A 47,264-nucleotide genomic window follows, 5' to 3' on the forward strand; every position below is an offset into this window, starting at 1 on the left:
TCGTGTGTCCCCGACATGGGGTGGAGCGGACTCTAGGGAGAGACGGGGATTCCAATAAGATGGCGTGATCTTCAAAGTGATTCGATTTTGGAATCACCTCATCCCTACCCCGGCCCCATGAAACTCGAACAGCTGCAACACCTGATCGCCATCGTCGAACACGGCAGCCTGCGCGCGGCCGCGCGCCGCCTGGACGTGCCTCAGCCCGCGCTGACGCGCAGCGTGCGCGCGCTGGAACGGGAGCTGGGGGTGGACCTGTTTGCGCGCCAGACCACGGGCATGGTGCTGACGGCCGAGGGGGGGCGCTTTCACCGCCGGGCCTGCGCGATCGCCAACGAGGCGCGGCGTGCGCGCGAGGAGGTGCAGCAGCCCGGGCCGGACTACGAAGGCACGGTGTCGGTGGCGCTGTCCATCATGCCGCACCTGGGCATGCTGCCCGAGGCGCTGCCGGTGTTCCGCCGCGCCTACCCCAAGGTCAAGCTGAGCATCACCGAGAGCCTGATGCCGGCGGTGGAAGGTGCGCTGCGCGAAGGCAGCATCGACTTCTACCTCGGGGCCGCACCGCGCCTCAAGCCCGGGCCGGGCCTGGTGCTGCAACACCTGTGTGACAACACGCGCGTCGTGGTCTGCCGCAAGGGCCACCCGCTGGCGCGGGTGCGCAGCCTCAAGGCGCTGGCCGGCGCCGAGTGGACCGCGACCACCATCGACCACAACGCCGAAGAAGACCTGGCGCGGCTGTTCGGCGCACACGGTCTTGAAGCACCGCGCGTGATGCTGCGCGCGCACTCCGCACTGTCCGTGCAGGTCGCGCTGGCGCAGACCGACCTGCTGGCCATGCTGCCCAAGCAGTGGATGAGCTTTGCGATGACGCGCGACGTGCTGGACGTGATCGCCGTGCGTGAGGTGCTGCCGGCGCCAGCCATCGTGCTGGTGCGCCGACCCGACCTGCCGCTGTCACCACCCGCGGAGTTTTTCAGCGATGTGTTGTTGCGCGGGCTGCCGCGCGGCTGAGCTTCGGCTTCTGGTTGCGCGCCGGACAAGGTCCGCCAACGGCATACAGGGACGGATGTTGAATGAGCCGCAAGAGGCGGGGGTGTCCGAATGATTGTTTTGAGAACGAAGACAGGGGGTTTGTTTGGAAACACGTGCAGTGCGGAAATACCTGGCAGACCAGGACCGAGCAATCAAAGACCTTCTGGGCAGGTATGTCGATGCCTTTGGCTGCCCCTGCCGTTCGCCGCGGTTTGAGTACTGGGTAGGCAAGTCACAGGGCCCTGGGTGGCAGGACAACTTTCAGGGCGACCTGATCACCGAGGCATTGAAATTGCCCACCTTTCAGAAGCGACAGCCCGAGGTCCCGTTGTACGAGCAGGAGTCGGCGGTCACGTGCACTGTGTGCGGCCGCGAGTGGCAGTACTTTGTTGAGGAGTGGCGCATGCTGGCTTTCCGGTATCTGCTGAAGCCGGTGGTCCCAAGCCCGGGGGCGCTGGCACTGACTCAGATGAATCCGTCGATGGTGGGCGGCAACGTGTATGCAACCGTTGGTCATGAGCCTGAAGAAGTGCGCCACGCAAGCCTGCCCGAATGGCTTGCTTTCATGAGCGAAGGCCTTCCAGAAAAGCCTCCGCGCAAGCTCCAGTGCTGAAGAGGCTGCTTGCCTGGTTGCGGCTGAGTTCCCAACGAAAGTCGATCTGAGGGCAACATTTGCGAGATTGCGCTTTTTTGAGGTTTCTCTTACATTTCATGTTCGCGATTTGCGAATTTTGAATAAATGCAACTCAAACCCCAAGACTTTCTAGTTGCCATCAAGCTGGTTGCTTGGGGTGAACAGCGCTGGACGTATGCACGGCTTGCGCAGGAGCTGGGGCTGAGCGCCTCTGAGGCGCATGCCGCGGTGAAGCGGGGGCTACAGGCTGGGTTGCTGTTGCAGAACCGAGTGCCTGAGGCATCGGTTGCCGGCGCATCCCGCGCCGTGGCAACGTCGCTTCAGGAACCTGAGGGTATCTATCGCGTGACGCGCAAACGGGTTCGGCGCAGCGCGTCGCCTTCTGGAGATGGCGCTCCGCTGGACAACCCGGTGCGGGTTCATGCCCAGGCGCTGGCGGAGTTCACGTTGCACGGGGCCAAGTACGCATTTCCTGGCGTGCGTCTGCCGTTGGCGGTTGGGGTGCCCACGAGCCACAGCGCGCCGGCGTTTGCCGGGGTGTTCGCACCGGGCAGTTCGGACTTTGTTTGGCCGCACCCCAATGGCTCCGTCCGCGGCATCGGGGTGGAGCCGTTGCACCCGTCTGTGCCTTTTGCTGCCATGCAAGACGCGAAGCTGTACGAGATGCTGGCGTTGTTCGATGCCCTGCGCGTGGGCAAGGCCCGTGAACGGAACATGGCCTTCGAACGCCTGCTGGCGCTGATCGACCCGAACGCGCCCGCGCCGCAAAAGGAGATGTTCCGTGGCTGACCCCAACCTGGCGTTGTTGGCGGGCATGGTGCGCGCCATGGGGCCGTTGTGTGAACAGGTGGTGTTCGTGGGAGGGTGTGCCACGGGTTTGCTGATCGACAACGCGAGCTTGATGGATGTGAGGCCCACGGAAGATGTGGACGCCATCGTGGAGGTGGCTTCCTTGGCCGGCTATCACCGGCTGGCCGATCAATTGGCAAAACGGGGCTTCAAGCAGACCATGGCCGACAACACCCCGCCGTTTCGCTGGTTCTGGAACCGTCTTCAACTGGATCTCGTGCCGCTGGACGAGAAGGTGCTGGGGTTTGCCAACCCTTGGTACCGGGCGGGCTTCGCCGCAGCGCTGAATGCCGAGCTGGCCGAAGGGCTGGTCCTGAGGCACCTGTCGGCGCCGTATTTCCTGGCCACCAAGTTCGAGGCCTTCAGGGACAGGGGCCAGAACGACGTGTTCATGAGCCACGATCTCGAAGACATCCTGACGGTGGTGGAGGGGCGATCCACCCTCGTGGCCGAAGTCGGTGCCGCGTCTGATGACGTGCGGCGGTACATCGCCCGCTCGGTGGCCGGTTTGCTGGCGCTGCCGGCATTTGCCAATGCCTTGCCCGGCCTGCTGAGCGACCCTGGGCAAGAAATCAATGTCCTGGCTCGTCTGGAACGGATCTCTCTGTTCACCCGACCCTCCTGAACACCACCCTCTCGTCCAGGCACTCTGGAGTCAGCCCCCTCAGCGCGCCTTCAGAAACTCCCCCACCTCCAGCAGGATCAGTTCGTTGTCGTCGGCCTTGTTCGGGTCGCGGCTGCTGGAGAACGGCAGGTTGTTGTCGTTGCCGACCACGATGTGTGTGGCGTCGAAGCGGTCCACGTTCTCGATGGTGAAGAAGGGGAAGCTCAGTTTGCCATCTACCAGCGGTTTGCGGGCCAGCTGGTTCGGATCGGCGATGTTGAGCAGGTCGATGTGGCCGATCTTGCGCAGCGCGCCGTTGGCGTTTGCATCGCTCAGCTCCACCTTCACCACGCGCTTGAACTTCGGCAGGTCGTGGAAGCAGTCGCTGCGCTTTTCGGCTTCGGGGCAGGCCTTGTCGGGTGTGCCTTCGCCGTTGTCGCGTTCGATGATCAGGCCTTCGGTGGCGCTGATCATGTTGAAGTCGCCGATGGCGTGGTGGTTGGCCTCCAGCACGTACTTCCAGTGCCGGCCGGTCCACTGTTCGGCCTTCACGTCGAACTCCAGCACGCGCAGGAACTGCTTGCCGTCCAGCGTCTCGGGCGCCTTGGCGGTTTCGTCCCACAGCGCGCCTTCGAGCAGGGCGTAGAGCTTGCTGCCATCGGGTGAGGACGCCAGGCCTTCGTAGCCCTTGGAGCGTCGCGACTGGAACTTCAGCTCGCCGTTGGGCGCGCCCGGGGTGGTGACCGAAGGGTGGTCGGGCGAGACGATGGTTTTGCCGTCCACCTTCGTGTCGATGACGGCCCGTACCCGGCCCTTCATGTCGGCCTTGATGAGGTACGGGCCAAACTCGTCGCCGATCCAGAAGTGCCCGCCAGCGATCTGGAAGCCTTCGGTGTCGAAATCGGAGCCGGTGAGGTAGCGCTGCTTCGTGCCTTCGTGGACGATGCGGAACGGCACCTTCTTGTCTGGGTCGTGCAGGAACACGGTCTGCAGGCGCTTGAACTGGCCGCTCTTGAAGTCCACTGCGTAGCGGTTGAGGAACAGCGCGAAGTCGGGCGAGTTGGCCTTGGAGCCGGCGCCGTTGTCGGTCAGCAGCCAGAAGCTGCCGTCGGCCAAACGCTTGATGCCCGAGTGGCCCTGGATCGGCTGGCCCTTGAAGGGCAGCGACACGCCGGTGGGGCGACCGGCGGACCTGCCTTCGACGGAGCCGATCGCTTCGACGCGCTGGCCGGTGGTGAACTTGCCGCTGACCTGCAGGTCGGCCGGCGCGTCTTTCGGCGCGGCGATGAAGGTCTTGGCCGGCAGCACCGCGTGGCCCGCGAGGGTGGCGGGGTAGGCGGTCTGGGCGTGGAGGTGGCCGGCGGCCAGGGTGAGCAGGGCGGGAAGGAGCCGGAGAGCGTGGTGCATGGTGTCGTCGGGGTGAGGGTTCGGATCGGCGGTGAAACCGCACAGCCGCGCAGCTTCGCCGCGCGCCGTGAAACCCGGACGACAGGTGTGTGACGGAGCTGTGAAGGCCCGCTCAGGCGCCGCCGCGGAACAGCGAGAAACCCCAGGCCGTGAACTTGAACGGCAGGTGGTAGTGCTGCGCCACGTCGGCGATGTGGAAGCGGTAGGGCACCACTTCCAGAAAGCCGGGGCCGGCACCGCCCTGACCCTGGGCGCGGTAGAAGTCGCCCACGGCGAAGCACACCTCGTAGCCCCCGGCCGTGATGGCCTCGCTCATCAGGGCCGGGTGCTGCAGCAGGCCGTTGGTGCCGATGCTGCCCTCGGCGATCAGGGGGCCGGCCGGCAGGCCGTCGGCGCCCAGGCGCTGCACGGTGACGCGCAGGCCGGCGCCGACGCGGCCGCTGGCGACGTCGACGCAATGGATGGAGAGTCCGCCACTCATGAGGGTGCGCTCCGCGTCAGTTCAGCCGGGCGCCCGAGGCCTTGACCTCCGGTGCCCATTCGGTGACCTGATCGGTCACGAACTTCGAGAACTCGGCCTGGCTCATCTTCTCGGACGACACGCCAAGGTCCGCGAGGCGCTTGGCCACATCGGGCCGCGCGACCACCTCCGCCACAGCGGCATTCACCTTGTCGATCACGTCCTTCGGCACGCCGGCTGGCGCCGAGATACCGAGGAAGTTCTCGGCCAGCAGCTTGGGGTATCCAGCTTCGACCACCGAGGGCACTGCGGGCGACATCGGTGCGCGGGCGCGTGAGGTGACCGCGATGCCCACCAGCTTGCCGTCCTTCATGTACGGCACGTTCTGCGTCAGTGTGTCCACCGCGAACTGCAGCTGGCCGCCCAGCAGGTCGGTGTGCATCGGCGACGAGCCTTTGTACGGCACGTGCTCCATCTTGAGCTTGTATTCCTTCTTGAACATCTCGCCCACGATGTGGCCGATGGAGCCGACGCCGCCCGAGCCGTAGTTGACCGGCTTGTCCTGCGAGTTGATCCACTTGATCAGCTCGGGCAGCGTCTTGGCCGGCACCGAGGGGTGCACCACGAACACGTTGGGCACCGAGCCGATGTAGGCGATGTGGGTGAAGCTCTTGACCGGGTCGTAGGGCGCCTTGTCCATCATGAACGGCGAAATGCTCATGGGCGCGGTGTTCGACAGCAGCAGCGTATAACCGTCGGGCGCGGCGCGGGCCACCTCGTTGGCACCGATGGTGCTGCCGGCGCCGGGCTTGTTGTCCACGATCACCGTCTGCCCCAGCTTCTCCTGCAGTCCGGGCTGCAGCAGGCGCGCCACGATGTCCGACGAGCCGCCGGGCGCGAAGGTGACCACGATGCGGATCGGCTTGGTCGGCCAGGCCTGGGCGAAGGTGGTCAGCGGGGCGAGCGACAGCAGGGCGCCGGCAGCAATCAGGGCTCGTGTGGGTTTCATGGCAGATGTCCTTGAAGTTTGGTTGAGAGGCGGAGATCCATTCAGTAGCCGAGCGCCCGGGGCAACGTGGTCACGATCGACGGGAAAAACATGCACAGCACCAGCACGGCGTACATCAGCGTGATGAAAGGCCATGCGCTGCGCACCAGATCGCGCATCGGGACGCGCGTGACGCCGCAGACCACGAACAACACCACACCGACCGGTGGTGTGAGCATGCCGATCACCAGGTTGAGAACGAACAGGAAGCCGAAGTGCAGCGGGTCGATGCCGTACTGCAGCGCGATGGGGTGCAGCAGCGGCACCAGCATGATGTACGCGGCGTTGGACTCCAGGAACATGCCCACCACAAACAGCAGCACCGACACCAGTGCGAGGAACACCAGCGGGTCAGAGGTGAGGGCGCGCAGCGCCTGCGAGAGCGTTTGCGGCAGCAGGTCCACCGTCATCAGGTAGGTGACCACCGAGGCGAAGGCGATCAGCGCACCGACCACCGCCGAGGTGATGGCAGCGCGCACCACCAGGCCCGGCAGGTCGCGCACCGAGAGCTGGCGCGTGATGAAGAAGCCGATGACCAGCGCATAGACCACCGCAATCGCTGCGCCTTCAGTGGCGGTGAAGGCCCCGCCCACGATGCCACCGATCACCAGCACCGGCATCGCCAGCACGATGGCCGAGCGGCGCAGCTCGCCGAGCACGTGCCGGAGGCTGAACGGCTCGCCGGTGACGGTCCAGCCTCGCCGCGTGGCGATCCACGAACACAGCGCCATGAACCCCACCGTGATGATCAGGCCGGGCACCACGCCTGCCATGAACATGCCGCCGACCGACACCGACGATCCCGCCATGAAGGCGTAGACGATCATGGCGCCGCTGGGCGGGATGATGGGTCCCAGATTGGCGGCCGCAGCCACCAGCGCCGCGGCGAACGGCTTGTCGTAGATCTTGGACAGCGATGGCACGAGGATGGACGAGAGCGCGCTCGCGTCCGACACCGCCGCGCCCGAGACCGTCGCCAGCCCTGCGCCCGAGAGCATGGTCACCTGGGCCATGCCGCCGCGCACCCGGCCCACCAGCGCGTTGGCCAGCGAGATCAGGCGCTCGACGATGCCCGCCTTGATCATCAGCTCGCCCGCGAGCATGAAGAAGGGAATCGACATCAGCGGAAACGAGTTGACCGCGTGCATCATGCGCTGCGGCACCATGGAGAAGTCCACCCCGGTGGCCCACAGGGCGCCGAGCGCGGCGACCCCCATGGCAAACGCGATCGGCAGGCCGAAGCAGGCCAGCAGCATGAAACCGATGATGACCGCGGCGCTCATTCCGCACCTCCAGCAACTGCGTGGGGTGGCCCCTGGATGGCAATGCGCACCAGGTGCAGGCCCGAGAGCAGGGCGCCGACGCCCACCGGCGCGATGAACCATCCCACGCTCCAGTCCAGTGTGGCCATGAGCTCATCCCACTGCTCGGAAGCCACGCCCCACGAGGCCCAGGCAATCGCTAGCATCATGGCCGCGCTGAGTGCCGCGGCCATCCGGCGCAGCCCGCCCTGCACGGGCAGTGGCAGTTTGTTGACCACGATGTCGATGCCGATGTGCGCGCCCTGGCGAACGCCCAGCGGGATCGCCAGGAAGATGCTCCAGACGAAGGCCAGGCGCGAGATTTCGTCGGCCCAGTCGATCGACAGGTTGAACCCGTAGCGCAGCAGCACCTGCGCTGACACCACGCCGACCATGGTGCCGACCGCCACCAGCAGCAGCATCATGACGAGGTGGTCCAGCGCGTTGAGCACGCGACCGGACCATCGCGCGGTGTCGTAGACGACAGGCAGCACCGGGTGGCGCAGGACGGCATCGGACATGGCGCGGACCTCAGCGTTTGGCCACTTCGGCCAGCACCTGATCGACCAGCTCGGCGCCGGCGCGCTTCTTGACGCCTTCCAGCACGGCCGCCATCGCCACCTTGCGCATCTCTTCCTTCACGGCCGGCGGTACCTCGGTGTAGGTCATCTTGCTTTTGAGTCCGGCCAGGGCGCTGGCCTCGGCGGTGATCGCCAGCTTGCGCTGGTGCTCGATGGTGGTCGCCATGGCTTCGCGGATCAGCTTCTGCTGCTCGGGCTTGAGCTGCTCGAAGGCCTTCTTGCTGGCGACCACGGCGATGAAATCGAAGAAGTGGCCCGAGTTGCTCAGGTGCTTCTGCACCTCGCCGTAGCGGCTGGCGCTGATCACGGTGTACGGGTTCTCCTGCGCGTCCACCACGCGCTGCTCCAGCGCGGAGTAGACCTCCTTGGCGTCCATGGCCACCGGGTTGGCACCGAGCGCGCGGAAGGTGGCCAGGTGGGTTTCATTGGGCTGCAGGCGCAGCTTCATGCCCTTGAGGTCGGCGATGCTCTGCACCGGCGCCTTGCTGTTGGTGATGTGGCGCATGCCCAGCTCCATCCAGCCCAGCGCGATGAAACCCTTGTCCTGCAGCTTCTTGTCGATGGCGTCACCCACCGGGCCGTCGATCACGCGGAAGGCCGCTTCGCGGTTGGCGAAGATGAAGGGCAGGCTCACTGCCTCCAGCTCGGGCGCGATGCGCGAGAGGAAGGCCGCGCCGACCCAGGTGATGGCCAGCGTGCCCGAGCGCACCGCGTCCACGTTTTCCTTGGCCCCGCCGAGCTGCATGGCGGGGAACACGTCCACCACCAGCTGGTTGTTGCTCAGGCGGGCGACCTCCTTTTTGAACACCTGCTCCACCGCCACGCTGCTGGGGTGCTCCACGGCGAAGTTGCCGGCGATCTGCAGCTTCTGCTGCGCGTGGGCCGTGGTGGCGGCCATCAGGGCGATGGCCAGGGACATGGGGGCGAGCAGGCGGGAGAGCTGGGGTGTTTTCATGGCGGGTCCTTCAAGGAGTGGGAAAGCGGGTGGATTCAGGGGGCGCGGCCTGCGGCGAGCAGGAGCGACAGGGCCGGGCTCAGACCCTGGTTCGGTTTGAGCGGTGGCGGCGCGAAGCTGCCGCCGGTGGGCCGGTGCGGGCGAAGGGCGACCAGGCTTTCGGCGTGCCGCACGGCGCTGGACACGCCGTCCACCATGGGCACCGGCAGGCGCCCAGCCAGGCTTCGGGCCAGGCCCGCCAGCGGCGCGCCGGCCAGCACGATCACGTCGGCGCCGTCTTCGTCCACGCAGCGTTGGGCCAGCCGCACCAGGCGCTCGCTCTGGTCGGTCTGCACGCTGCCGATGTCGGACAGCGCCTCGTCGAGCCCGCGGATGCTGGCCAGCCGGCCGGTGAGGCCGTTGGCGTGCACCGTTTCGCGGTACCAGGGGCGGATGCGCTGCGAGATCGCGACGATGGAAAAGCGCTGGCCCAGCAGGCAGGCGCTGGCCAGCGCCGCTTCGGTGAGCCCGGTCACGGGGCAGGGCAGGGCCTCTCGCAGGCCGCCCAGGCCCGGGTCGCCGAAGGCCGCCACCACCACGGCGTCAAACCCGGCGTGGTGCTGCGCCGCCAGCTCGGCCGCGGCGTAGGCGCCGATCAGGGCCTCGAAGCGGGTCTCGATGTAGGCCACGCCAAAGGGCGCGGTCAGCACTGTGACCTCAGTGCCGGGCGAGGCGCTGCGCGTCGCTTCGGTGCGGATCAGGTCAGAGACGCTGTCCGAGATGTTGGGGTTGATGAGCAGCAGCTTCATGGGGCAGGGCTCCGGGTCGCGCGGGGCAGCAGCGTGGGGGCGCCGCAGGCCAGGAAGCGGCCTTTGCCGGCGCGAGGATGGAAGACCCCGTTCCACACCACCTCGCCGTTTGCAATCGTCGTGCCAGGCCAGGCGCGCAGGCGCTGGCCTTCGTAGGGCGTGTAGTCCACCGCGTGGTGCAGATCGGCGTTGCGGATGACGCGTTCGCCCTCGTCCCAGATCACCAGGTCGGCGTCGCTGCCGATGGCGATCGTGCCCTTGCGCGGGTGCAGGCCGTAGGCCTTGGCCGGGTGGGTGGCGGTGAGTTCGACGAACTTCTCCAGCGTGATGCGCCCGCCCAGCACACCCTCGGAGTACAGCAAGGCCATCCTCGTCTCGATGCCGGGGATGCCGTTGGGAATGTGGCGGAACGGCACCTCTTCGCCGCCGGGCTTCTTGCCCTGCGGGTCGTCGAAGCGGAACGGCGCGTGATCGGACGAAAACACGGTGAACAGGCCATCGGCCAGGCCGTCCCAGATCACGGCCTGGTTGGCCTTGTCGCGCGGCGGCGGGCTGCAGACGCAGCGCGCGCCCTGGTAGCTGTCGTCCAGGCCCAGGTCGTCGGCGGTGAGGAACAGGTACTGCGGGCAGGTCTCGGCAAACACTTTGAGTCCGCGAGAGCGCGCCCAGCGGATCTGCTCCACCGCCTCGCGCCCCGACACGTGCACGATCAGGATCGGCACGTCCACCAGCTCGGCCAGCGACATGGCGCGGTGCGTGGCCTCGCGCTCCACCAGCATCGGGCGCGACAGCCCGTGAAAGCGCGGCGCGGTGCGCCCGGCGGCTTCCAGCCGTTTCGTCAGCCACTCGATGCAGTCGGCGTTTTCGGCGTGCACCATGGCCATGGCCCCGTGCTCGCGCGCCACCGCCAGCACGTCCAGCATCTGGCCGTCGTCGAGCTTGAGGTCGTCGTAGGTCATGTAGATCTTGAACGAGGTGTAGCCCTCGGCGATCAGCGCGGGCAGTTCCTGCGCCAGCACGGCGGGCGTGGGGTCGCTCACGATCAGGTGAAAGGCGTAGTCCACATGGGCGCGGCCCTCGGCGCGCTGGTGGTAGTCGGCCACGGCGGCGCGCAGGCTGCCGCCCTTGGCCTGGGCGGCAAACGGGATCACGGTGGTGGTACCGCCGCAGGCCGCAGCGCGGGTGCCGGTGTCGAAATCGTCGGCCATGCGCAGCGGCGGGGCCATGGGCTGGTCGAGGTGGCAGTGGGCGTCCACACCGCCAGGGGTGACGGTGCGCCCGGCGGCGTCGATGTCCTGTGCACCCTGCGGCAGGTTGCGGCCAAGCTGGGCGATGCGGCCGTCCCGAATGCCGATGTCGGCCAGGAACACGTCGCTCGCGGTGGCCACGCGGGCGTTGCGCACCACCAGATCGAAGGCGTCAACGCTGCTCATGCGCTGGCCTCCGCTTCGGCCAGGGTGCGTTCCAGGCGACCGCGCATCACCTCGCACACCTGGCCCAGCGCTTCGTCGCGCTCCTGCGCGGGGTCGTTGTTCAGGCGGCGTTCAAAGCTGTCGAACACCGAGGCCAGCGAGGCGTGCAGCCGCAGCGCCACGAGAAACGGGAAGCCGAAGCGCTCGCGGTAGCGCGCGTTCAAGGTGTCGAGGCGGTGCCAGTCGGCGTGGCTCAGGGCCAGCAGGCCCAGGCGGCCCTGCTCGGCGTTGGACTCCGGGGTCATGGTGCCGGCCACGGCCTCGCGCCCCGCCAGCTCGGGGTGCGCACGCAGCAGCGCGAGCTGTTCGTCCAGCGGGGCGCTGCGGATGCAGCCCGCCAGCGCCTCGAACACCGCCTCGCGGGAGGCAAACGGGCGGCGCTGCCAGGCGCGCTGCACCACCCAGGGCGACAGCTCGACCACGCCGCCCAGACGGGTAACAAAACCGGACTCGTCGAGCGCCTGCAGCGCCGCGAAAGGAAGTGGGTGTGGATCGGTGGTGGACATCTTGGGCTCAGTTTGATGTCGCTTTGCGTTGCCGTCCATCGCATAATTTGATTTGAATCATTCGAATAAAAAGCACGATGAGCAGCCTCACCAGTCCCCTGCATCCGAAAGCGCTGCGTTACGTGGCGGCCGTGGCCCAGCTCGGGTCGGTCCAGGCCGCCGCGCGCGAGGTGTCGATCTCCGCTTCGGCCATCGATCGCCAGATCCTGATCCTGGAAAAGGACCTGGGCGTGCCTCTGTTCGAGCGCCTGCCGCGTGGCATGCGCCTCACGGCGGCGGGCGAGCTGCTGCTGGCGCTGTCGCAGCGCTGGAAGGCCGACCTCAACCGCACGCTGTCCGACATCAAGCAGCTGCAGGGTGTGAACCACGGGCAACTGCGCCTGGCCGCCATGGACAGCCACGCCAACGGCTTTCTGCCCGAGTTCCTGCAGACCGCGGCGCGCGAGCACCCGGGCATCGTGATCGACATCGAGATCGTCAGCCCCGACGACGCCGTGACCCACCTGCTCAGCGGCGACGTGGACATCGCCGTTGCCTTCAACCTCAAGCCACAGCGCGACCTGAACCTGATCTGGAGCGCCGAGCTGCCACTGGGCTGTGCGGTGGCGGCCGCGCACCCGCTGGCCGCGCTCGCCGAGGTGGGGTTCAAGGACGTGGCGGCCTGGCCTCTGGCCGCGCAGAGCCGCGCGCTGGCGATCCGCCGCTACCTGGAAAAGCGCCACGGCTGGCTGCTGCAGGAAGCTCGGCCGCCGCTGGTGACGAACTCGCTGCAGCTGGTCAAAAGCCTGGTGCGCAGCGGCAGCCACGTGGCGCTGACCTCGGAGCTGGACGTGGGCCCCGAGGTGCTCGACGGCAGCGTGGTGTTTGTGCCCCTGCGCGACCGCAACGCGCAGGCCCAGAGCGTGTCGGTGGCCACCAGCGCCAGCCGCCCGCTGCCGCGCATTGCGCGCATCGTGGCCGAGTCGCTGGCGGTTCATGTGGACCTGCACCTGCAGCGGGTGCGCCAGGCCGGTGCCGATACAAAACGAAAGAAACCGCTACCGCGCTGACACCCCTGGTCCGCTGGCCCCCGGCACCATCATGGTCATGTTCAACACGTTCCCACAAAGGAGCACCGCCATGAAACCCTGGATCAAGCGCACCCTCATCGGCCTCACGGCCACCACCGTCGTGCTCGGCGGTCTCACCGCCTGCGGCACGCGCGGCGACCACGCCCGCGGCTGGAGCGACGAACGCGTCACCGAGATGCGCGGCAAGGCGATCGAGAAAATCAGCAGCAAGCTCGACCTCAACGCCGAGCAGAAGGCCAAGCTGGGCGTGCTGGCCGACGAAATGATCGCCTCGCGCAAGGCCTTCCGCGGCGAGTCCGCCAACCCGCGCGCCGACATGGCGGCGCTGATCGCCGGTGACAAGTTCGACCGCAGCAAGGCGCAGCAGATGCTGGACCAGAAGCTGCAGGCCGCCCAGGGCAACGGCCCGAAGATGCTCGCCGCCTTCGGCGACTTCTACGACAGCCTCAACCCCGAGCAGCAGAAGCAGGTGCGCGAGAAGCTGGAGCGCCGTGGCCATGGGTGGTGGGGCCGTGGCTGATGCCCTCCACGCGATCGCCCGGCAGGCCCGCCCGCACACGGCGACCCTGCTGGCCGACGCCGACGATCCACACGCCGAGCTGCTGACCCTGTTCTGGGGCCCGCAGTTCGACCGCGAACACGCGCTGGCGCTGTGGGCGCGCTTCTCGCAACGCCAGCCGGTCGAGGCGGTGCCGATGCTGCCGGAGCTGCTGTCGGTGGGGGCTCGCTTCGATGCGCTCGAACGCACCGAAAAAGACCGGCTGCGCCGGCTGATCGTCCGCCACCGTGCCCTGTCAGAATGAACCGATGAACCGCATCCTGCTGATCGACGACGACGAAAACCTCGGACCGCCGCTGGCCACCTACTTCCAGCGATTCGAGATCCAGCTGGTCCACGCGACCCGGCCCAGCGCCGGGCTGGCCCAGCTGCGCAGCGGTGGCTTCGACGCCGCCATCCTGGACGTGATGCTGCCCGAGATGGACGGTTTCGAGCTGTGCCGCACCATCCGCAAGGACAGCGACATTCCGATCATCATGCTGACCGCGCGCGGCGAGGTGATGGACCGCATCGTCGGGCTGGAAATCGGCGCCGACGACTACCTGCCCAAGCCCTTCGAGCCGCGCGAGCTGGTGGCGCGCATCCAGACCGTGCTGCGCCGGCTCAAGCCCAATGGCAACGGCCACGCCGCGGCGCTCAGCGCCGCGCCGACGCTGAAGTTTGAGGGGCTGGAGATCGACACCGCACGCCGCAGCGTGCTGCGCCAGGGTGAGAGCATCGAGCTGACCGGCACCGAGTACGAGCTGCTGGCCATGTTGGCGCGCGAGCCGGGCCGCGTGTTCAGCCGCGACGACATCCTCAACCAGCTGCGCGGCCACGAGGCCGAGCTCTACACGCGCGCGGTGGACATCGTGGTCAGCCGCCTGCGCAAGAAGCTGGAGCCGCTGGACTGCATCAAGACCCTGCGCAACGCCGGCTACTCGCTGGCACTGCGGCGGGAGGCCGAGTGAGCCCGGCCCGCATCTCGGCCTGGAAACGGGCCAAGCACCGCGTGGCGCATTCGATCAAGCTGCGCATGGTGCTGCTGTTCCTGCTGCTCGCGGCGGCGATGACCTTCGTGTTCTTCACGGGCGCGCAGAGGGCGTTCTCCATGGGCTGGCGCGAAGCCGCGCGCCCGCTGCTCATGGACTACGTGGACCAGCTGACCCGGGAGTGCACCGCCGGCGGTCCCACGCCCAGCGTCGAGCGCGCGCGGGCCATCATCGGGCGCCTGCCGCTGACGGTGTCCATCACCGGCCCGCAGGTCAACTGGTCGTCCCACCCCGATCAGCCCGCGCCCGACTGGCTGCGGGACAAATCGCGTGACCGTTCGTCCTGGCGCAACGACGACGGGGACAACGGAACCGACTGGCAGGGCATCCTGCAGCGCACCACCGCCGACGGGCACGTGCTCACCTTCGGCATCGACGGCCAGGCCTTCGAACGCAAGCCCCGCATGATCGGCGTCGCACTGGTGGCGCTGCTGGTGCTCACGCTGCTGGCCTGGATGTATGTGCGGCACCTGCTCAAGCCGCTGGATGCCATCGGCGAGGGCGCGCGCCGCTTCGGCAAGGGCGACTTCAGCCAGCCGATTCCCGAGCGCTGCATCCACGGCCCCGACGAACTGGGCGAGCTCGCGACCACCATCAACACCATGGGCCAGGACATCCACCAGATGCTGGAAGCCAAACGCGCGCTGCTGCTGGCGATCAGCCACGAGCTGCGCAGCCCGCTGACCCGGGCGCGGCTGAACGCAGAACTGCTGCCCGAGACGGCCGAGGTGAACCCGCAGCGCGACGCCCTGATGCGCGACCTGCAGGAAATGGCCTCGCTGATCAGCGACCTGCTGGAGAGCGAGCGGCTGGCCGGTAACCACACGGCGCTGCAGCGCGCGCCCTCCGACCTGCCGGCGCTGGCCCGGCAGGTGATCGACGAACTCCGCACGCGGCACCCTGCGGCGGCGAAGGTGGCGGTGCACGCCCCCGGCGACATGCCCGCCGCGTTGGTGGACGCTTCGCGTGTGCGCCTGCTGCTGCGCAACCTGGTGGACAACGCGCTGCGCCACGGCGCCGATGCGGCCCAGCCGCCCTCGGTGACGCTGTCGTCCGACGCGGGAACGGTCACCCTGGAAGTGCGCGACCACGGGCCGGGCGTGCCCGAGGAGCAACTGGCCCACCTCGCGCAGGCCTTCTACCGCCCGGACAGCGCGCGCACCCGGGCGGCGGGTGGTGTCGGGCTCGGGCTCTATCTGTGCCGACTGGTGGCGCAGGCCCATGGCGGTAGCTTCGCGGTGCGCAACGCGCAGCCGGGGCTGGCGGTCACGGTCACGCTGCCGCCGGCTTGATGTCGGTCATCGCCAGGGCATCGCGCCTGTGCGATGCTGAGGCATGGCGCATTCCTCAAACACCCCCTTGCCCGGTTTCGCCACCGATCCCACCCGCTACCTGTTTTTCACGGGCAAGGGCGGCGTGGGCAAAACCTCGCTGTCCACCGCCACCGCCATCGCGCTGGCCGACGCCGGCCGGCGGGTGCTGCTGGTCAGCACCGACGCCGCCTCCAACCTCGACGAGATGCTGGGGGTCCCGCTGTCGAACCAGCCGGTGGCCGTGCCCGGTGTGCCGGGGCTGCAGATGCTCAACATCGACCCCGACACCGCCGCCGAGGCCTACCGCCAGCGCGTGCTGGCGCAGCTGGAGGCGGGCGCCAGCGACGAGGAGCGCGCAACGGTGCGCGAGCAGCTCTCGGGCGCCTGCACCACCGAGATCGCGGCTTTCGACGAGTTCGCCGCGCTGCTGTCCGGCGAAGGCATGCCCGACCGTTTTGATCATGTGGTGTTCGACACCGCGCCCACCGGCCACACCCTGCGCCTGCTGAGCCTGCCCAAGGCCTGGAGCGGTTTCCTGGCCGGCAACGACCGCGGCGCCTCCTGCCTGGGGCCACATTCGGGGCTGAAGATGCAGGAGGCGCGTTTCAATGCCGCGCTGCGGGCCCTGAGCGATCCGGCACTCACCACCGTGGTGCTGGTCACGCGGCCCGACCCGCGCCCCATGCAGGAGGCGGCGCGCACCTCGGACGAACTGCGCCAGCTCGGGCTGGCGAACCAGCGCCTGGCCATCAACGGCGTGTTCCACGCCAGCGATCCCGCCGACCGCGTGGCGGCGTCCATCGAAGCCCTGGGCCGCGAGGCGCTGGCGCAGCTGCCCGGGGCGCTGGCCGCGCTGCCGCGCGACGAGGTGCCGCTGCGGGCCTTTGACACCGTTGGTCTGCCTGCGCTGCGTGCGCTGCTCGGTGGCGGCCCGGCGCCGGACCTTGTGCCGGCCGCAGGCGCCACCGAACTGCCGGCCGGCTCGCTGGCTGCGCTGACCGACGAACTGGCCGCGGCCGGTCACGGGCTGGTCATGGTCATGGGCAAGGGCGGCGTGGGCAAGACCACCATCGCCGCCGCGCTCGCGGTCGGGCTGGTGCAGCGCGGTCACAGCGTGCACCTCACCACCACCGACCCCGCGGCGCATGTGGCCGATGCCCTGAACGGCGGCCTGGACGGTCTCAAGGTCGGCCGCATCGACCCCCGGGCCGAGACCGCCGCCTACATCGACAAGATCATGGCCACGCGCGGCAAGGACCTCGATGAGCAGGGCCGGGCGCTGCTATTGGAGGACCTGCAGTCGCCATGCACCGAAGAAGTGGCGGTGTTCCACGCCTTCAGCCGCGTGGTCAACGAGGCGCGCACGTCCTTCGTCGTGCTCGACACCGCCCCCACTGGCCACAGCCTGCTGCTGATGGATGCCACCGGCGCCTACCACCGCCAGATGACGCGGCAGTACGAGGGCATGGCCAACGCCAAGCACATCATCACGCCCCTGATGCGCCTGCAGGACCCGGACACGACCAAGGTCGTGATCGTCACCCTGCCCGAGGTCACCCCGGTGAGCCAGGCGGCTGCGCTGCAGGACGACCTGCGCCGCGCGAACATCGAGCCCTGGGGCTGGGTGATCAACAAGAGCATTGCCGCCACCGGCACCACCGACCCGCTGCTGCAGGCGCGTCTGGCGGGCGAAGTCCGGCAGACCGAGCGGATTGCGAACGGCCTGGCCAAGCGCACCTTCGTGCTGCCCTGGCTGCCCCAGGCGCCGGTGGGGGTGGCGGCGCTGGGCGCCCTGGTGGCGCCGGGTCTCTGAGCGTCAGAGGCCGTCGTCGGCGGGGGGCTGCGGCCTAGGCCTGAAGAGCAGGCCAACGCCGAAGGCCAGCGCGTCCGCACCCATGGAGCACAGGCGCATCACCAGGGCCACGCCCAATGCGGTTTCCAGCCCGATGGCCGGCCCCATGAGCTGGATCATCACGGCCTCGCGCACGCCGATGCCGCCCGGCGACCCGGGCACCAGGAAGCCGGCCGTCCACGACACGGCGAACAGCAGGACCATCTCCAGCAGGTCGATCTCGGGGTGCTGGAACAGCTCGGCCGCCAGCAGCTCCACCACGGCGCCGAGCACGACGAAGGAGAAGGCGATCAGGCCGGCCACGCTCATGGCCGTCAGCAGCCGGGGTTCGGCCAGCAGCTGGCCACGGCCGAGCTTGCGGCTCAGGCCTGGCAGCAGGCGGTTGACCACCCGCACCGCCAGGAAGGGCGCGACCAGCATGGTGACGGCGACAGCGGCCAGATAGCCCGGGTGACTGGTGTCGACCAGTCCCTCGTGCAGGTCGTTGACCACGAACAGCAGGGCCGCCACAGCGAAGATGCCGCTGATGCCCAGCACCCAGAAGGTCTCCATGGCCATGGTGGCGATGGTCTTGCCTGCCGGGATGCCAGCCTGGCTGCCAAGCAGCACCCGGCCCGCAAAGTGGCCTACGTTGCCGGGCAGGTACTTGCCCATCTGCGAGACAGCAATGATCTGCAGCGCCTGGCGGTAGGGCAGCTTCACGCCCTGGTCGCGCAGCAGCAGTTGCCACATCAGTGCGATCAGCGGCACGCTGGTGAGGCAGCCCAGCACCGCCAGCGCGATGACGCCGACGGCCGACCAGCCCCATTCAATGGGGGGCAGCTGGTGGAGGTTGTCCCAGAGGTGGTAACCGAAGTAGCCGCAGGAGGCGAGCAGCAGGGCCAGCGCCAGCCCGCGCAGCAGCCAGTAGCGGGCGGATCGGGAGGGGCGGGGTGCGGCTTCCCCGGTGAGGGTGGACGCAGAGGCGTGGGTCATGTTCTGCGTTCTGCACAGAGTTGGAAGAAGCCTGGGATTTTACTGGGGGGTGTTCCCACGATCCGGCACCGTGTTCAGGCCACGGGCGGACTGTTCGCGGCGAGCAGCTCCCGCAGCCAGCGGTGGGCGGCGTCGTCCTGGTGGCGCCGGTGCCAGATCAGGTACATCGGCAGCGCCGGGCAGGGCACGGGCACCTCGCAGGTGCCGAAACCTGCCATGAAGCGGTCGGCCAGCAGCGAGGGAGCGGTGGCCAGCAGCGGGCTGCCGCGCAGAAAGGCGGGCAGGGCGCCGAAACCCGGCACCATCACCGCAAAGCGGCGGTGCACGCCCTCGGCTTCGAGCGTGCGGTCCAGATGCAGCGTGCGTCTGGGTTCGTAGACGACGGTGATGTGGTCAGCCGCGAGGTAGTCCTGGAGCGTTGTCGGTGCCGTGCGCAGGCTGGCATCGAAGTAGACGACGTAGCGGTCCTCGAACAGGCGCTTCTGCACGATGTCGCTGCCCTCGGGCGGGCGCGGGCTGATCGCTAGGTCGCAGGCACCGTCGCGCAGCATCTCCAGGCTCGGCACGTCGGACGGGATGATGCGCAGCGCCAGCCCGGGCGCCTGTTCGCGCAGCCGCTGCGCCAGGGCCGGCAGCAGCACCTCGCGCTGGAAGTCGTTGGCCGCGATGGTGACCGCGCCTTTCCAGCGCGCCGGGTCGAACGCGCCGCTCTGCGCGAAGCCCTGCAACTGCCGCAGCAGCTCGCGCGCCTGCACCGCCAGCCCCGCCGCGCGGGCCGTGGCCACGATGCCTCGCCCGCTCTTGACGAACAGCGCGTCGCCGGTGATGGCGCGCAGCTTGTCCAGCTGGTGGCTCACGGCCGACTGCGTCACGCCCAGCGACTGCGCCGCGCCGGTGATGCTGCCCGCCTCGACGACGGCCACCAGCAGCTGGAGCAGGCGGGCGTCGAGGTCTGACCAATCGAAATCACTCATGTGTCAGATGATCATTCATCTGTTTATCTTTGGCAATGCGAGCGGAATACTCCGGCTTGACCCACGTCAACCCACCCCACGCAGGAGACTCCCGTGAGCAAGACCATCCCCGGCACCACGCCGTTCGACGGCGACGCGGCCCAGAAGGGCTACGCGCTGAACAAGATGTGTTTTTCCTTCAACCACAAGGAAAACCGCGACGCCTTCGTCGCCGACCCCGAGGCCTTCATGAAGCAGTACGGTCTGAACAGCGAGCAGGCCGAGGCCATCCGCTCCAAGCAGGTGCTGGCCCTGATCGCGGCCGGCGGCAACGCCTACTACCTGGCCAAGTTCGCCGGCATCTTCGGCCTGGACATGCAGGACATCGGCGCCCAGCAGACAGGCATGACCAAGGACGAGTTCAAGGCCAAGCTCGTGGCCGCGAACGAACAGTGCTGAACCAGGAGACACCCCATGGCACAACTCATCGGTGGCCTGGCCACATCGCACATCCCCGCCATCGGCGGCGCCATCCACAAGGGCCTGCAGAACGAGCCGTACTGGAAGCCCTTCTTCGACGGCTTTCCGCCGATCCATCAGTGGCTGGGCAAGGTCAAGCCCGACGTGGTGGTGGTGTTCTACAACGACCACGGACTGAACTTCTTCCTCGACAAGATGCCGACCTTCGCCGTGGGCGCGGCGGCCACCTACAGCAACGCCGACGAGGGCTGGGGCATCCCGACGCTGCCGCCGATCCCGGGCTGCCCGGATCTGTCGTGGCATCTGATCCGCGAGCTCATTGCCAAGGAATTCGACATCGTGACCTGCCAGGAGATGCTGGTGGACCACGCCTGCACGCTGCCGTTCAAGCTGTTCTGGCCCGAGCACGAGGTGGCGCCGGTGCAGATCGTGCCGATCAACATCAACACGGTGCAGTTCCCGCTGCCCACGGCCAAGCGCGTCTACAAGCTGGGCAAGGCGGTCGGTGAGGCGATCCAGAGCTGGGACAGCGACAAGCGTGTGGCGGTGATGGCCACGGGTGGCCTGTCACACCAGCTGGACGGCGAGCGAGCGGGCTTCATCAACAAGCAGTTCGACTTGCAGTTCCTGGACAGCATGGAAACGAACCCGGAGTGGGCGACGCAGTTCAGCGATCTGGAGCTGGTGGAGAAGGCGGGCACACAGGGTGTGGAGCTGCTGATGTGGCTGGCGATGCGGGCGGCGCTGACGGCGGCCAGCTCGGGTGTGCGCAAGGTGCACAGCAACTATCACATCCCGATTTCCAACACGGCGACGGGTGTGCTGGCGCTGGAGACGGTCTGACCTGTTGTTTCTGTTGCTGTGTCGAAGAGGGGCCTTTGTGGCCCCTTTTTCTTGTCTGCTTGTGTGGTGTGGTTCGGCGCGTGCGGGTGCCCTGCGCCGCTCATGTCCCCCGGCGGCCTGCGGCCGCCTCCTCCTTTACTTCGCTCTGCAGGACACCCGCACACGCCGAACCGGCGAAGTGCAGGTTTTCCACCGTTGGCATGCCGACGCCTCGCGGTGCCTGAAGCGTCGGGTGTCCGCGCAGCGAAGTAAAGGAGGAGAACCGGCGCAGCCGGTTCGGGGGACATGAGCGGAGTCGGATACCCGGCGATTCAGGCACTTGCCAGCCAGGGTGGCGTGACAAAAACAAAACGGGAGCCCGAAGGCCCCCGTTCTGAAGAGTGAATCGCTGAAAGGAATTACAGCGAATCGATGAAGCTGCGCAGCTTGTCCGAGCGGCTCGGGTGCTTGAGCTTGCGCACCGCCTTCGATTCAATCTGACGAATCCGCTCGCGCGTCACGTCGAACTGCTTGCCCACTTCTTCCAGCGTGTGGTCGGTCGACATCTCGATGCCGAAGCGCATGCGCAGCACCTTGGCTTCGCGCGGCGTCAGGCTGTCCAGGATCTCCTTGACCACCTCGCGCAGACCGGCCTGCATCGCGGCCTCGATCGGCGCGGTGTTGGCCTGGTCCTCGATGAAATCGCCCAGGTGCGAATCGTCGTCGTCGCCGATGGGGGTTTCCATCGAGATCGGCTCCTTCGCAATCTTCATGATCTTGCGGATCTTGTCCTCGGGCATCTCCATCTTCTCGGCCAGGATGGAGGCATCCGGCTCGAAGCCATGCTCCTGCAAGTGCTGGCGGCTGATGCGGTTCATCTTGTTGATCGTCTCGATCATGTGCACCGGGATACGGATGGTGCGCGCCTGGTCGGCGATCGAGCGGGTGATGGCCTGGCGAATCCACCACGTCGCATAGGTCGAGAACTTGTAGCCCCGGCGGTATTCGAACTTGTCCACCGCCTTCATCAGGCCGATGTTGCCTTCCTGGATCAGGTCCAGGAACTGCAGGCCACGGTTGGTGTACTTCTTCGCGATCGAGATCACCAGGCGCAGGTTGGCCTCGATCATCTCCTTCTTCGCGTCGCGCGACGATGCTTCACCCTCGTTCATCCGCTTGTGGATGTCCTTGAGGTGGGTCAGCGGCACCACCACGCTGTTCTGGATCGTGATCAGGCCCTGCTGCAGTTCCTGGATCGGGGGGATGTTGCGTTCCATCACCACGCTCCAGGGCTTGCCAGCGGCGGCCTGCTTCTCGACCCACTTGAGGTTCAGCAGGTTGGCCGGGAAGTCGGCGATGAACTTCTCCTGCGGCATGCCGCACTTGTCCACGATGATCCGGCGCAGCTCGCGTTCCTTCTTGCGCACCTCGTCGACCTGGCCGCGCAGCGTGCTGCACAGCTTCTCGATCGCCTTGGCGGTGAAGCGGATGGTCATCAGCGTTTCGGTGATGGCCTGCTGCGTCTTGATGTACGAGGGCGTGCCGTAGCCTTCCTTGTCGTAGATCTTGTGCAGCTTCTCGAACAGGTTGCGCATGGTGTCGAAGCGCTCCAGCGCCTCGCGCTTGAGTTCTTCGAGCTTGCGGGTCAGGGCCTTGGAGCCGCCCTTGCCGTCGTCGTCGTCGGCCTCGTCGTAGTCGTCGAAGTCTTCTTCGGCCACGTAGTCGTCGGCCGCATCGGCGTCGGCGAAGCCGTCCACCACGGTGGAGATGACGACCTTGCCTTCACGGATTTCTTCCGACATCGCCAGCAGCTCGGCAATGGTGGCCGGGCTTTCGCTGATCGCGGCCATCATGTCGTTGAGGCCGCCTTCGATGCGCTTGGCGATCTCGATTTCGCCTTCGCGGGTCAGCAGTTCGACCGTGCCCATCTCGCGCATGTACATGCGCACCGGGTCGGTGGTGCGGCCGAATTCGCTGTCCACGGTGGACAGGGCGGCTTCGGCGGCTTCTTCGGCCTCTTCCTCGCTAGAACCGGTGGGAGCGTTGTCGGTGATGATCAGCGCTTCGGCGTCCGGGGTCTGCTCGTACACCGCCACGCCCATGTCGTTCAGCAGGGCGATCACCACTTCCAGCGTCTCGGCGTCGATCAGCTTGTCGGGCAGGTGGTCGTTGATTTCGCCGTGCGTCAGGTAGCCGCGCGTCTTGCCCAGTTTGATCAGGGTCTTGAGGCGTTCGCGGCGCAGCTTGGCTTCTTCTTCGGACAGGACGGTTTCGTCCAGGCCGAATTCCTTCATCAGCGCGCGCTCCTTGGCCTTGCTGATCTTCATGCGCAGCGGCTTGACCTTCTCGACCGGCGCCGCCGGGTCGGCGACCTCCTCGACGACTTCTTCGGCCAGATCCTCTTCGATGTCGCTCAGGTCGGCATCGTCCAGGTCGCTTTCTTCCTTGGCGGCGGCTTTGGGCTTGCGGCCGCGCTTGGCGGCGGGCTTGTCGGCCGCGGCCTTGGCGGGACGGCCGGGTTTTTTCTTGGCCGGTTCGTCGGCGTCGACGGTGTCGAGCTCTTCGGCCTTGGTCTTGCCGGTCTTGGTCGCTTTGGCGGCGGTCTTGGCGGGGGCTTTGTCGGTCACGGGGGCAGAGGCTTTCTTCTTGGGCTCCGGGGCAGCGGCCTTGGCGGCGGGCTTCTGGGCGGCTTTGGTGCTGGGGGCAGGCGTACTGGCTTTCTTCGCGGGCATGGGAACCTCAAAAAACGTCAGGAAAGATACCGGCTGAGACACACAAAAATCGCCAGAATTCCGCTGTTCAAGGCGCAAATCCGGTGGTTTTTGTCGGGCGAATCAAACACTGGAGCCCGCACTTCGCCGGGGAAGGGCGGGCCTGCAAGCTGTGTGGGCGAACATTTGGTGTGCAGTCCTTGCGGGGTTCCGTCGGGCCAGGGGCGCCGAGGTGGCCGGGATGTCTGTATCCGAAACCCCTGTGCTGGGGGGTGGCCGGTGCCGGAGGTGCTGCTGTCGCGCTTGCGGTGCAAAACGCGAGATTATACCGCTGAGCTCGAATTCAGTGCCTTGATGCGTTCATTGATCTCCCGCAGACGCTCGCGGGCTTGCGGGTCGGTGGCGGCCAGGAGGGACAGCGCCTGGCTCTGGCGCATCAGCTCGTCCCGGCGCAGCAGGTCCATCACGCCGGCCAGTTCTTCCAGCTCGGACGCCGAGTCGGCCGCGATGGTGGCCTGCTCCACCTCCGCGCAGACATAGGCCTCGAACGGCTCCCCGCGCAGGCCCTCGCGCAGCGCCGCCCAAGGCTGCGGGCCGTGCTCGTGCAGCTGCGCCTCCAGCCAGGCGAACACCGGGCCGTGTGGCGCCGGCAGGTGGGCCAGCATGGCGTGGTCGTCGGCCGAGAGGCTGTCCCAGGCGGCGGCGTTGGCCAGCAACAGGCCCACGGCCCGGTCCGTGCGGCTCTTGCTGGCGATCTGACGGCCCAGCATGCGCGGCGGGGGCGGCGGGCCCTTGCGCCAGTTGTTCCGGCCGTTGCCGCCGGTCCAGGAACCTCGGCCGCGGGATTCGGCCGGGGCGCTCCAGGCACCGGGGGGATTCTGGGGAGCAGGGGCAGGGGAGTAGCTCGCCTGGTGTGCCGCTCCGCCGTCGGTGGGCGTTTGCGTGTTTTGCGAAGCGGTTGGCTGGCGCTCTTCCCGCGGGCGGCGCGGCGCGCGATCGTCCCGTTGCCAGAGCTGCTGCAGGTCGGGCGTGCCGATGCCGATCTGCTGCGCCAGCTCGGCCAGCAACTGTCGCTTCAGTGCGCCCTCGGGCAGGGCGCTCCACAGCGGACGCGCCTGGCTGGAGAGGCGGGCGCGGCCTTCGGCACTGCCCAGATCGCAGTCCGCGCTGGCCGCGTCGACCAGGAACTTCGACAGCGGCACCGCCTGCTTGACGAAATTCGCGAAGGCGTCGGCGCCATGTTCGCGGATGTAGCTGTCCGGGTCGTGCTCGGGAGGCAGAAAGAGGAACTTCACACTGCGCGTGTCGGTGGCCAGGGGCAGGGCGGCATCCAGCGCCTTGCGGGCGGCGCGGCGGCCAGCGGCGTCGCCGTCGAAGCTGAACACCACGGCGTCGGTGAAGCGGAACAGCTTGTGCACATGGTCGGGCGTGCAGGCCGTACCCAGCGTGGCCACGGCATTGGCAAAACCCAGTTGGGCCAGCGCGACCACGTCCATGTAGCCCTCGGTCACGAGCGCGTAGCCGTGCTGCCGGATGGCGGTGCGGGCCTCGAACAGGCCATAGAGTTCGCGGCCCTTGCTGAACACCGGCGTTTCGGGCGAGTTCAGGTACTTGGGCTCACCCTTGTCGAGCACGCGTCCGCCAAAGCCGATGCACTCGCCCTTGACGTTGCGGATAGGGAACATGATCCGGTCGCGGAAGCGGTCATAGCGCTTGGCCTCGCCGTCCTGGCCTTTTTCGTCCTCGTGCTCGATCACCAGACCCGATTCGACCAGCAGCGGTTCGCTGTAGTCCGGGAACACGCCGGCCAGGTGCCGCCAGCCTTCGGGCGCGTAGCCCAGGCCGAAGGTCTTGGCGATCTGGCCCGACAGGCCGCGGCCCTTGAGGTAGGTGACCGCGCGCGGCGAGTCCTTGAGGTCCTTCTGGTAGACCTTGGCGGCTCTTTCCAGCACATCGGTGAGTGTGGCCTGCTTCTGGCGCTGCTGGGCAGCGCGTTCGCGGTCCTGCGGCGACACATCGTCTTCCGGCACCTGCAGGCCGACCTGCTGGGCCAGGTCCTTCACCGCTTCGACGAAGTTCATGCCCGCGTGTTCCATCAGGAAACCGATGGCGTTGCCGTTCGCGCCGCAGCCGAAGCAGTGGTAGAACTGTTTGGTCGGGCTGACGCTGAACGACGGCGACTTTTCGCCGTGGAACGGGCACAGTCCCATGAAGTTGGCGCCACCTTTCTTCAACTGGACGTACCGGCCCACCACGTCGACCACATCGACGCGGTTGAGCAGTTCCTGGATGAAAGATTGCGGTATGGCCACGGGGCTATTCTCCCCCACGATGTCCACGAACCCGGAGACCCGAATGACCAACATCTACGACCAGGACCTGCCCCGCAACGAGGCCAACTTCGCGCCGATCTCGCCGTTGTCGTTTATCGAGCGCACTGCCGAGGTCTACCCCGACCGGCTGGCCATCGTGCACGGCGGCCTGCGCCAGACCTGGGCCCAGACTTACGCCCGCACCCGCCAGCTGGCCAATGCGCTGCAGAAAGCCGGCATCGGCAAGAACGACACCGTGGCGGTGATGCTGCCCAACACGCCGCCCATGGTGGAGGCGCACTTCGGCGTGTCCATGGCCGGCGCGGTGCTCAACGCGCTCAACACCCGGCTCGATCCCGAGGCCATCGCCTTCATGCTCGACCACGGCGAAGCCAAGGCCGTGATCGTCGACCCCGAGTTCGCCGGCACCATGACCAAGGCGCTGAAGCTGCGCACGCGAACCGAGCCGCTGCTGGTGATCGACGTGCAGGATGCGCTGTTCACCGGTGAAAGCCAGCCCATCGGCAGCACCACCTACGAGGCCTTCATCGCCGGCGGTGACCCCGCCTTTGCCTGGCAGCTGCCGGGCGACGAATGGGACGCCATTGCTCTGAACTACACCAGCGGCACCACCGGCAACCCCAAGGGCGTGGTCTACCACCACCGCGGCGCTGCGATGAACGCGATCAGCAACATCCTCGAATGGGACATGCCCAAGCATGCGGTCTACCTCTGGACCCTGCCGATGTTCCACTGCAACGGCTGGTGCTTCCCCTGGACGGTGGCGGCGCGCGCGGGTGTCAACGTCTGCCTGCGGCGCGTGGAGGCGCAGACCATCTTCGACCTGATGCGCGCGCACGGCGTGACGCACTACTGCGGCGCCCCCATCGTGCAGGGTCTGCTGGTGAATGCGCCCGCCGCGATGAAGGTCGGCATCCCCGCGGGCATCAAGGCCATGGTCGCGGGAGCCGCGCCGCCGGCCTCGATGATCGAGGGCATGGAGCAGATGGGCTTCGACCTGACGCACGTCTACGGCCTGACCGAGGTGTATGGGCCGGCCACGGTCTGCGCCAAGCACGACAGCTGGAATCAGCTCGACATCGGCGAGCGCGCCCGGCTGAATGCGCGCCAGGGCGTGCGCTACCACCTGGAGCGCGACGTGCGCGTGCTCGACCCGCAGACGATGCAGCCGGTGCCGCTGGATGGCGAGACCATGGGTGAGATCATGTTCAAGGGCAATATCGCCATGAAGGGCTACCTGAAGAACCCGAAGGCGACGCAGGAGGCCTTTGCGGGCGGCTGGTTCCACAGCGGCGACCTGGCGGTGCAGTACGCCGACGGCTATTTCAAGATCAAGGACCGCAGCAAGGACATCATCATCTCGGGCGGCGAGAACATCTCGTCCATCGAGGTGGAGGACGTGCTCTACCGCCACCCCGACGTGCTCGCCGCCGCCGTGGTGGCGCGGCCCGATCCGAAGTGGGGCGAGACGCCCTGTGCCTTTGTGGAGTTGAAGTTCGGCGCGCACACCACACCCGAGGACATCGTCAGGCACTGCAAGCAGCACCTGGCGGGTTTCAAGGTGCCGCGCTACGTGGTGTTCGGCGAGCTGCCCAAGACCAGTACGGGAAAGATCCAGAAGTTCGAGCTGCGCAAGCAGGCGGGCTCGGCGTCGGCCATAGACGTCTGATACCGACCCGCCCTCGCGGCGCACCTGCGTTCAGTCTCCGGCGACGATCCCCTCGCGCCGCGGGTCGGCACCGCCGAGCCACACCGGCCGGCCATCCTTCGTCCCGCGCTGGATCGCCTGCAGGCCGCTGGTCATCGGAGTCTCGCTGACCATGTGGCCCCTGGCCTGCAGGGCCTGCACCGTCGCTGCCGGAAAACGACCGGCCTCCAGCATCGCCGGTCCGCCCAGCGTGCCAAAGTTCGGCAGGTCGATCGCGGCCTGCGGTGACAGACCACCGCCGAGCGTGCCCAGCAGGGTCTTGGCCGTGAAGTGGATGATCAGCGCGCCGCCCGGGCTGCCCGCGCTCATCAGCAGCTGACCTGTGCCCTTGTCGAACACCAGCGTCGGCGACATCGACGAGCGCGGCCGCTTGCCGGGCTCCACCCGGTTCGCGATGGGCTGGCCCTGCGCGTCGGTGGGTGCGAAGCTGAAGTCGGTCAACTGGTTGTTCAGCAGGAAGCCGCCGCTGCGGCCCTGACCGGTGTTCACCATCAGCCGCGACCCGAAGCCCGCCTCGATGGTGGTGGTCATGGCCAGCGCGTTGCCGAAGCGGTCGGTGATGCTGATGTGGCTGGTGCCGTACTCTGGCTGGTCGGGCATGGGCGCATGGGCCAGCGGCGCGCCGCCCGGACGGCCGGGGCCGACCTGCGGCGCGCGGGCCGGCGTGATCAGGCGCGCGCGCTCGTCGAGGTAGGCCGGCTGCAGCAGGCTGTCCCAGCGGCCGGCCGGGGCGGCCACGAAGTCCGGATCGGCCAGGTACTGCGCGCGGTCGGCAAACGCCAGGCGTGAGGCCTCGATGTAGGCATGCAGCCAGTCGGCGCCGGGCGTGCCGTTCAGCGGTGCGGCGCCCTGCGGCGTGCGTGCCAGCAGCCCGAGGATCTGCCCGACGGCGATGGCGCCCGAGCTCGGGGGTGGAAAGCCGCAGATGCGCAGCGCCTTCGCCGCCGCGGTGTGGTCCATGCACAGCGCTTCGCGCTCGCGGGGCTGGTAGCGCTGCAGGTCGTCCACCGACAGCGTGCCCGGCATCCTAGGATGCCGGCGCACCTTGTCCACGATGGCCTGCGCCACTGGGCCTTCGTGCAGCGCCCTGGGTCCCTGCGCCGCGATGCCGCTCAGCACCGCCGCCAGCTCGGGGTTCTTCAGCACATGGCCCACCGGGTGCGGTGTGCCGTCGGGGCGGTAGAAGTAGGCCGCGGCCACCGCGTCGGCCTTGAGCGCACTTTCGGCCGCCAGCAGCGTGTGCAGGCGCGGGCTGACGGCAAATCCCCGCTCGGCCAGCGCGATGGCGGGTTCGAACAGCACCGCCCAGGGCAGGCGGCCGTGCTGGCGGTGGGCGAGGGCGAGCATGGCGACCGCGCCGGGCGTGCCCACCGACAGGCCGGATGCGATCGCTTCCATGGAGGGCAGGGGTTTGCCGTCGCCGTCGAGGAAGAGTTGCGGCGTAGCGCCGGCAGGCGCCGTCTCGCGCCCGTCGAAGGCCTGCACGCGGCGGCCGTCGTGGTGCAGCAGGAAGGCGCCGCCGCCGATGCCGCTCGATTGCGGCTCGACCAGGGTCAGCACCATCTGCACGGCGACCGCGGCATCGACCGCGCTGCCACCGGCGCGCAGGATTTGCAGACCAGCTTCGGCGGCCAGCGGGTTGGCCGCCGCCACCGCCTGCTGGCTGATGGTCCAGCCGGGCTTGGCCTGCAGGCCGGAAGCCAATTCGGGCTGTGCCGGTGACGATGCCACGCCGGTCGACCGGTGCGTGTCCGCCGATCCGGCACAGGCCCCCATGATCGCGCCGATGGCCAGGACCAGCGCGCGATGCACCATCTGTTTTGTGCACTCTTTCATGAAACGGCCCATTTTGTAACTTGATGTTGCAGGGGCTGGCCCGGGTGGTCGAATCGCCCCCACGGACGGGGCGCGCGCAGCGCGGCGGGGGCGATTTCTGTCAGCGGGGCGCCAGACGGATCGCGCCGTCCAGGCGAATCACCTCGCCATTGAGCATGTCGTTTTCGATGATGTGCTTGGCCAGCTTGGCGTAGTCGTTCGGCGTGCCCAGGCGGCTGGGGAAGGGCACGCTGGCGGCCAGCGCGTCCTGCACCTCCTGCGGCATGCCGAACAGCATGGGCGTGCCGAAGATGCCGGGGGCGATCGTCATGTTGCGGATGCCGTTGCGCGAGAGGTCGCGTGCGATCGGCAGCGTCATGCCCACCACGCCGCCCTTGGAGGCCGCGTAGGCGGCCTGGCCGATCTGGCCGTCGTAGGCGGCCACCGAGGCGGTCGAGATCATCACGCCGCGCTCTCCCGTGGCCTCGGGCTCGTTCTTGCACATGGCTTCCGAGGCCAGGCGAATCATGTTGAAGCTGCCCACCAGGTTGACCATGATGGTCTTGGTGTAGACGGCCAGCGAGTGGGCGCCGTTCTTGCCCACAGTCTTCTCGGCCGGGGCGATGCCGGCGCAGTTGACCAGGCCCATGAGCTTGCCCATGGAGACGGCCTTGGCGACCACGGCCTGGCCGTCGGCCTCGTTGCTCACGTCGCATTTGATGAAGGCACCACCGATCTCTCGGGCGACCGCTTCGCCTTTTTCAGCCTGCATGTCGGCGATCACGACCTTGCCGCCGTTGGCGGCCAGCATGCGCGCCGTGCCTTCGCCCAGGCCCGATGCGCCGCCGGTGACGATGAAGACCTTGCCTGCGATTTCCATGGAATGCTCCTCTTGGGTGGAATTGACGTTGACGTAAACGTCAATTATCGCCCACAAAAAAGCCCGCGAGAAGCGGGCTTTCTGTCGCTCACTTGAAGCCGACGCGGTCCAGCATCTGCTGCACCTTCACCATGTTCTTGGCCACCACACCCAGCGGGATCTGTTCGGCCTTGAAGTTGTCGCCACCGATGGCCTTGAGGGCCGCGTTCTCGATCTTCACGCCCTTGGCGGCCGCAAACTCGTTGTTGCCGTTGGCGAAATAGTCCTGGGCATACGGGCTGGCCAGGTACTCCATGAACGCGACGGCGTTGTCCTTGTTCTTTGCGTGCTTGGCCACGGCGGCACCGGCGATGTTGACGTGCGTGCCGGTCGTGCCCTGGTTGGGGAACATCACCTTCACCTTCTCCATCACTTCCTTTTCGTCGGCCTTGCTCGACTTGACCAGGCGTGCGATGTAGTAGGTGTTGGAGATGGCCACGCCGCACTCGCCCGAGGCAACCGCCTTGATCTGGTCGGTGTCACCGCCCTTGGGTGCTCGCGCCATGTTGTCGACCAGGCCCTTGAGCCAGGCTTCGCCCTTGGCATCGCCCAGGCGCTCGACCACGGTGGCGAACAACGAGAGGTTGTAGGGGTGCGAGCCCGAGCGGGTGCACAGCAGGCCCTTGAGCTTGGGGTCGGCCAGCTGTTCGTAGGTGGCGACGTCGGCGGCCTTGACGCGCAGCGGGTCGTACACGATGACACGGGCGCGGGTGGAGAAGCCGGTCCAGGTCACGCCGTCCTTGGTGGCGTCGGCGCGCAGGTTGGCGGGGATGGCGGCGTCCAGCTTGGCGGACTTGATCGGCAGGAACAGGCCGTCCTTGTCGGCGCTGGCCATGCGGGCGGCGTCCACCAGCAGGATCACGTCGGCCGGAGAGGCCGCGCCTTCGGCCTTCAGGCGGGCCACGATGCCGGCGTCGTCGGCGTCCACGCGGTTGATCTTGATGCCCGTGGTCTTGGTGAAGTTCTCGTACATTGCCTCGTCCGTCTGGTAGTGGCGGGCGGAGTAGAGGTTCAGGACCTTGTCCTGGGCCAGGGCGTTCAGGGACGTGGCGGCAGCCAGGACAATCGGGAGCACGGCGAATGAGCGCATGGGTTGTCTTTCAGGGTGGGGAATGAGTTGCGGCGGATGCTAACACAAATGCGAATGGTTCTTGATAAGAAGAGCTTGATCTGGGTCAATGCCCTGTTTCTGGCCCTGCTGGCCGGTTGTTCGACGGTGGTCCCGCCCGCGGAACCCCCGGTGATGACCCCACCTGTGGTGGAGGTGCCCCAGCGCCCGCCCCGGCTCGGACTGGCGCTGGGCGGGGGTGCCGCGCGGGGTTTCGCCCATGTGGGCGTGATCCAGGTGCTGGAGGCGAACGGCATCCGTCCCGACGTGGTGGCGGGCACTTCCGCAGGCAGCCTGGTGGCGGCGCTCTATGCCAGCGGCAAGCGTTCGGCCGAGCTGGAGCGCGTGGCGATGGACATGGACGAGGCGCTGCTGACGGACTGGACCATGCCGCTGGCCAGCCGGGGCCTGTTGCGGGGCGAGGCGCTGGCGCGGTATGTGCGGCAGGCAGTGGATGGCAAGCTGATCGAGCAGATGGCGCTGCCGCTGGGCATCCTGGCGACCGACCTGGCCAACGGCAGCGGCGTGCTGTTCCGCCGGGGCGACACCGCGCAGGCTGTGCGCGCGTCCAGCGCGGTGCCGGGGGTGTTCAATCCGGTGTCGATCGCTGGCCGGGAGTACGTCGATGGCGGCCTCGTGGCGCCCGTGCCGGTGCGCCAGGCCCGCGAGATGGGGGCCGAGGTGGTGCTGGCGATCGACATTTCGGCCGATCCGCAGGACATCCCGGCCAACGGCCTGTTCAGCCTGCTGCCCAAGACTACGGCCATCATGGGCCAGAGCATCAACCGGCTGGAGCTGGCCCGCGCCGACGTGGTGGTGCGGCCTTCGCTGGCGGGGGTGGGCAGCGCCGATTTCGCCTCACGCCAGCGGTCCATCGAGGCGGGCCGGGCCGCGATGCAGGCGGCCCTGCCGAGGCTCAGACAACTGCTGGCGCGGTTGCGCCCGGCAGAACTCCACTGACCAGCCGCTGCCAGCCGCGGACAAAAAAAACCCTCGCGTTGCGGCGAGGGCTTGAAGGGGTCCGATGAAATCGGAATTTCGAAAAGGACCCGAGGAGACAACCAGAAAAACGGTCTGAGGGTTCAGCGCCGCCTTCACAGGTCTGGCGCTAGTCTGCTTGAGTTCAATGGTATTGACCTTGATCGAAGTCAAAGGTCAGAACATCCGCAGAAACCCTGTGTTGTTCAACGCTTCTTGGCGGCGGCCTTGGTGGCAGTCACGGCCTGGGCGGTGACGGTGTTGAAGTTGGTTTCGGCCATTTCGGTGGCTTGCTTGACAGCCTTCTGCACCGATTCCATGGCGTTGTTGGCGGCGGACACGGCGCTCTTCATCACGGCAACAGCGGTTTCCGAACCGGCGGGAGCGTTCTTGGCGGCGTTGTCCACGACGGCCATGAACTTCTTCTGGGCGTCGGCGGCTTGTGCTTCAGCGGCCTTGCCGAACTCGGCGCCAGTGCCCGAAGCGATGTCGTACAGGTGGCGGCTGTAGGCCACGGTCTTCTCGGCCAGGGGTTGCATCAGGCTGGCTTGCAGCGTCAGCAGTTCCTGGGCGTCCTTGACGGACAGCAGGGCCTGGGCGCTGTTGGCGGATTCGCTCAGGGCGGCCTTGGTGGCTTGCACGTTCAGCTCGACCAGCTTTTCCACGCCTTCGAAGGCTTTCTGGGTCAGGCCGAAAAGGGTTTCGATGTTGGCTTTCTGGGCGGCAACGATTTGTTCAGCGGTCAACATATTTTTAGCTCCTGAATAAGGGGTTTTAAAAGGGTAGTTGAAGGCTGCTTCGAGAACACCGCGCTGTCTGGACGCTGTTGTTTTCGTTCGCTTTGCTGCGCTGCAACATGATCCGAATTATGGGGACTGAACGAGCGGATGCAAGGCTTTTTTGTTGCGCCGCAGCAATCTAGGTGCTGTTTTCTAAAACCGGGTGGCGCCGGCTGGATTTCGTGTGCCGGCCACAATGGGCTGTGCACGTCTTCTACGCCGATCATTTCATTCTTCCGCTGCCCGCCGGGCACCGGTTTCCCATGGCCAAGTACGGGCGCCTGCGCGAGCGGCTGGCGGTCGAGTGTCCGCAGGTCCGGCTCGGCCAGGCCCTGCCGGCCAGCGACGGCGAGCTGGCGCTGGTGCACGCCCCGGCGTACATCCAAGCGGTCCAGGCCGGCACGCTGAGCGCAGCGGCCCAGCGCGAGATTGGCTTTCCCTGGAGCCCGGCGATGGCCGAGCGGGCGCGGCGCTCGGTGGGCGCCACCATCCAGGCCTGCCGCGCGGCGATGTCCGGCGAAGGCCTGGCGGCCAACATCGCCGGCGGCACCCACCATTCCTACGCCGACAAGGGCAGCGGCTTCTGCGTGTTCAACGATGCGGCCGTGGCGGCGCGCCTGATGCAGGCCGAGCACGCGCGCCAGCAACGGGCACGTGGCCCGCTCAAGGTGGCCATCGTCGACCTGGACGTGCACCAGGGCAATGGCACGGCCCGCATCTTCGCGGGCGACGAATCGGTGTTCACGCTCTCGCTGCACGGCGAAAAGAACTTCCCGTTCCGCAAGGAGCCGAGCGATCTGGACGTGGAGCTGCCCGACGGCACGGCTGATGTCGCCTATCTGGAAGCGCTGGAGCGCGCGCTGGACGAACTGGAGCGCCGTTTCGAGCCTGGGCTGGTGATCTACCTGGCCGGCGCCGACCCGCACGAGGGCGACCGGCTGGGGCGACTGAAGCTCACGTTCGACGGACTGGAGGCGCGCGACCGGCGGGTGATGGACTGGGCCTGGCAGCGCCGCCTGCCGCTGGCCTTCGCCATGGCCGGCGGCTATGGCACCGACATGGAAGTCACGGTGCAGGTGCAGATGAACACCTACCGCGTGGCGCTGCAGTACCACGCCCGCTGGACCGCGGCCACGCGGGGCGGCGAACGCGCGGCGGTGACAGCCGCCTGAGGGCGCCGCAGGCAGAATCCGCCGCCATGAACGCCCCCGCCGCCCCCGCTTCACGACCACAGGCCAAGCCGCGCGACCACTACCGCGTGTTCCGCTCCATCGGGACCCGCTGGATGGACAACGACATCTATGGCCACGTCAACAACGTCGTCTACTACAGCTGGTTCGACACTGCGGTGAATGCCTGGCTGATCGAGCAGGGCGCGCTGGACATCCATGCCGGCGGCGTGATCGGTCTGGTGATCGAGACCCAGTGCAACTACTTCGCGCCGCTGGCCTTTCCCCAGACCATCGAAGCCGGCCTGCGCGTCGCGCACCTGGGCAGCTCCAGCGTGCGCTACGAGGTCGGCCTGTTCGCCCAGGGCGAGCCTCTGGCGGCGGCCTGTGGCCACTTCATCCACGTGTATGTGGACCGCGAGACGCGCCGGCCCGTGCCCTTGCCCGACAAGCTCAAGGCCACCCTGCAGACCATTGCCTGACCGCCGGCGAGCAGAAGTCGGCACCGCTTGCCATAATTGACGTTGACGTAAACGTCATATCCAGGAGACACCATGAGCCAGAACCCGCCCGCCACCTCGCCCGTGATCGACGCCGCCAGCGTCGACGCCGCCATCACCAGCCGCATGTCGGCCCGCTCCTTCCTGCCGCAGCCGGTGCCGCGCGCCACGCTGGAGCACCTGCTGGAGGTGGCCTCGCGCGCGCCCTCGGGCACCAACACCCAGCCCTGGAAGGTGTATGTGCTGCAGGGCGCCAGCCGCGACAGCCTGGTGGAGAAGTGCTGCGCCGCGCACGACGCGCTGCGCGCCGACCCTTCGCTGGCCGAGCAGTACCGGGAGGAATACGACTACTACCCGACGCAGTGGGTCAGCCCTTACATCGACCGCCGGCGCGAGAACGGCTGGAGTCTCTATGGTCTGCTGGGCATCACCAAGGGCGACAAGGACAAGATGCACGCGCAGCACCAGCGCAACTTCCGCTTCTTCGACGCGCCCGTGGGCCTGATGTTCACGCTGGACAAGGTCATGGGCCGCGGCTCGCTGGTGGACTACGGCATGTTCCTGCAGAACATCATGGTCGCGGCCCGCGGCCACGGCCTGCACACCTGCCCGCAGGCGGCATGGAACGGCTTTGCCAAGTTCATCCTGCCCCACATCGGCGCGGGCGATAACGAGATGCTGGTCTGCGGCATGGCGCTGGGCTACGCCGACCCGGCCGACAAGGTCAACGGCTTCATCACGCCGCGCGAGTCGGTGGCCAGCTTCACGCACTGGCTGGAGTAGGGAGCAGCCCCGCGCCGCTTCGCGTCACCCTCTAAAGGGGGGCGGCACCAGAGGCCTGGCGCAGCCGGTTCCTCGGCGCCCTGGGTGGGTTGGCGGCGTCTGGGCTGATGCTCAGCGCCGCCAGCCGCGGTCGATGAGCACGCGCTCCTGCTCGGGCGTCATGGGCGCGCCCCGGGTCTGGGCCAGTCGCCAGGCGTCCACCACTTCGAACTGGCGTTCGCTGGCGGTGCGGAACCCCCCGTGGGCCGGGTCGGCCGGGCGCTCTTCGGTGGCGACCACCGCCAGCTCCCAGAGACCCGTGGACTGGCGGCAGGCCACGCCCAGGTGGTCGGCCGCGTCGCTGGCGTTGCCGCTGAGGTTGAACTCGCGGCAGACCGCGCCGTCGTGCCGCTCGAAGCTCGCCAGCACCAGGTACTGCCGGCCCGCGGCCTCCACCTCGCGACCGCTCGGCGCGGTTTCCAGCGCCACCAGCAGGCTGCGCTCGGTCACCGGTTCACCCGCGCGCAGCGCCCAGTCGCCGTCGGCGGGCGCTGGCCGCGACACGATCAGCCAGGCGCCCATCGCCACCGACGCCAGCGACGCCAGGGCCAGGCCGGAGCGCCCGCCGAACCACCGGTCGGCGCTGTCCTGCAACCGCTGCCACCAGCGCACGCGGGCGGGGCGGGCCGGGGCGGCCCGCCGCCGCGGGTCGGGAGCGGCGAGGATGGCGGCTATCAGCGCCGGCGGCACCGGCTCTTCCAGCACAGCCTGGTAGCTGCGGCGAAGGCGCTCGTCGCACGCGGCCAGGCTGTCCAGCCGGCGGGCCAAGGCCGGGTCGGACGCCAGCGCCGCCTCGACGGCAGCAAAGCCCTCGGCGGGCAGTTCGCCGTCGAGGTAGGCGATCAGGGTTTCGTCGTCGATGTTCATGTCAGTGCCCTCCCTCCAGGCCTTCGGCCAGCCGCAGCCGGGCCCGCGACAGCCGGCTCATCACGGTGCCCACCGGCACGCCCAGTGCAGCCGCCGCGTCCTTGTAGCTCAGGCCGTCGACCGTCACCATCAGCAGCACCGCGCGCTGATCGTCCGGCAGGGCCTCGACCAGCGCTCGCAGCTGCCGGGCCTGGCTGCGCTGCTCCACCACCTCGCGCCCGTCCTCGCCCGGCAGCTCGGGCGCCGTCTCGTCGTCCAGCGCCTCGGTGCGGTGGCGCTGGCGGGCGCGGTAGTCGTCGAGCCAGGTGGTCTGCACGATGCGGAACATCCAGGCGGCCAGGCTCGTGCCGGCCTGCCACTGATGCCAGCGCTCCAACGCCTTCAGGCAGGCGGTCTGCACCAGGTCGTCGGCCAGCGGGCCGTCGTGGGTGAGGCCGTGGGCGAAGCGCCGCAGCCGGGGCAGCAGGCTCACCAGCTGGGTGCGGGGGTCGGTGTCGGTCGGTGCCATGCAGCTCATAACGCGTGTGGACCCGGTTTATTCCATGGGCCGATGGAATACCGCGCCGCGCCGCTCGTTGTACCCAGTGTGGGCAGGGCCTTGGCCGTGCCCGCGGCACTGCCCGCCCGTCCCGCGTTACCGTGTTTCCGAGACCGCCGACCATGAAACCCCTTCTCTTGCTCTGTAGGTTCCGCGTCTGGCCGCTGGCCGCCTGCCTGCTGCTCTGGCTGGCCCTGCTGGGGCTGCAGGCGGCCGGCGCCGTGCCCGCGCATGCGCCGCTCGGGCTGGGCAGCGCCTGGGCGCAGGACGATGGGGACGACGGCGATGATGGCGATGACGACGGGGACGATGGCGGCGCTGCTCGCCCAGGGGGCGGTGGCGCGCGGGGACCGGCCACCTCGCGTGCGCCAGGCCCGGCCGCGTCGCCCGCCTCTGGCGGTGACGGCGGTGCCGCCGGTGCAGGACGCGCCGGGCCCTCCGGTTCGGGCAACCGCGCGTTCACCGTGGTGCCGGTCGCGCCGGCCATGCCGCCGCGCGCCGAGCCCGACGGTTTCCTCGCCAGCGAACTGCTGGCCACCAACCCGTCCCCGGCCGCGTTGCGCCGTGTACAGGCTTGGGGCGCGCGGGTGATCGAGTCGGTGGATCACACCAGCCTGGGCGTTCGCACGGTGCGGCTGCGGCTGCCGCCCGGGCTGGACGCGCGCACGGCGGCCGAGATCGCGGCCGAGCGCGACCCCGGGGTGTTCGAGCTGCACCGCCTCTACCGGCTGGAGCAGGGTGCCGCCCTTTCGGGCTGCCAGGGCGCGGCCTGCGAGGCGGTGCAGCGGCTGGGCTGGCCCGCCGCGGGCGAGCGCTGCGGCGCCGACCAGGTGGTGGGCATGGTGGACACCGAGGTGCAGGCCGACCACCCCAGCCTGCGCGGGGCGCGGCTGAGCACGCGCCGCTTCCTCTCCCCCGGGCAGACACCGGCCGACGCTGCGCACGGCACGGCGGTGGCGGCGATCCTCGCCGGGCAGGCCGACGGCGGTTTCGCGGGCCTGCTGCCACGGGCGCGGTTGCTGGCCGCCGCGCCGTTCGTCCGCCTGCCGTCGGGGACCACCGCCGCCGATGCCGCGGCGCTGGTGCGCAGCCTGGACTGGCTGGTGGCGCAGGGTGCGCGCGTGATCGGGCTGAGCCTGAGCGGGCCGCCCAGCCTGGCGCTGCAGACCGCGGTGGCACAGGCGCAGCGACGAGGTGTGCTGCTCGCTGCTGCCGCGGGCAACGGCGGGCGCAGGGACGAGCCGGTCTACCCGGCGGCGCTGGACGGCGTGCTCGGCGTGACCGCGCTCGGCCAGGGCAACCGGGTCTACTGGCGCGCCAACCAGGGCGCCCACGTGGATTACGCGCTGCCGGGGGTGGATGTCGCCACGCCCGAACCCACAGGCGAACTGCGCCCGCGCAGCGGCACCTCGTTCGCCGTGCCCTTCCTGGTAGCCAAGGTCTCGCAGTCGGTGGCCGAGCAGCGCCTGTCGCCGGCGCAGTGGCTGAGCGGGCAGGGTGTGCCCGTGGCCGACCTGGGCGAGGCCGGGCGCGATCCGGTGTTCGGCTGGGGCATGCCCCAGGTGCCGCTGGCCTGCCGCTGAGGGCCGCGGGCACGGTTCAAGGCTGGGTCTGCACGCGTTCGAGCAGGCGCTGCAGACGCTCGGGCGTCGCCAGTTCGCCGGGCAGGGCCGCCGACAGCACCAGCTCGTGGCGGCGGCCGCCTTCGTTCCAGCTGTGGCGCACAAAATGTCCGAGCGAGGGCGCGTAGTCCCAGCGCGCCGTCTGCAGCACGAGTGGCAGGCCCTCGCGGCGGCTGCGGCAGACCACGTGGAAACTGGGGAAGTCGCCGGCGGGCACCACCGACAGGCGCGCGTCCTGCACCTCGCAGGTCCATTGCAGCGTGGTCTTGCGCTCGCCGCGCGGCAGCAGGCCCGGCTCGGTGCGGTCCTCTTCGAAGCTCACGTTGCGGCCCACCTGCAACGGCCACAGCGCCGCCGGGTTGCCGCGCAGGCTGCTGCGAATGTCGCGGCCCCAGCGGTTCTGCTGCAGCAGCGGCGCAAAGAAGTCGGTGCGGGTGAGGAAGACCTGCCCCTCGGGACCGGTCCATTCCAGGGTGTCGCGCGCCACGCGGGACACCCGCTCGACCCCGGTGCGGCCGAAGACAAAGGTGTCGCCCACGCGGTAGGCGGGTCGCGGCGCGGGGGGCAGCTGCAGCGCTGGCGCCGCGGCCTCGGGCTGCGACAGCGCCTCTTGGGCGTCGGTCACCAGGCCGGTGGGCAGCTGCGCGCAGCCGGCCACCGCCAGCGCCAGGCCGGTGGCGGGCCAGTGGCGGTGCCGCACGCGGGGTTGTTTCATGAGCGGCGGTCCCGCGCTTCCTTGCGGTACCAGCCGTCGCCGGCGCCGGTCGCGCGCAGGATGCGCTGGCGTTCGGTCGCCTCGGCCTCGGTCTCGGCGCGCACCACGCCAGGCCGCAGCAGGTCGTCGCGCCGGAACGGGATCACCTGCACCAGCGGCGTGCCTTTCTCCAGCGTGTAGAAGCCGTCGGGCGCGGTGGCGAAGAAGGGAAAGTTGATCAGCGAGCGGTACTCGTCGGTGTCCACGATGCCCGAGGCCACCTCGATCACGCCGTTGGGCTGGTTCATCGGCGGGATGAAGAGGCAGCTCCAGCCTGGCGGTGTGCGGATGGTCCAGTGGTTGTGGATCTTGCACGGCGGGCGGGGCTGCATCGGGTGGCCGTTGACCTGGTACGGGTGGTGGTTGCTCACCATGGTTTTGTCGAAGTCCCAGCCGGTGTTCACGGTCTCGCCGTTGTCGGCGATCTCGATGCGCACCGTGGCCGCCAGCGGCAGGATCCAGCCGGCCATCAGAGCGTCCAGGAAGGGCATGCAGCGCTTGACGGTCAGTGCGTTGTCGGTGGTCGAGAGGTGGTTCTTGTCCACCGGCGCGAGGCGCCGGAACCAGTCCGGCAGGGCCTCGCGCGCCGGCACCGGCGGCGCGATGACACCCAGGTCTTGCGGGGCGCAGAGGAACTCGATGCAGGGCTCGGTGGACGTGGTCATGGGCGGCGCTCCTTTCAGTCGCTGCTGTTGCTGCTGGAGTTGGACGAGCTGTTCGACGAACTGTTCGAAGAGCTGTTGGAGGAGCTGTTCGACGAACCGTTCGACGAGCTGTTGCTGCTGGAGTTCGACGACCGGTTGGACGAGCTGTTGTTCGACCGGTTGCTGCTCGAGTTGCTGGAACTGTTGGACGAGCGGTTGCTGCTGCTGTTGGCCGACGAGTTCGAGGATGAGTTCGACGACGAGTTGGCCGAGCTGTTGCTGCTCGAATTGGAAGAGCGGTTGGACGAACTGTTGGACGCGCCCTGTCCCTGGCGGCCGCCGCCGTTGCGCGGGCCGCTGATGTCCGACCGGTTGCTGCTGGAGCTGGACGAACTGTTGGAGGATCTGTTGGACGACGAGTTGCTCGACGAACCGTTCTGCCGTCCGCCGCGGTCGTCACCCAGACCCACGGCCGCTGCGGCGGATTTCATGCCGCGCTCCCAGCCGTTGAAGAAGCGGTGCACCGGGGTGTCGCCGCGCGGCGTGCCTCCGCGCTGGCCATCGTCGTCGGAGGCCAGGACACGGGGCGCTGCCGTGCGTTCCATGCTGGGCAACTGGCGCGTCCATTCGCGCAGGGACGGCAGGGCCTGGGCCTGCACGCTGCTGCCGGTCATCAGGGCCGCCACGGTGGCGGCAATGGCTCGGAGAGGTTGTTTCATGAAGGGCTCCACTGGGTTGAACACATCACCGGTGCCGCATTGCAGCCGGTGTGTGTGTTCAACGCGTGGCGCCCTCAGGATATTCCGGCCTTGCTGGTAAGCGGGTGTAAGGCCGGTAATCCGCAGGCTGTCCGGGGGTTTGCCTGCACAGGCGCGACGTTCAGTTCGGATCGGGCACGTAGCCCCGGTTCGCACCCGGGAAGGCGCTGGGCCGGTCGCGCCAGCGGCGGCGCTCCGGCGGGATCACACCCAGCGCGACCAGGTTCTCGCGGCTGTCGTAGCGGATGCGGATGATCTCGTCCGGACGGTTGCTGCGGCGCTCGAAGTCTGTCTCGCCCACGCGGTCGCGTTCGCGATCGCCGTGGCCAGTGCCCAGCTGGGGCCCCGCCTGCGCACCGTTGTGGGAACGCTCCTGCAGCTGCGGGCTGGACTTGCTGCCCGAGCGGGGTTCGCTGCGATCGAACGGCGGGAAGGGCGGCAGCGGCGGGCGCGGCAGTTGGAAGGCCTCGCGCTCGCGGAACACCGCCACGCCAATCACGCCCACGTCGTCCGGGCGCCCGGTGCGCGCCGCGTAGGAGCGCGAGTGGCGGGTGAACTCGAAGGCCGCGATCTCGCGCTTGCTCTTGCGCCAGCCGGCCACGTCGTAGCGCTGCATGGGCTCCAGCACGTAGCCGGCCTGGTCGAAGTCGGCGGTCTCGCCGGTGATCACGTTCACGCCGTCCACCGACACCACGTTGAGCAGGCGCTCGCGGCTGTCGTTGAGCAGCTCGATGGCGTAGCGGGCACCCGGTTCGCCCGCCACCCAGTACTCGCCGCGGTGGCGGTAGAGCGGCAGCACCGCACCGCGGTCTCGGTCGATCACGCGCACGTCGGTCAGGCGTCCCTCGGCCATGGCCGGCAACGCGGTGAGCAGGGCCGAGCCGGCAATGGCGCCCAGCGCCAGGCGGCGGGAAAGCAGGGGGGTGGAGGTGGTCATCGTGGGTCTCCTGGGACCGGTGGTTGCGAGGACTGCAGTACATCGCGGCCGCGTCAACGTTTGCCCCATGGCGTGCAAAGCCTGTGTAAACAGGTGTTTGAAGTGGTGCCAGCGCCGGGCCGGTGCCGGGCTGGAATAATCGGCCTTCCGTTTTTTTCAACCCGAGGACACACCATGATCACCACCCCCAGCGGCCTGCAGTACGAAGACACCACCGTCGGCAACGGCGAGGTCGCACAGGCCGGCCGCCGCGTGCAGGTGCACTACACCGGCTGGCTCTACAACGACGGCGTGCAGGGCGCCAAGTTCGACTCCAGCAAGGACCGCGGCCAGCCCTTCGAATTCCCGCTCGGCGCTGGCCACGTGATCAAGGGCTGGGACGAGGGCGTGCAGGGCATGGCCGTCGGCGGCACGCGCCGACTGGTGATCCCGGCCGCGCTGGGCTACGGCGCGCGCGGCGCCGGCGGCGTGATCCCGCCCAACGCCACGCTGCTGTTCGAAGTCGACCTGCTGGCCGTCTGAGTGCGGGTATGAGCCAGCGCCCCGCCATCCTGATCGCGCGCGCCGTGTTCCCCGAGGTGGTGGAACGCCTGCGCGCGCACTTCGAGGTCGAGACCACGCCGCCCGGCGTGGTCTGGTCTGCAGCCGAACTCATCGAGCGCCTGCAGGGCAAGGACGGGGTGCTGACCACCGGCAGCGAGCGCATCGACGCGGCGCTGCTGGCGGCCTGCCCGCAGCTGAAGATCGTGGCCAACCTTGCGGTGGGCTACAACAACTTCGATCTGGACGCGATGACGGCGGCTGGCGTGCAGGCCACCAACGCGCCCGACGTGCTCACCGAGACCACGGCCGACTTCGGCTTTGCGCTGCTGATGGCGACTGCGCGGCGCATCGCCGAGAGCGAACACTTCCTGCGCGCAGGACAGTGGAAGCAGTGGTCGCTCGACCTGTTCGCGGGTGCCGATATTCACGGCAGCACGCTCGGCATCCTGGGCATGGGCCGCATCGGCCAGGCCATTGCCCGCCGCGGCGCCCACGGCTTCGGCATGCGGGTGGTCTACCACAACCGGTCGCGGCTGGACGCCGAAAAAGAGGCCGCCTGCGGCGCGAGTTATGTCTCGCGCGAAGACCTGTTCTCGCAGGCTGACCACGTGGTGCTGGTGCTGCCCTACACCCCCGCGGCGCACCACACCGTGGGCGCGGCCGAGCTGGCGCTGATGAAACCCACGGCCACCCTGGTCAACATCGCGCGCGGCGGCATCGTCGACGAGAACGCGCTGGTCGCGGCGCTGCGCGAGAAACGCATTGCTGCGGCGGGGCTGGACGTGTTCGAGGGCGAGCCCCAGGTCAACCCCGAGCTGCTGACGGTACCCAACGTGGTGCTCACGCCGCACATCGCCAGCGCCACCCTGCCCACGCGCATGGCGATGGCCATGCTCGCGGCCGACAACCTGATCGCCTACCTGACCACCGGGCAGGCCAGGACGCCGCTCAACCAAGTCGCTCCGCACTGAGGCCCTGCGGCCAGGTCAGCGCCGGGCGGCGGCGGCGCCAAGGTGCGCGAGGTACAGCGGCAGGGCGATCGCCAGTCCCACCCCGAAACACAGCGCGATCCAGGCCAAGGCCCGCCAGCGGCTGAGCGGGGCCGTTTCGCGCCAGACCCAGACCGCAAACACCAGCGCCGACAGGTACACGTCGATCGTGATCGCACTGGTCAGCGGGTTGACCATGGCATCGGCCCAGAAGCGCCCGGGCGCCACGCTGCCCCCCGACTGGAAGTACTGCAGGTTGTAGAACCAGGTGCCCACCAGTCCGGCCAGTGCCAGCGCCAGGTACCAGCGGGTGATGGGTCTCGGGGTCGGTGGTGTCATGCAGCGGCTCCATGAATCGATGGGCTGCATTGGACCCGTGACCTGCCTGGTCTTAAAGTGTCCGGAATGACATCTTTGGAGCGATTTCAGACATGCCCGACTTCAGCCTGATCGTCCTGCCCGGCAGCCTGACCAGCGGCGTGGCCGTGACGCTGGACATGCTGTCGGCGGCGCAGGTGATGGCGCCGCGCTGCGGCGTGCCAGCGCCGACCTGGCGGGTGCTCTCGCCAGAGGGTGGCCCGGTGGCGCTGTCGATGGGCCTGACTGTGGACACCCGCCCCCTGCCGCGGCGCGCGGGCGCCGACCCTTCGGTGTGGGTGCTGCCCGGCTTGCGTCTGGCCGACACCGCGCAACTGGCGCAACACCTGGACGACCCACGCGTGCAGGCGACGGCTGCGGCGGTACGCCGCCATGTGGCTGCGGGCGGGCGCGTGGCGGCGTCGTGTTTCTCGGTGTTCGTGCTGGGTCTGGCGGGCGTGCTGGACGGGCGCCGCGCCACCACCACCTGGTGGCTGGCCCACCTGCTGCAGCAGCGGTTTCCCGCCTGCCGCGTGGACGCCGACCGCATGGTGTGCGTGGACGGCCCTGTCGCCACCGGCGGGGCGGCCCTGGCTCAGACCGACCTGATGCTGCACCTGCTGCGCGAACATGGCGGACACGCGCTGGCCGACTGGGTCAGCCGGGTGCTGCTGATCGACGCCCGCGCGGCGCAGTCGCCCTACGTGGTGCCCCAGGCCCTGGTGGCGGGCGACGACTTTGTCAGCGGCCTCGTGCAGCAGATCGAGGCGCGTTGGCCTGAAGCGGTGACCGTGTCGATGCTGGCGCAGCAGGCCGCGATGTCGACCCGCACGCTGGCGCGCCATGTGCAGCGCGCCACCGGCAAGTCGCCGATGGCGCTGATCCAGAGCGTGCGTCTGCGGCGCGCGCGGGCCCTGCTGGAGCACACGCGCTTGCCGGTGGAGCAGGTGGCAGCCGCGGTGGGCTACCAGGACGCCACAGCCTTGCGCCGGATGCTGCAGCGGCTGACCGAGGCCACGCCGCGCCAGGTCCGGCGGCAGCGCCCGGTGGCCGATCCGGCACGGTCATAGAGCTGAGCGCCTGCTGCGCGGCGACGCTGCAGGCGCGGCTCGTCTTTTCAGCGCAGCAGCGGCAGCAGACCCGGGTGGCCGCTCTGTTCGGCATGGTCGGCGGCGTTGAGGCCTTCGCGGTCGCGCAGCATGCGGTCTGCCCCTGCGGCCAGCAGCAGCCGCACCACCGCTTCGTTGCCAGTCCGCACCGCTGCGATCAGCGGCGTTTGGCCGGTGGCGTCGGACGCGTTCGGATCGGCCCCCTCGGCCAGCCGTTGCCGCACGGCCTCCGCGTTGCCGGACGCGATGGCGGCGAAGAGGGGCGAAGGCGGTGCTGTGGGGCGGGCGGTGGTGATCTCCCGCCGCTCGCGCAGCACCCCTTCGGTGGCGTTGCGCGAGATGCCTGCGGATGCTGCGCTGTCGGCGGTGGCCGGCGCGGGCGCCGTGGCGGCAGGTGCTGCGCGGGGCATGGGGGCGGGGGCCTGGGGCGCCATGGCCTTGGCCGCAGGGGCTGGCGGGACCGCTGCTGCCGGTGCCTGCGGCGGAGGAGCGACCTCGGCCGATGCGGCGGTGGCCGCACGCTCGGCCTCCTGCGCGGGCTCGGCGTCGGCCATGCGGTCCGCCGCCTCGGGAGCGGTGGCCACTGGCGTTGGCGGTCGCTTCATGAACCGGGTCTGCGCCTCCGGCGCCTGCCCTTCCTGCAGCGGCTCCGTCTGGGGCGGCTGTGCCTGGGCGGTGGCGGACGACTCCGCGGGGGCGGCGGGAGCAGCAGGTGCAGCCGGCGCCGCAGCCGTCTCTGCGGCAGGGCGTGCGCTGCCAGCACCCATGGCCAGCTCCTTTTCCTCGGGTGTGCCGCGGTCGAACTGCAGCACCAGCAGGCCGACCAGGCCGATCACCGCCAGGCTGCCCAGGGCCCGCCAGGTCCAGGTGCTGTCGTTGGCGGCTGACCGCGCGTTGGGGGGCGGCGTTTCGAGGCGCGAGGCGGCGACGGCGCGCGCGTGGGCCAGCACGTTCTCGCGCAGCGTGGGGCCAGGCCGCGCGGTGTCGAGCTCATTGGCCTCTTGGTAGCGCTGCAGCAGCGCATCGTCGGGCGTTGGCGGCAGGTGGTCGCGGTTCATGCGTGGGCCTCCAGGGTCTCGCGCAGGCGGGCGCGGGCGTAGCGCAGGCGGCTCTTGGCAGTTTCGGTGTTGACGCCTGTGGTCTGCGCGATCTCGGCCAGGCTCATGCCCGCCTCGGCCTGCAGCAGGAAGGCCTCGCGCTGCACCTCGGGCAGCGCCGCCAGCGCATCCAGCAGCGCCTGTGCCAGCTCGCGCGAATCGAGCCGGCGCTCCGGGCCGAAGCCGGACTCGGCCGCCAGCATCTCGGCCAGCTCAGTGCCGTCCTCGCTTTCGGCGTCCAGGCTGGTGTGGTTCTTCTGTGTGCGCCAGTGGTCGACCATGCGGTGGTGCGCCAGGGTGAACAGCCAGGTGCGGAACTTGGCCCGTGGCTCGTACTGCGGGGCGTGGCGCACCACGCTGAACCAGACGTCCTGCACCAGGTCGTCGGCCAGCGCTGAGTTCTGCACGCTGCGCTGCACGAAGCGCCACACCGGCAGGGTGTGGCGGTCGTACAGGGTTTCAAAGGCGCGCATGTCCCCGCGGGCATAGGCCTGCATGAGCTCTTCGTCGGTGGGCGTGTCGGCCGCGGTCATGCGGGCGATTATGGGTGGCGGCGTTCACGCCTTCAGTCCGGATCGGGCGCATAGCGCGGCGCGAGCAACCCCGGGAAGGGCTGTGGGCGGTGCGGCGCCACGTCGGGCGGCAGGACGCCCATCGCCACCAGGTTCTCGCGGCTGTCGTAGCGGATGCGGATCAGCTCGTCGGGCTGGTCGCTGCGGCGCTCGAACGTGGTGTGGCCGATGGTGTCGTGTTCGCGCTCACCGTGGCCGGTGCCCAGCTTCGGCGCCGCCGGGGCCGGTGCCGGGCGGCGGGCTTCGGCGACCGAGTCGGCGGCCGAGGCCGAGGGTGCGCCGCGTCCGAGCGGGCCCCTGCCCAGTGAGCCGCTTTCGGCTTCATTGAGTTCCCGCCGCTCGCGCCAGGACGGGTAGACCGGCTCCGGCAGCGGCTCCAGGGCCGGGGCCTTCTCACGGAAGAGCGCCACCCCGATCACCCCCACATGCGCCGGGCGACCGGTGCGTGCGGCGTAGGACGACGGCATCGCTGTGAAGTGGAAGGCCGCGACCTCGTGGTCTGACTTGCGCCAGCCGGTGATGTCGTACTGCTGCCAGGGGCCGAGCACGTAGCCGGTCTGGTGCCAGGCGGCGGTTTCGCCCGAGACCACATTGACGCCATCGACCGAGACCACGCCCATGAGGCGGTTCGGCTGGGCATTGCGCACCGAGACGGCGTAGCGGGCGCCCGGCCGGCCCGCGACCCAGTGTTCGCCCCGGTGCCGGTAGATCGGCAGGGTCTCGCCGCTGTCGCGGTCGATCACGTGGACGTCGGCGAGCCGGCCGATGGCTTGGGCGGGCAGGGCGGACAACAAGGCACCTGCCGCGAAGGCGGACAGGGCGAGGCGGCGCAGGGAGGTGTTCATGAGGACTCCAGAAAGGGTGGGAGTCCACTGAAACGAATGACAGATCTTTCCGGGGTTAACCCGGGTGATTATTTCTAAATCAGCAATTGATTGACGAC

Annotated in this window: 48 protein-coding genes; 21 read left to right on the forward strand and 27 right to left on the reverse strand. The window is 68.7% G+C overall.

Annotation, left to right across the window (positions count from 1 at the left end):
• Positions 1 to 117 precede the first annotated feature (117 nt).
• The 4 genes from HFL01S_RS11480 to HFL01S_RS11490 all read left to right on the forward strand — a co-directional run bounded on the left by HFL01S_RS11480 (position 118) and on the right by HFL01S_RS11490 (position 3,140).
• Positions 118 to 1,011 (forward strand): LysR family transcriptional regulator, encoded by an 894-nt coding sequence (locus HFL01S_RS11480; RefSeq protein WP_066258512.1) that lies wholly within the window; start codon positions 118 to 120, stop codon positions 1,009 to 1,011.
• Positions 1,012 to 1,150: 139 nt separating this feature from the next.
• Positions 1,151 to 1,645 carry a hypothetical protein gene (locus tag HFL01S_RS11485; protein WP_066258514.1) on the forward strand — a complete coding sequence of 165 codons (495 nt, stop codon included), beginning with the start codon at positions 1,151 to 1,153 and terminating at the stop codon, positions 1,643 to 1,645.
• 126 nt (positions 1,646 to 1,771) lie between these two features.
• Entirely contained in the window at positions 1,772 to 2,455 is a 684-nt protein-coding gene (locus tag HFL01S_RS25075) for a hypothetical protein (RefSeq protein ID WP_157538846.1), read from the forward strand.
• Positions 2,448 to 3,140, forward strand: a complete 693-nt coding sequence (locus HFL01S_RS11490; RefSeq protein ID WP_066258516.1) for a hypothetical protein — start codon at positions 2,448 to 2,450, stop codon at positions 3,138 to 3,140. The genes HFL01S_RS25075 and HFL01S_RS11490 overlap by 8 nt, the downstream gene beginning before the upstream one ends.
• Positions 3,141 to 3,179: 39 nt before the next feature.
• Here HFL01S_RS11490 and HFL01S_RS11495 read toward each other — a convergent pair whose 3' ends face one another.
• The 9 genes from HFL01S_RS11495 to uraD all read right to left on the reverse strand — a co-directional run bounded on the left by HFL01S_RS11495 (position 3,180) and on the right by uraD (position 11,637).
• Complete coding sequence (locus tag HFL01S_RS11495; RefSeq protein WP_066258518.1) at positions 3,180 to 4,526, reverse strand: esterase-like activity of phytase family protein; 1,347 nt, start codon at positions 4,524 to 4,526, stop codon at positions 3,180 to 3,182.
• A gap of 112 nt (positions 4,527 to 4,638) precedes the next feature.
• Positions 4,639 to 5,007, reverse strand: a complete 369-nt coding sequence (locus HFL01S_RS11500) for a hydroxyisourate hydrolase (RefSeq protein WP_066258520.1) — start codon at positions 5,005 to 5,007, stop codon at positions 4,639 to 4,641.
• A gap of 16 nt (positions 5,008 to 5,023) precedes the next feature.
• Positions 5,024 to 5,995 carry a Bug family tripartite tricarboxylate transporter substrate binding protein gene (locus HFL01S_RS11505; protein WP_066258522.1) on the reverse strand — a complete coding sequence of 324 codons (972 nt, stop codon included), beginning with the start codon at positions 5,993 to 5,995 and terminating at the stop codon, positions 5,024 to 5,026.
• Between the two features lie 41 nt (positions 5,996 to 6,036).
• The gene (locus HFL01S_RS11510) at positions 6,037 to 7,317 is read right to left on the reverse strand and encodes a TRAP transporter large permease (RefSeq protein WP_066258524.1); all 1,281 of its coding nucleotides are present in this window, start codon (positions 7,315 to 7,317) and stop codon (positions 6,037 to 6,039) included.
• On the reverse strand, positions 7,314 to 7,856 hold the full coding sequence (locus HFL01S_RS11515; RefSeq protein ID WP_066258525.1) for a TRAP transporter small permease: 543 nt from the start codon (positions 7,854 to 7,856) through the stop codon (positions 7,314 to 7,316). Before HFL01S_RS11515 ends, HFL01S_RS11510 begins: the two co-directional genes overlap by 4 nt.
• 10 nt (positions 7,857 to 7,866) lie before the next feature.
• A complete protein-coding gene (locus tag HFL01S_RS11520; protein WP_066258527.1) occupies positions 7,867 to 8,871 on the reverse strand; it encodes a TRAP transporter substrate-binding protein in 1,005 nt (334 codons plus the stop codon).
• Positions 8,872 to 8,906: 35 nt separating this feature from the next.
• Positions 8,907 to 9,659 carry an aspartate/glutamate racemase family protein gene (locus HFL01S_RS11525; protein WP_066258529.1) on the reverse strand — a complete coding sequence of 251 codons (753 nt, stop codon included), beginning with the start codon at positions 9,657 to 9,659 and terminating at the stop codon, positions 8,907 to 8,909.
• Positions 9,656 to 11,092 carry a dihydropyrimidinase gene (gene hydA / locus HFL01S_RS11530; RefSeq protein WP_066258530.1) on the reverse strand — a complete coding sequence of 479 codons (1,437 nt, stop codon included), beginning with the start codon at positions 11,090 to 11,092 and terminating at the stop codon, positions 9,656 to 9,658. Before hydA ends, HFL01S_RS11525 begins: the two co-directional genes overlap by 4 nt.
• Positions 11,089 to 11,637, reverse strand: a complete 549-nt coding sequence (gene uraD, locus HFL01S_RS11535; RefSeq protein WP_066258532.1) for a 2-oxo-4-hydroxy-4-carboxy-5-ureidoimidazoline decarboxylase — start codon at positions 11,635 to 11,637, stop codon at positions 11,089 to 11,091. Before uraD ends, hydA begins: the two co-directional genes overlap by 4 nt.
• Positions 11,638 to 11,714: 77 nt before the next feature.
• Between uraD and HFL01S_RS11540 the strand changes: the two genes are divergently transcribed.
• The 6 genes from HFL01S_RS11540 (at position 11,715) to arsA (ending at position 17,423) form a co-directional block, all read left to right on the forward strand.
• Positions 11,715 to 12,686, forward strand: a complete 972-nt coding sequence (locus tag HFL01S_RS11540; protein ID WP_066258534.1) for a LysR family transcriptional regulator — start codon at positions 11,715 to 11,717, stop codon at positions 12,684 to 12,686.
• A 70-nt stretch (positions 12,687 to 12,756) separates the two neighbouring features.
• On the forward strand, positions 12,757 to 13,227 hold the full coding sequence (locus tag HFL01S_RS11545) for a Spy/CpxP family protein refolding chaperone (RefSeq protein ID WP_066258536.1): 471 nt from the start codon (positions 12,757 to 12,759) through the stop codon (positions 13,225 to 13,227).
• On the forward strand, positions 13,220 to 13,510 hold the full coding sequence (locus HFL01S_RS11550; protein WP_245644789.1) for a hypothetical protein: 291 nt from the start codon (positions 13,220 to 13,222) through the stop codon (positions 13,508 to 13,510). The genes HFL01S_RS11545 and HFL01S_RS11550 overlap by 8 nt, the downstream gene beginning before the upstream one ends.
• Before the next feature lie 4 nt (positions 13,511 to 13,514).
• Positions 13,515 to 14,216, forward strand: a complete 702-nt coding sequence (locus HFL01S_RS11555; RefSeq protein WP_066258543.1) for a response regulator transcription factor — start codon at positions 13,515 to 13,517, stop codon at positions 14,214 to 14,216.
• Positions 14,213 to 15,589 carry a HAMP domain-containing sensor histidine kinase gene (locus HFL01S_RS11560; protein ID WP_066258544.1) on the forward strand — a complete coding sequence of 459 codons (1,377 nt, stop codon included), beginning with the start codon at positions 14,213 to 14,215 and terminating at the stop codon, positions 15,587 to 15,589. Before HFL01S_RS11555 ends, HFL01S_RS11560 begins: the two co-directional genes overlap by 4 nt.
• A 43-nt stretch (positions 15,590 to 15,632) precedes the next feature.
• Complete coding sequence (gene arsA / locus HFL01S_RS11565; RefSeq protein WP_066258545.1) at positions 15,633 to 17,423, forward strand: arsenical pump-driving ATPase; 1,791 nt, start codon at positions 15,633 to 15,635, stop codon at positions 17,421 to 17,423.
• Between the two features lie 3 nt (positions 17,424 to 17,426).
• On the opposite strand, the gene HFL01S_RS11570 is transcribed toward arsA, so the two are convergent.
• Both HFL01S_RS11570 and HFL01S_RS11575 read right to left on the reverse strand, forming a co-directional pair.
• On the reverse strand, positions 17,427 to 18,437 hold the full coding sequence (locus tag HFL01S_RS11570) for a lysylphosphatidylglycerol synthase transmembrane domain-containing protein (RefSeq protein WP_066258547.1): 1,011 nt from the start codon (positions 18,435 to 18,437) through the stop codon (positions 17,427 to 17,429).
• Positions 18,438 to 18,511: 74 nt separating this feature from the next.
• Positions 18,512 to 19,411 carry a LysR family transcriptional regulator gene (locus HFL01S_RS11575; RefSeq protein ID WP_066258549.1) on the reverse strand — a complete coding sequence of 300 codons (900 nt, stop codon included), beginning with the start codon at positions 19,409 to 19,411 and terminating at the stop codon, positions 18,512 to 18,514.
• A 93-nt stretch (positions 19,412 to 19,504) separates the two neighbouring features.
• On the opposite strand from HFL01S_RS11575, the gene HFL01S_RS11580 reads away from it, so the two are divergent.
• Together HFL01S_RS11580 and HFL01S_RS11585 are read left to right on the forward strand one after the other, a co-directional pair.
• Positions 19,505 to 19,849 carry a protocatechuate 4,5-dioxygenase subunit alpha gene (locus HFL01S_RS11580; RefSeq protein WP_066258550.1) on the forward strand — a complete coding sequence of 115 codons (345 nt, stop codon included), beginning with the start codon at positions 19,505 to 19,507 and terminating at the stop codon, positions 19,847 to 19,849.
• A gap of 15 nt (positions 19,850 to 19,864) precedes the next feature.
• Positions 19,865 to 20,713 carry a class III extradiol dioxygenase family protein gene (locus HFL01S_RS11585; protein WP_066258551.1) on the forward strand — a complete coding sequence of 283 codons (849 nt, stop codon included), beginning with the start codon at positions 19,865 to 19,867 and terminating at the stop codon, positions 20,711 to 20,713.
• A 398-nt stretch (positions 20,714 to 21,111) separates the two neighbouring features.
• Here the strand turns inward: HFL01S_RS11585 and rpoD are convergent, their stop codons facing one another.
• A complete protein-coding gene (rpoD, locus tag HFL01S_RS11590) occupies positions 21,112 to 23,424 on the reverse strand; it encodes an RNA polymerase sigma factor RpoD (RefSeq protein ID WP_066258553.1) in 2,313 nt (770 codons plus the stop codon).
• 302 nt (positions 23,425 to 23,726) lie between these two features.
• The gene (gene dnaG, locus HFL01S_RS11595) at positions 23,727 to 25,715 is read right to left on the reverse strand and encodes a DNA primase (RefSeq protein WP_066258555.1); all 1,989 of its coding nucleotides are present in this window, start codon (positions 25,713 to 25,715) and stop codon (positions 23,727 to 23,729) included.
• Between the two features lie 43 nt (positions 25,716 to 25,758).
• On the opposite strand from dnaG, the gene HFL01S_RS11600 reads away from it, so the two are divergent.
• Positions 25,759 to 27,405, forward strand: a complete 1,647-nt coding sequence (locus HFL01S_RS11600) for an acyl-CoA synthetase (RefSeq protein ID WP_066258556.1) — start codon at positions 25,759 to 25,761, stop codon at positions 27,403 to 27,405.
• A gap of 30 nt (positions 27,406 to 27,435) precedes the next feature.
• On the opposite strand, the gene HFL01S_RS11605 is transcribed toward HFL01S_RS11600, so the two are convergent.
• From HFL01S_RS11605 to HFL01S_RS11615, 3 genes are all read right to left on the reverse strand, one after another.
• A complete protein-coding gene (locus tag HFL01S_RS11605; RefSeq protein ID WP_066258597.1) occupies positions 27,436 to 29,280 on the reverse strand; it encodes a gamma-glutamyltransferase family protein in 1,845 nt (614 codons plus the stop codon).
• 100 nt (positions 29,281 to 29,380) lie between these two features.
• Positions 29,381 to 30,139, reverse strand: a complete 759-nt coding sequence (locus tag HFL01S_RS11610; RefSeq protein ID WP_066258558.1) for a 3-hydroxyacyl-CoA dehydrogenase — start codon at positions 30,137 to 30,139, stop codon at positions 29,381 to 29,383.
• A gap of 88 nt (positions 30,140 to 30,227) precedes the next feature.
• Entirely contained in the window at positions 30,228 to 31,268 is a 1,041-nt protein-coding gene (locus HFL01S_RS11615; RefSeq protein ID WP_066258560.1) for an extracellular solute-binding protein, read from the reverse strand.
• Positions 31,269 to 31,316: 48 nt separating this feature from the next.
• On the opposite strand from HFL01S_RS11615, the gene HFL01S_RS11620 reads away from it, so the two are divergent.
• A complete protein-coding gene (locus HFL01S_RS11620) occupies positions 31,317 to 32,246 on the forward strand; it encodes a patatin-like phospholipase family protein (RefSeq protein WP_066258561.1) in 930 nt (309 codons plus the stop codon).
• A 224-nt stretch (positions 32,247 to 32,470) separates the two neighbouring features.
• Here HFL01S_RS11620 and HFL01S_RS11625 read toward each other — a convergent pair whose 3' ends face one another.
• Complete coding sequence (locus tag HFL01S_RS11625; RefSeq protein WP_066150422.1) at positions 32,471 to 33,013, reverse strand: phasin family protein; 543 nt, start codon at positions 33,011 to 33,013, stop codon at positions 32,471 to 32,473.
• 233 nt (positions 33,014 to 33,246) lie between these two features.
• Between HFL01S_RS11625 and HFL01S_RS11630 the strand changes: the two genes are divergently transcribed.
• From HFL01S_RS11630 to HFL01S_RS11640, 3 genes are all read left to right on the forward strand, one after another.
• Positions 33,247 to 34,215 (forward strand): histone deacetylase family protein, encoded by a 969-nt coding sequence (locus HFL01S_RS11630; RefSeq protein ID WP_066258563.1) that lies wholly within the window; start codon positions 33,247 to 33,249, stop codon positions 34,213 to 34,215.
• Positions 34,216 to 34,241: 26 nt separating this feature from the next.
• Positions 34,242 to 34,694: an acyl-CoA thioesterase gene (locus tag HFL01S_RS11635; RefSeq protein WP_066258565.1), complete on the forward strand. Its 453-nt coding sequence runs from the start codon at positions 34,242 to 34,244 to the stop codon at positions 34,692 to 34,694.
• A gap of 72 nt (positions 34,695 to 34,766) precedes the next feature.
• Complete coding sequence (locus HFL01S_RS11640) at positions 34,767 to 35,495, forward strand: nitroreductase (RefSeq protein WP_066258566.1); 729 nt, start codon at positions 34,767 to 34,769, stop codon at positions 35,493 to 35,495.
• A gap of 111 nt (positions 35,496 to 35,606) precedes the next feature.
• On the opposite strand, the gene HFL01S_RS11645 is transcribed toward HFL01S_RS11640, so the two are convergent.
• Complete coding sequence (locus HFL01S_RS11645; RefSeq protein ID WP_066258567.1) at positions 35,607 to 36,401, reverse strand: anti-sigma factor; 795 nt, start codon at positions 36,399 to 36,401, stop codon at positions 35,607 to 35,609.
• Between the two features lies 1 nt (position 36,402).
• The gene (locus HFL01S_RS11650; protein WP_066258570.1) at positions 36,403 to 36,909 is read right to left on the reverse strand and encodes an RNA polymerase sigma factor; all 507 of its coding nucleotides are present in this window, start codon (positions 36,907 to 36,909) and stop codon (positions 36,403 to 36,405) included.
• A gap of 152 nt (positions 36,910 to 37,061) precedes the next feature.
• On the opposite strand from HFL01S_RS11650, the gene HFL01S_RS11655 reads away from it, so the two are divergent.
• Complete coding sequence (locus HFL01S_RS11655; RefSeq protein WP_084383236.1) at positions 37,062 to 38,522, forward strand: S8 family serine peptidase; 1,461 nt, start codon at positions 37,062 to 37,064, stop codon at positions 38,520 to 38,522.
• Between the two features lie 16 nt (positions 38,523 to 38,538).
• Here the strand turns inward: HFL01S_RS11655 and HFL01S_RS11660 are convergent, their stop codons facing one another.
• The 4 genes from HFL01S_RS11660 to HFL01S_RS11675 all read right to left on the reverse strand — a co-directional run bounded on the left by HFL01S_RS11660 (position 38,539) and on the right by HFL01S_RS11675 (position 41,654).
• Positions 38,539 to 39,276 carry a hypothetical protein gene (locus HFL01S_RS11660; RefSeq protein ID WP_157538847.1) on the reverse strand — a complete coding sequence of 246 codons (738 nt, stop codon included), beginning with the start codon at positions 39,274 to 39,276 and terminating at the stop codon, positions 38,539 to 38,541.
• Positions 39,273 to 39,980, reverse strand: a complete 708-nt coding sequence (locus tag HFL01S_RS11665) for a DUF6065 family protein (RefSeq protein WP_066258575.1) — start codon at positions 39,978 to 39,980, stop codon at positions 39,273 to 39,275. The genes HFL01S_RS11660 and HFL01S_RS11665 overlap by 4 nt, the downstream gene beginning before the upstream one ends.
• Before the next feature lie 14 nt (positions 39,981 to 39,994).
• Positions 39,995 to 40,678: a hypothetical protein gene (locus HFL01S_RS25080; protein ID WP_157538848.1), complete on the reverse strand. Its 684-nt coding sequence runs from the start codon at positions 40,676 to 40,678 to the stop codon at positions 39,995 to 39,997.
• A 160-nt stretch (positions 40,679 to 40,838) separates the two neighbouring features.
• A complete protein-coding gene (locus HFL01S_RS11675; protein ID WP_066258578.1) occupies positions 40,839 to 41,654 on the reverse strand; it encodes a hypothetical protein in 816 nt (271 codons plus the stop codon).
• A 174-nt stretch (positions 41,655 to 41,828) separates the two neighbouring features.
• Here HFL01S_RS11675 and HFL01S_RS11680 point away from each other — a divergent pair, with 174 nt between their 5' ends.
• Positions 41,829 to 42,176 carry an FKBP-type peptidyl-prolyl cis-trans isomerase gene (locus tag HFL01S_RS11680; protein ID WP_066150438.1) on the forward strand — a complete coding sequence of 116 codons (348 nt, stop codon included), beginning with the start codon at positions 41,829 to 41,831 and terminating at the stop codon, positions 42,174 to 42,176.
• Positions 42,177 to 42,184: 8 nt separating this feature from the next.
• Positions 42,185 to 43,168 carry a 2-hydroxyacid dehydrogenase gene (locus HFL01S_RS11685; RefSeq protein WP_066258580.1) on the forward strand — a complete coding sequence of 328 codons (984 nt, stop codon included), beginning with the start codon at positions 42,185 to 42,187 and terminating at the stop codon, positions 43,166 to 43,168.
• A gap of 15 nt (positions 43,169 to 43,183) precedes the next feature.
• Here HFL01S_RS11685 and HFL01S_RS11690 read toward each other — a convergent pair whose 3' ends face one another.
• Positions 43,184 to 43,525, reverse strand: a complete 342-nt coding sequence (locus HFL01S_RS11690) for a DUF2834 domain-containing protein (protein WP_066258582.1) — start codon at positions 43,523 to 43,525, stop codon at positions 43,184 to 43,186.
• A gap of 92 nt (positions 43,526 to 43,617) precedes the next feature.
• Between HFL01S_RS11690 and HFL01S_RS11695 the strand changes: the two genes are divergently transcribed.
• Entirely contained in the window at positions 43,618 to 44,613 is a 996-nt protein-coding gene (locus HFL01S_RS11695; RefSeq protein WP_066258584.1) for a GlxA family transcriptional regulator, read from the forward strand.
• A 47-nt stretch (positions 44,614 to 44,660) separates the two neighbouring features.
• On the opposite strand, the gene HFL01S_RS11700 is transcribed toward HFL01S_RS11695, so the two are convergent.
• From HFL01S_RS11700 to HFL01S_RS11710, 3 genes are read right to left on the reverse strand one after another with little or no spacing between them, the layout of a single operon-like run.
• Positions 44,661 to 45,710 (reverse strand): ankyrin repeat domain-containing protein, encoded by a 1,050-nt coding sequence (locus HFL01S_RS11700; RefSeq protein WP_066258586.1) that lies wholly within the window; start codon positions 45,708 to 45,710, stop codon positions 44,661 to 44,663.
• Positions 45,707 to 46,282, reverse strand: coding sequence for an RNA polymerase sigma factor (locus HFL01S_RS11705; protein WP_157538849.1), 576 nt, complete (start codon positions 46,280 to 46,282; stop codon positions 45,707 to 45,709). The genes HFL01S_RS11700 and HFL01S_RS11705 overlap by 4 nt, the downstream gene beginning before the upstream one ends.
• Before the next feature lie 32 nt (positions 46,283 to 46,314).
• Positions 46,315 to 47,166, reverse strand: coding sequence for a hypothetical protein (locus tag HFL01S_RS11710; protein WP_066258590.1), 852 nt, complete (start codon positions 47,164 to 47,166; stop codon positions 46,315 to 46,317).
• Positions 47,167 to 47,264 lie beyond the last annotated feature (98 nt).

The sequence above is a fragment of the Hydrogenophaga flava NBRC 102514 genome, from assembly GCF_001571145.1.
Lineage (GTDB): Bacteria > Pseudomonadota > Gammaproteobacteria > Burkholderiales > Burkholderiaceae_C > Hydrogenophaga > Hydrogenophaga flava.

Bases quoted from the DNA above. Each gene is read 5' to 3' on its own strand.
- HFL01S_RS11650 (WP_066258570.1), bottom strand. From the start codon at position 36,909: ATGGCACCGACCGACACCGACCCCCGCACCCAGCTGGTGAGCCTGCTG.
- HFL01S_RS11645 (WP_066258567.1), bottom strand. From the start codon at position 36,401: ATGAACATCGACGACGAAACCCTGATCGCCTACCTCGACGGCGAACTG.
- HFL01S_RS11685 (WP_066258580.1), top strand. From the start codon at position 42,185: ATGAGCCAGCGCCCCGCCATCCTGATCGCGCGCGCCGTGTTCCCCGAG.
- HFL01S_RS11680 (WP_066150438.1), top strand. From the start codon at position 41,829: ATGATCACCACCCCCAGCGGCCTGCAGTACGAAGACACCACCGTCGGC.
- HFL01S_RS25080 (WP_157538848.1), bottom strand. From the start codon at position 40,678: ATGAAACAACCTCTCCGAGCCATTGCCGCCACCGTGGCGGCCCTGATG.
- HFL01S_RS11635 (WP_066258565.1), top strand. From the start codon at position 34,242: ATGAACGCCCCCGCCGCCCCCGCTTCACGACCACAGGCCAAGCCGCGC.
- HFL01S_RS11655 (WP_084383236.1), top strand. From the start codon at position 37,062: ATGAAACCCCTTCTCTTGCTCTGTAGGTTCCGCGTCTGGCCGCTGGCC.
- HFL01S_RS11515 (WP_066258525.1), bottom strand. From the start codon at position 7,856: ATGTCCGATGCCGTCCTGCGCCACCCGGTGCTGCCTGTCGTCTACGAC.
- HFL01S_RS11675 (WP_066258578.1), bottom strand. From the start codon at position 41,654: ATGACCACCTCCACCCCCCTGCTTTCCCGCCGCCTGGCGCTGGGCGCC.
- HFL01S_RS11605 (WP_066258597.1), bottom strand. From the start codon at position 29,280: ATGAAAGAGTGCACAAAACAGATGGTGCATCGCGCGCTGGTCCTGGCC.
- HFL01S_RS11640 (WP_066258566.1), top strand. From the start codon at position 34,767: ATGAGCCAGAACCCGCCCGCCACCTCGCCCGTGATCGACGCCGCCAGC.
- HFL01S_RS11555 (WP_066258543.1), top strand. From the start codon at position 13,515: ATGAACCGCATCCTGCTGATCGACGACGACGAAAACCTCGGACCGCCG.
- HFL01S_RS11570 (WP_066258547.1), bottom strand. From the start codon at position 18,437: ATGACCCACGCCTCTGCGTCCACCCTCACCGGGGAAGCCGCACCCCGC.
- HFL01S_RS11585 (WP_066258551.1), top strand. From the start codon at position 19,865: ATGGCACAACTCATCGGTGGCCTGGCCACATCGCACATCCCCGCCATC.
- HFL01S_RS11525 (WP_066258529.1), bottom strand. From the start codon at position 9,659: ATGAAGCTGCTGCTCATCAACCCCAACATCTCGGACAGCGTCTCTGAC.
- HFL01S_RS11510 (WP_066258524.1), bottom strand. From the start codon at position 7,317: ATGAGCGCCGCGGTCATCATCGGTTTCATGCTGCTGGCCTGCTTCGGC.
- HFL01S_RS11545 (WP_066258536.1), top strand. From the start codon at position 12,757: ATGAAACCCTGGATCAAGCGCACCCTCATCGGCCTCACGGCCACCACC.
- HFL01S_RS11495 (WP_066258518.1), bottom strand. From the start codon at position 4,526: ATGCACCACGCTCTCCGGCTCCTTCCCGCCCTGCTCACCCTGGCCGCC.
- HFL01S_RS11575 (WP_066258549.1), bottom strand. From the start codon at position 19,411: ATGAGTGATTTCGATTGGTCAGACCTCGACGCCCGCCTGCTCCAGCTG.
- HFL01S_RS11705 (WP_157538849.1), bottom strand. From the start codon at position 46,282: ATGACCGCGGCCGACACGCCCACCGACGAAGAGCTCATGCAGGCCTAT.
- HFL01S_RS11660 (WP_157538847.1), bottom strand. From the start codon at position 39,276: ATGAAACAACCCCGCGTGCGGCACCGCCACTGGCCCGCCACCGGCCTG.
- HFL01S_RS11500 (WP_066258520.1), bottom strand. From the start codon at position 5,007: ATGAGTGGCGGACTCTCCATCCATTGCGTCGACGTCGCCAGCGGCCGC.
- HFL01S_RS25075 (WP_157538846.1), top strand. From the start codon at position 1,772: ATGCAACTCAAACCCCAAGACTTTCTAGTTGCCATCAAGCTGGTTGCT.
- hydA (WP_066258530.1), bottom strand. From the start codon at position 11,092: ATGAGCAGCGTTGACGCCTTCGATCTGGTGGTGCGCAACGCCCGCGTG.
- arsA (WP_066258545.1), top strand. From the start codon at position 15,633: ATGGCGCATTCCTCAAACACCCCCTTGCCCGGTTTCGCCACCGATCCC.
- HFL01S_RS11610 (WP_066258558.1), bottom strand. From the start codon at position 30,139: ATGGAAATCGCAGGCAAGGTCTTCATCGTCACCGGCGGCGCATCGGGC.
- HFL01S_RS11710 (WP_066258590.1), bottom strand. From the start codon at position 47,166: ATGAACACCTCCCTGCGCCGCCTCGCCCTGTCCGCCTTCGCGGCAGGT.
- HFL01S_RS11615 (WP_066258560.1), bottom strand. From the start codon at position 31,268: ATGCGCTCATTCGCCGTGCTCCCGATTGTCCTGGCTGCCGCCACGTCC.
- HFL01S_RS11505 (WP_066258522.1), bottom strand. From the start codon at position 5,995: ATGAAACCCACACGAGCCCTGATTGCTGCCGGCGCCCTGCTGTCGCTC.
- HFL01S_RS11480 (WP_066258512.1), top strand. From the start codon at position 118: ATGAAACTCGAACAGCTGCAACACCTGATCGCCATCGTCGAACACGGC.
- HFL01S_RS11540 (WP_066258534.1), top strand. From the start codon at position 11,715: ATGAGCAGCCTCACCAGTCCCCTGCATCCGAAAGCGCTGCGTTACGTG.
- HFL01S_RS11620 (WP_066258561.1), top strand. From the start codon at position 31,317: ATGCGAATGGTTCTTGATAAGAAGAGCTTGATCTGGGTCAATGCCCTG.
- HFL01S_RS11690 (WP_066258582.1), bottom strand. From the start codon at position 43,525: ATGACACCACCGACCCCGAGACCCATCACCCGCTGGTACCTGGCGCTG.
- HFL01S_RS11520 (WP_066258527.1), bottom strand. From the start codon at position 8,871: ATGAAAACACCCCAGCTCTCCCGCCTGCTCGCCCCCATGTCCCTGGCC.
- HFL01S_RS11700 (WP_066258586.1), bottom strand. From the start codon at position 45,710: ATGAACCGCGACCACCTGCCGCCAACGCCCGACGATGCGCTGCTGCAG.
- HFL01S_RS11665 (WP_066258575.1), bottom strand. From the start codon at position 39,980: ATGACCACGTCCACCGAGCCCTGCATCGAGTTCCTCTGCGCCCCGCAA.
- HFL01S_RS11625 (WP_066150422.1), bottom strand. From the start codon at position 33,013: ATGTTGACCGCTGAACAAATCGTTGCCGCCCAGAAAGCCAACATCGAA.
- rpoD (WP_066258553.1), bottom strand. From the start codon at position 23,424: ATGCCCGCGAAGAAAGCCAGTACGCCTGCCCCCAGCACCAAAGCCGCC.
- uraD (WP_066258532.1), bottom strand. From the start codon at position 11,637: ATGTCCACCACCGATCCACACCCACTTCCTTTCGCGGCGCTGCAGGCG.
- HFL01S_RS11600 (WP_066258556.1), top strand. From the start codon at position 25,759: ATGACCAACATCTACGACCAGGACCTGCCCCGCAACGAGGCCAACTTC.
- HFL01S_RS11695 (WP_066258584.1), top strand. From the start codon at position 43,618: ATGCCCGACTTCAGCCTGATCGTCCTGCCCGGCAGCCTGACCAGCGGC.